49 protein-coding genes and 2 pseudogenes (2 of these 51 running past the window's edge) are annotated in these 57,671 nt (G+C 58.3%); 33 read left to right on the top strand and 18 right to left on the bottom strand.

The window, feature by feature from the left end; translation table 11 throughout:
* The 4 genes in view from SOM61_RS22285 to SOM61_RS22300 are tightly spaced (at most 11 nt apart) and all read left to right on the top strand, a layout consistent with a single transcriptional unit that may run on beyond the window.
* Positions 1-160 carry the 3' end of a TrbI/VirB10 family protein gene (locus tag SOM61_RS22285; RefSeq protein ID WP_320476104.1) on the top strand. The gene continues 1,052 nt to the left of window position 1, outside the view, so 160 of the gene's 1,212 nt are visible here — the last part of the coding sequence; the start codon falls outside the window, past its left edge; the stop codon is at positions 158-160.
* A gap of 2 nt (positions 161-162) precedes the next feature.
* Positions 163-1,236 carry a P-type DNA transfer ATPase VirB11 gene (gene virB11, locus SOM61_RS22290; RefSeq protein ID WP_320476105.1) on the top strand — a complete coding sequence of 358 codons (1,074 nt, stop codon included), beginning with the start codon at positions 163-165 and terminating at the stop codon, positions 1,234-1,236.
* A 10-nt stretch (positions 1,237-1,246) separates the two neighbouring features.
* Positions 1,247-3,148 carry a type IV secretory system conjugative DNA transfer family protein gene (locus SOM61_RS22295; RefSeq protein ID WP_320476106.1) on the top strand — a complete coding sequence of 634 codons (1,902 nt, stop codon included), beginning with the start codon at positions 1,247-1,249 and terminating at the stop codon, positions 3,146-3,148.
* A gap of 11 nt (positions 3,149-3,159) precedes the next feature.
* Entirely contained in the window at positions 3,160-5,709 is a 2,550-nt protein-coding gene (locus SOM61_RS22300) for an LPD7 domain-containing protein (RefSeq protein ID WP_320476107.1), read from the top strand.
* A 442-nt stretch (positions 5,710-6,151) separates the two neighbouring features.
* Here SOM61_RS22300 and SOM61_RS22305 read toward each other — a convergent pair whose 3' ends face one another.
* On the bottom strand, positions 6,152-6,325 hold the full coding sequence (locus tag SOM61_RS22305; RefSeq protein WP_320476108.1) for a helix-turn-helix transcriptional regulator: 174 nt from the start codon (positions 6,323-6,325) through the stop codon (positions 6,152-6,154).
* A gap of 274 nt (positions 6,326-6,599) precedes the next feature.
* On the opposite strand from SOM61_RS22305, the gene SOM61_RS22310 reads away from it, so the two are divergent.
* Entirely contained in the window at positions 6,600-7,598 is a 999-nt protein-coding gene (locus SOM61_RS22310; RefSeq protein WP_320476109.1) for a phosphorothioated DNA-binding restriction endonuclease, read from the top strand.
* Between the two features lie 113 nt (positions 7,599-7,711).
* Here the strand turns inward: SOM61_RS22310 and SOM61_RS22315 are convergent, their stop codons facing one another.
* Both SOM61_RS22315 and dndA read right to left on the bottom strand, forming a co-directional pair.
* Positions 7,712-10,309 carry a DNA phosphorothioation-associated putative methyltransferase gene (locus SOM61_RS22315; protein ID WP_320476110.1) on the bottom strand — a complete coding sequence of 866 codons (2,598 nt, stop codon included), beginning with the start codon at positions 10,307-10,309 and terminating at the stop codon, positions 7,712-7,714.
* Positions 10,310-10,457: 148 nt separating this feature from the next.
* Positions 10,458-11,585 carry a cysteine desulfurase DndA gene (gene dndA / locus SOM61_RS22320; RefSeq protein ID WP_320476111.1) on the bottom strand — a complete coding sequence of 376 codons (1,128 nt, stop codon included), beginning with the start codon at positions 11,583-11,585 and terminating at the stop codon, positions 10,458-10,460.
* Between the two features lie 61 nt (positions 11,586-11,646).
* Between dndA and dndB the strand changes: the two genes are divergently transcribed.
* From dndB to SOM61_RS26505, 5 genes and pseudogenes are all read left to right on the top strand, one after another.
* Positions 11,647-12,744 carry a DNA sulfur modification protein DndB gene (gene dndB / locus SOM61_RS22325; RefSeq protein WP_320476112.1) on the top strand — a complete coding sequence of 366 codons (1,098 nt, stop codon included), beginning with the start codon at positions 11,647-11,649 and terminating at the stop codon, positions 12,742-12,744.
* The gene (gene dndC, locus SOM61_RS22330) at positions 12,734-14,344 is read left to right on the top strand and encodes a DNA phosphorothioation system sulfurtransferase DndC (RefSeq protein ID WP_320476113.1); all 1,611 of its coding nucleotides are present in this window, start codon (positions 12,734-12,736) and stop codon (positions 14,342-14,344) included. The genes dndB and dndC overlap by 11 nt, the downstream gene beginning before the upstream one ends.
* Positions 14,345-14,347: 3 nt before the next feature.
* A complete protein-coding gene (gene dndD, locus SOM61_RS22335) occupies positions 14,348-16,330 on the top strand; it encodes a DNA sulfur modification protein DndD (RefSeq protein ID WP_320476114.1) in 1,983 nt (660 codons plus the stop codon).
* Positions 16,327-16,719 (top strand): DNA sulfur modification protein DndE, encoded by a 393-nt coding sequence (gene dndE, locus SOM61_RS22340; protein WP_320476115.1) that lies wholly within the window; start codon positions 16,327-16,329, stop codon positions 16,717-16,719. Before dndD ends, dndE begins: the two co-directional genes overlap by 4 nt.
* 98 nt (positions 16,720-16,817) lie before the next feature.
* Positions 16,818-17,020, top strand: a pseudogene (locus tag SOM61_RS26505) (ribonucleotide-diphosphate reductase subunit beta); the annotation flags it as partial.
* 273 nt (positions 17,021-17,293) lie between these two features.
* On the opposite strand, the gene SOM61_RS22345 reads toward SOM61_RS26505, so the two are convergent.
* The 4 genes and pseudogenes from SOM61_RS22345 to SOM61_RS22355 form a co-directional block, all read right to left on the bottom strand.
* Positions 17,294-17,608 carry a hypothetical protein gene (locus tag SOM61_RS22345; protein ID WP_320476116.1) on the bottom strand — a complete coding sequence of 105 codons (315 nt, stop codon included), beginning with the start codon at positions 17,606-17,608 and terminating at the stop codon, positions 17,294-17,296.
* A gap of 319 nt (positions 17,609-17,927) precedes the next feature.
* Positions 17,928-18,149 carry a hypothetical protein gene (locus SOM61_RS22350; protein WP_320476117.1) on the bottom strand — a complete coding sequence of 74 codons (222 nt, stop codon included), beginning with the start codon at positions 18,147-18,149 and terminating at the stop codon, positions 17,928-17,930.
* Positions 18,061-18,273: pseudogene (locus SOM61_RS26510) on the bottom strand (WYL domain-containing protein); the annotation flags it as partial. The pseudogene SOM61_RS26510 and the gene SOM61_RS22350, both read right to left, overlap by 89 nt.
* Positions 18,274-18,291: 18 nt before the next feature.
* Complete coding sequence (locus tag SOM61_RS22355; protein ID WP_320476118.1) at positions 18,292-18,552, bottom strand: hypothetical protein; 261 nt, start codon at positions 18,550-18,552, stop codon at positions 18,292-18,294.
* A gap of 28 nt (positions 18,553-18,580) precedes the next feature.
* Between SOM61_RS22355 and SOM61_RS22360 the strand changes: the two genes are divergently transcribed.
* The 15 genes from SOM61_RS22360 to SOM61_RS22430 all read left to right on the top strand — a co-directional run bounded on the left by SOM61_RS22360 (position 18,581) and on the right by SOM61_RS22430 (position 38,592).
* Positions 18,581-18,775, top strand: a complete 195-nt coding sequence (locus SOM61_RS22360) for a hypothetical protein (RefSeq protein WP_320476119.1) — start codon at positions 18,581-18,583, stop codon at positions 18,773-18,775.
* A gap of 500 nt (positions 18,776-19,275) precedes the next feature.
* Positions 19,276-20,883, top strand: coding sequence for a DNA phosphorothioation-dependent restriction protein DptF (dptF, locus tag SOM61_RS22365; protein WP_320476120.1), 1,608 nt, complete (start codon positions 19,276-19,278; stop codon positions 20,881-20,883).
* Positions 20,883-22,199, top strand: coding sequence for a DNA phosphorothioation-dependent restriction protein DptG (gene dptG / locus SOM61_RS22370; protein WP_320476121.1), 1,317 nt, complete (start codon positions 20,883-20,885; stop codon positions 22,197-22,199). Before dptF ends, dptG begins: the two co-directional genes overlap by 1 nt.
* The gene (dptH, locus tag SOM61_RS22375; RefSeq protein ID WP_320476122.1) at positions 22,180-27,216 is read left to right on the top strand and encodes a DNA phosphorothioation-dependent restriction protein DptH; all 5,037 of its coding nucleotides are present in this window, start codon (positions 22,180-22,182) and stop codon (positions 27,214-27,216) included. The genes dptG and dptH overlap by 20 nt, the downstream gene beginning before the upstream one ends.
* Before the next feature lie 162 nt (positions 27,217-27,378).
* Positions 27,379-27,798 carry an HIT family protein gene (locus SOM61_RS22380; protein WP_320476123.1) on the top strand — a complete coding sequence of 140 codons (420 nt, stop codon included), beginning with the start codon at positions 27,379-27,381 and terminating at the stop codon, positions 27,796-27,798.
* Between the two features lie 191 nt (positions 27,799-27,989).
* Positions 27,990-28,598, top strand: a complete 609-nt coding sequence (locus SOM61_RS22385) for a hypothetical protein (protein ID WP_320476124.1) — start codon at positions 27,990-27,992, stop codon at positions 28,596-28,598.
* Positions 28,599-28,605: 7 nt separating this feature from the next.
* Positions 28,606-29,850, top strand: a complete 1,245-nt coding sequence (locus SOM61_RS22390; RefSeq protein ID WP_320476125.1) for a DGQHR domain-containing protein — start codon at positions 28,606-28,608, stop codon at positions 29,848-29,850.
* A gap of 296 nt (positions 29,851-30,146) precedes the next feature.
* Positions 30,147-30,401, top strand: coding sequence for a hypothetical protein (locus SOM61_RS22395; protein WP_320476126.1), 255 nt, complete (start codon positions 30,147-30,149; stop codon positions 30,399-30,401).
* A gap of 257 nt (positions 30,402-30,658) precedes the next feature.
* Positions 30,659-31,048, top strand: coding sequence for a hypothetical protein (locus tag SOM61_RS22400; protein ID WP_320476127.1), 390 nt, complete (start codon positions 30,659-30,661; stop codon positions 31,046-31,048).
* A gap of 86 nt (positions 31,049-31,134) precedes the next feature.
* Entirely contained in the window at positions 31,135-31,347 is a 213-nt protein-coding gene (locus SOM61_RS22405; RefSeq protein ID WP_320476128.1) for a hypothetical protein, read from the top strand.
* A gap of 952 nt (positions 31,348-32,299) precedes the next feature.
* Complete coding sequence (locus tag SOM61_RS22410) at positions 32,300-34,123, top strand: DUF4209 domain-containing protein (RefSeq protein ID WP_320476129.1); 1,824 nt, start codon at positions 32,300-32,302, stop codon at positions 34,121-34,123.
* Positions 34,124-34,134: 11 nt separating this feature from the next.
* Entirely contained in the window at positions 34,135-35,103 is a 969-nt protein-coding gene (locus SOM61_RS22415; RefSeq protein ID WP_320476130.1) for a phage integrase family protein, read from the top strand.
* Between the two features lie 105 nt (positions 35,104-35,208).
* A complete protein-coding gene (locus SOM61_RS22420) occupies positions 35,209-35,862 on the top strand; it encodes a tyrosine-type recombinase/integrase (protein ID WP_320476131.1) in 654 nt (217 codons plus the stop codon).
* 68 nt (positions 35,863-35,930) lie between these two features.
* Complete coding sequence (locus SOM61_RS22425) at positions 35,931-37,331, top strand: RES family NAD+ phosphorylase (RefSeq protein WP_320476132.1); 1,401 nt, start codon at positions 35,931-35,933, stop codon at positions 37,329-37,331.
* 88 nt (positions 37,332-37,419) lie between these two features.
* Positions 37,420-38,592, top strand: a complete 1,173-nt coding sequence (locus SOM61_RS22430) for a hypothetical protein (protein WP_320476133.1) — start codon at positions 37,420-37,422, stop codon at positions 38,590-38,592.
* Between the two features lie 65 nt (positions 38,593-38,657).
* On the opposite strand, the gene SOM61_RS22435 is transcribed toward SOM61_RS22430, so the two are convergent.
* The 3 genes from SOM61_RS22435 to SOM61_RS22445 form a co-directional block, all read right to left on the bottom strand.
* On the bottom strand, positions 38,658-39,434 hold the full coding sequence (locus SOM61_RS22435; RefSeq protein WP_320476134.1) for a hypothetical protein: 777 nt from the start codon (positions 39,432-39,434) through the stop codon (positions 38,658-38,660).
* Between the two features lie 282 nt (positions 39,435-39,716).
* Entirely contained in the window at positions 39,717-40,715 is a 999-nt protein-coding gene (locus SOM61_RS22440; protein WP_320476135.1) for a hypothetical protein, read from the bottom strand.
* Between the two features lie 417 nt (positions 40,716-41,132).
* On the bottom strand, positions 41,133-41,459 hold the full coding sequence (locus SOM61_RS22445; RefSeq protein WP_320476136.1) for a transposase: 327 nt from the start codon (positions 41,457-41,459) through the stop codon (positions 41,133-41,135).
* Positions 41,460-41,839: 380 nt separating this feature from the next.
* On the opposite strand from SOM61_RS22445, the gene SOM61_RS22450 reads away from it, so the two are divergent.
* On the top strand, positions 41,840-43,123 hold the full coding sequence (locus SOM61_RS22450; protein WP_320476137.1) for a PDDEXK-like family protein: 1,284 nt from the start codon (positions 41,840-41,842) through the stop codon (positions 43,121-43,123).
* Positions 43,124-43,323: 200 nt separating this feature from the next.
* Here SOM61_RS22450 and SOM61_RS26560 read toward each other — a convergent pair whose 3' ends face one another.
* Positions 43,324-43,569 carry a DUF7694 domain-containing protein gene (locus SOM61_RS26560; protein WP_475439535.1) on the bottom strand — a complete coding sequence of 82 codons (246 nt, stop codon included), beginning with the start codon at positions 43,567-43,569 and terminating at the stop codon, positions 43,324-43,326.
* Between the two features lie 96 nt (positions 43,570-43,665).
* On the opposite strand from SOM61_RS26560, the gene SOM61_RS22455 reads away from it, so the two are divergent.
* Positions 43,666-44,496 carry a hypothetical protein gene (locus SOM61_RS22455; RefSeq protein WP_320476138.1) on the top strand — a complete coding sequence of 277 codons (831 nt, stop codon included), beginning with the start codon at positions 43,666-43,668 and terminating at the stop codon, positions 44,494-44,496.
* A 65-nt stretch (positions 44,497-44,561) separates the two neighbouring features.
* Here the strand turns inward: SOM61_RS22455 and SOM61_RS22460 are convergent, their stop codons facing one another.
* A complete protein-coding gene (locus SOM61_RS22460) occupies positions 44,562-45,851 on the bottom strand; it encodes an SEC-C metal-binding domain-containing protein (protein ID WP_320476139.1) in 1,290 nt (429 codons plus the stop codon).
* Positions 45,852-45,910: 59 nt separating this feature from the next.
* Here SOM61_RS22460 and SOM61_RS22465 point away from each other — a divergent pair, with 59 nt between their 5' ends.
* The 3 genes from SOM61_RS22465 to SOM61_RS22475 all read left to right on the top strand — a co-directional run bounded on the left by SOM61_RS22465 (position 45,911) and on the right by SOM61_RS22475 (position 49,110).
* A complete protein-coding gene (locus SOM61_RS22465; RefSeq protein ID WP_320476140.1) occupies positions 45,911-46,264 on the top strand; it encodes a hypothetical protein in 354 nt (117 codons plus the stop codon).
* A 366-nt stretch (positions 46,265-46,630) separates the two neighbouring features.
* Positions 46,631-47,635 carry a restriction endonuclease gene (locus SOM61_RS22470; RefSeq protein WP_320476141.1) on the top strand — a complete coding sequence of 335 codons (1,005 nt, stop codon included), beginning with the start codon at positions 46,631-46,633 and terminating at the stop codon, positions 47,633-47,635.
* Positions 47,636-47,943: 308 nt separating this feature from the next.
* Positions 47,944-49,110 carry an AAA family ATPase gene (locus tag SOM61_RS22475; protein WP_320476142.1) on the top strand — a complete coding sequence of 389 codons (1,167 nt, stop codon included), beginning with the start codon at positions 47,944-47,946 and terminating at the stop codon, positions 49,108-49,110.
* Between the two features lie 506 nt (positions 49,111-49,616).
* Here SOM61_RS22475 and SOM61_RS22480 read toward each other — a convergent pair.
* The 4 genes from SOM61_RS22480 to SOM61_RS22495 form a co-directional block, all read right to left on the bottom strand.
* The gene (locus tag SOM61_RS22480; RefSeq protein WP_320476143.1) at positions 49,617-50,945 is read right to left on the bottom strand and encodes an IS4 family transposase; all 1,329 of its coding nucleotides are present in this window, start codon (positions 50,943-50,945) and stop codon (positions 49,617-49,619) included.
* 134 nt (positions 50,946-51,079) lie between these two features.
* Complete coding sequence (locus SOM61_RS22485; protein ID WP_320476144.1) at positions 51,080-51,583, bottom strand: META domain-containing protein; 504 nt, start codon at positions 51,581-51,583, stop codon at positions 51,080-51,082.
* A gap of 23 nt (positions 51,584-51,606) precedes the next feature.
* Entirely contained in the window at positions 51,607-53,199 is a 1,593-nt protein-coding gene (locus SOM61_RS22490) for an aspartate-alanine antiporter-like transporter (protein WP_320476145.1), read from the bottom strand.
* A gap of 150 nt (positions 53,200-53,349) precedes the next feature.
* A complete protein-coding gene (locus SOM61_RS22495; RefSeq protein WP_320476146.1) occupies positions 53,350-53,802 on the bottom strand; it encodes a hypothetical protein in 453 nt (150 codons plus the stop codon).
* 125 nt (positions 53,803-53,927) lie between these two features.
* On the opposite strand from SOM61_RS22495, the gene SOM61_RS22500 reads away from it, so the two are divergent.
* Together SOM61_RS22500 and SOM61_RS22505 are read left to right on the top strand one after the other, a co-directional pair.
* Positions 53,928-54,437, top strand: a complete 510-nt coding sequence (locus SOM61_RS22500; RefSeq protein ID WP_320476147.1) for a hypothetical protein — start codon at positions 53,928-53,930, stop codon at positions 54,435-54,437.
* Positions 54,438-54,466: 29 nt separating this feature from the next.
* Positions 54,467-55,474, top strand: a complete 1,008-nt coding sequence (locus tag SOM61_RS22505; RefSeq protein WP_320476148.1) for a L,D-transpeptidase — start codon at positions 54,467-54,469, stop codon at positions 55,472-55,474.
* A gap of 30 nt (positions 55,475-55,504) precedes the next feature.
* Here the strand turns inward: SOM61_RS22505 and SOM61_RS22510 are convergent, their stop codons facing one another.
* Together SOM61_RS22510 and SOM61_RS22515 are read right to left on the bottom strand one after the other, a co-directional pair.
* Positions 55,505-56,578, bottom strand: a complete 1,074-nt coding sequence (locus SOM61_RS22510) for an AcvB/VirJ family lysyl-phosphatidylglycerol hydrolase (RefSeq protein WP_320476149.1) — start codon at positions 56,576-56,578, stop codon at positions 55,505-55,507.
* A gap of 136 nt (positions 56,579-56,714) precedes the next feature.
* Positions 56,715-57,371 (bottom strand): VTT domain-containing protein, encoded by a 657-nt coding sequence (locus tag SOM61_RS22515; RefSeq protein ID WP_320476150.1) that lies wholly within the window; start codon positions 57,369-57,371, stop codon positions 56,715-56,717.
* A gap of 189 nt (positions 57,372-57,560) precedes the next feature.
* Here SOM61_RS22515 and SOM61_RS22520 point away from each other — a divergent pair, with 189 nt between their 5' ends.
* Positions 57,561-57,671, top strand: the start of a protein-coding gene (locus SOM61_RS22520) for a two-component regulator propeller domain-containing protein (RefSeq protein WP_320476151.1). 2,940 nt of this gene lie beyond the right edge of the window; 111 of the gene's 3,051 nt are visible here — the first part of the coding sequence; its start codon is at positions 57,561-57,563; its stop codon lies off the right edge, out of view.

Below are 57,671 nucleotides of genomic sequence, written 5' to 3' on the forward strand. Positions count from 1 at the left end.
CCCGTCAATGAGCGGACCGAAGGACGTGTTGTCCGAGGTGATAAAGAGTACTGTGGACATCGCCCCCACCATCACTGGCCCACAGGGCGCCGAGGTATTCATCTATCTCGCGCACGACATCGATTTCCGTGACATCTACCAACTGGAACGAGTGAGGTGACCATGAGCATCAGCGAACTTTTCCATGGCGCAGGCAAATCGACGCTCGAGCTGCACCTGCAACCAATCGCGGCGCATCTGGTTGACGACTCGGTGACCGAGATCGTGATCAACCGTCCGGGTGAAGTGATGCTGGAGCGCAGGGCCGGATGGGAGGCCGTGCAAAACGAGGCTGTTTCGTACAAGTGGTGTGAAGGCCTCGCCATGCTGCTCAGGAATCATGCGAACCAGGACCTCACCGAAGGTTGGCCGCTTCTTGGCGCGCAGATGCCGGGCGGCTTGCGCGTCCAGGTCGTGATTCCACCAGCGATCGATGCGGGTCAGGTCTCGTTCACGATCCGTCGTCCGATCGGCGATGTGCTGACACTCGAACAGATCATCGACGGCGCTGCCTTCGAGCATGCACGTTGTGAGCAGTCGCTCTTGTTGGGCGGCGAAGAGCGGGTGCGCCTCGAAGCGGCATTGCCCGCAAGCGAGCGCAGGCTGCTGGATATGTTCCGGCAAAGGGACTGGGGCGGGTTCTTCAAGAGCGCAGTCGAGGGGAGAAAGAACATCGTGTCCTCCGGTGCGACCGGATCTGGCAAGACGACTTTCAGCAACGCCCTGGCGGCCTTGATTCCCCTTGATGAGCGACTTATTACGGTCGAGGACACCCGCGAGATGCGACTGCCGCATGCGAACCAGATTAACCTGGAATACAAGAAAGGGGAGAACGGGGTATCGAAGTTGAAGGCGCGCGATCTTCTCGAAGCGACGCTGCGAATGCGCCCCGACCGCGTGCTGTTGGCCGAGTTGCGTGGCGACGAGACGTTCTTCTTCATACAGAACGTGCTCAACTCGGGCCATCCCGGAACAATCACCACCGTCCACGCCACCCGTGCGAAGCTCGCCTTTCGCCGGCTGGCCTTGCTGGTCAAGGGGAGTGTGGAAGGTGCTGGCCTGGAACTGGCGGATATCACTGACAACCTGTACACCCTGGTCGACATCGTGGTGCAGATGGAACGTTTGCCTGGCGGTGCCCGCGTCGCCACCGAGGTGTACTACGATCCTGCATTCGCGGCCAGGCAGCTTGGGTAGGAGACTCCTCATGCTCATCACTCCGATCGACATGCCCCGCTATAAGGCGCTGGCGTTCAGTGGCCTGCTGCTTACGGGAGTGCTCATCGCACTCTACCTGGCAAGCTACTTCTTTCTGATAAAGCTATCCAACCCCCAGCTGCCCCCGTCCGCCGCTTCACCGATGACGGTGATCCGTTACTGGCAGCATTACGGTACTGATCCGTACACCCGGCATTGGCTGATCGGATGCCTAATCGCTGGATCCGCAGCCGCAACTGCTGGCGTGGGCTGCTTGATCAGGCCGGTCAGCCGGTCGATACATGGCGATGCCCGCTTCGCCACGCTACGGGAGGTGATTCGCGCCGGCCTGTTCGGCGACGCAGGCATTATCCTGGGGCGGTGGGGCCGGCGCTACCTGATCCTTGGCCGGCAACTGGCGGCGATCGTTATCGCACCGCCACGGTCGGGTAAGGGCGCCGGACTTGTCCAGCCGAATGCCTTGTCCTGGAGCGGAAGCTTGATCGTCAACGACGTGCGCCGCGAATGCTATCGCATCACGGCGGGCTATCGCAGCCTCTTTTCCAAGGTGTATCTCTTCGACCCATTGTCGTCCAAGGGCGTCACTGCGCAGTGGAACCCGATATCAACCCTCTACGTGCCGGACGATCCGCCGCTTCGCGTTAGTGCGCTGCAGAAGATTGCCAACCAGCTTTCGCCAGACCCGGCGGCGGGCGACCCATTCTGGCCGGCGTCCTGTCGCGACCTGTTTCTCGGCCTAGGCCTGTATGTGATTGAGACGGCTTCGTTGCCACGTACGTTGGGCGAGATGGTCCGCCAGATCATGCATGGCGAGGATGACTCCGTCAGTGAACACTGGAGGCAAATCATCAATGATCGCGACGAAGCGGGCCAGCCCCTGTCATCGACCTGCAAGCGCATGCTGTATGACTTTGTCGCGCTGAGCCCCCAGACCCAGTCCTCGGTGCGCAAAACCTTCACCGCGAAATTACAGCTATGGACTAATCCGCTCATCGACGCTGCGACCAGCGAAGACTCTTTCGACTTCCACCACCTGCGTCGCAAGCGCCTCTCGATCTACCTCGGTGTCAACCCAGGCGACTTAGGTCGCCTCTCGCTGTTGATGAATTTGTTCTTCACCCAGATGCTGGACGCGAATATGGACACGATGCCGGAGGACGATCCGACCATCAAGTATGAACTGCTGCCAATCATGGATGAGCTTGCCGCCCTGGGGCGCATGCCGATCATCGAGAACAGTATCCAGTTGATGGGTGGATACGGCATCCGTCCGCTGTTGATAGCACACTCCATCCCTCAACTTCGTTCCGTGTATGGTCCGGACCATACAAAGAACATTATCGCGTGCTGTGGCGCACGTGTGGTGTATGCGCCAAATGACAGTGATTACGCGACCGATATCTCTCGCGAATTGGGCACGTTTACGACCGATAGCATTTCGCATTCACGCCCGGCTCGTGGCATGGAGTCCGGGACAATTAGCAAGTCGAAGGTCGCCCGCGCCCTGCTCAATCCGCAGGAGGTAAGGATGATGGGTATAAATAACGAGATCGTGTTCATCGAACACTGCCCGCCGATCTTCTGCCGCAAGATCTGGTATTGGCAGCGCCTCGTCTTCCTGAATCGAGCAAACCGGCCGCGGCCTGAGATCATACCGATCGAGATCACCATGCCACCGTCGCCAATTCTCGCCAAGAAGGCTGGCGAAGGTGCGGGGAAAGGCAAGGCCGCGCGAGACATCACGCCAAAAGATGTCTCAACGATTAACAAGCTGAAGCTTACGGATTTTGCGACAAATTTCTCGCATGTCCAGTTGCCGAAAAGAGGCCGACCTACCGACGAAGACCTCAGAGAGACTTTCAATTCCTTTATCACAGCAATTGAAGCGTGAGGACCGAAGACATGAAGCCGCTGAACGAAGAGAGCGAGATCCAGCAGCCTTTGAAGGCGCCCACAGACCTATCGACCCTTGATTGGGGTGTGATGTCGACGCTGGACGCGCCAATAGTAGACACCCCTGGCCCAGGTATGAAGCCAAAGAGTCCTAGAAAGCGCATCGTTGATGAAGCACCCAAAGAGGAGGGCAAGTCTAAGAAATCGAGGCGTGTCGATCAGAGTGAGGCACGAGTGGAGCGATCGATCGTCGCCCAAGAGTCTACTGCGCCTGCGGTGAAGCCGGCGCGTGCAAAGCGGGCACAAAAGCAAATGAACGTCCAAGTGACTGTCCAGGCAGAGCCGGTCAGGAAGCCTAAACGTGCGTCGAGCAGCAAGGAAGCCAAGGACGCTGACGTCCTCACTGAGGTGGTGGGTGACCCCAATGATGTGCCTCCGATTACCGCGTCGGCAGTTAAGTACCTGGGAAAGAAAAATGTGACACTTGCCGACTATATCAAGCTCGATTCAGAAAGCCTCACATTCGTCCGATACCACCTCAAGCGCATGCATCAGTTTGAGGGAGACAGTCAGCCGACGGGCGAATACGCAGACGCGAAGACGCGGCCGGTCAGCCCGGCCCTGCAACGGTTTGCCGACGCACGGGCAAAGGACCTTGAACAAATTCATGGGACTGTGGCTGTGCAAGTCTCAGCCAATCGGATTGATAAAGTAGATCAGATGCAGATGCGTACAGCGGTCGGTTCCTATGGCCAGAAATTGACTGTCAATTCGACCTACTCATTCGTAGATGTCCAGCTCCGCAAGTTTGAACTTGCTACTCGCAGGGCCAGCACAGGCGTTCAAACTGGCGAAGTCGCACTGGATGATAGCCAGCGCATGCACAGGGTACTTGGTACTGCACAAATCCTGATGGCTAATCCGAACCGCGAGCTCGCGCTTGTTGACGTGACTAACTTGGTCGCAAACGATATCAAGGAGGTTCGCGCCATCCAAGAAGTGTCGGCGCGGTGCCTTGCGCTAAGCGCGATGATCGAAAGCGGCCTTGCTCAGCCGTTGTATCACTCCGAATTTGCGAGGCAGGCGCCAGAGTTGGTTGAGCCGGCCACCCAGGCTCACAAGGCTACTAGAGCTGATTGGGGCTTGACGTACGAGGTCATTAGTAATCTCAGCAACCTTGTCGGGTCCGAGATGTCGTTGACCAAAGACGAGACCGCTGCGCTTGCGCGAAGGACGATCGCGACGATCCGCGCAATCGAGGTTCCCCGATATCGCGATCAGGCATTAGCCGCCAGCCATCAGGCTGCTCTTTGGCACCCTCAGTACCGAACGGAGTTCGCTCACAACGCCCCAGACCTCGTTGCGCTGGCGGAAGTGGCCTACAGGACGGATGATTCCGCACCCCCAGCCGGCTCAAAGAAGCTCCACATGGACGAAAACTCTATAGAACAGAGTCCGTTGCTGCTCGTTACGAAGGCCCAAACAGTTCATCAGAATGACCAAGCAGCATCTGCGGTACACAGGCCTTCGTCCTCTGAAAAAGTAGGGAAGGAGGCGACCGTCTCCGAGGCCTCTGATGAGGCGGCTGCGCCAAGCGCTCCTGGGCATTCAGGCCTAGGCCGACGGCTGCTGCTTGCTATTGAAGGAGCAGTGAGTCAGACAAATACTTGGCTATCGATACGGCGAATGAAGAGTATGGATTCAGTAGGCGTCACGCCGGTGTCGCTGGAAAAGCCGACAGCAACGCCGGTACAGGCCGACAACAAGTCATCAGTGGTGCCGGAATCGGTCGCGCGACGCTTCCTCAGGGTCGAGACTGAGTACTACTTTCAGGATCGAACGCCGGCGTTCTCGGATCGAGGCGGGAAGCTGGCCACTCGTAGTGCAAACCCTGAAATAGTTCGCTCGATGGTCGAAATCGCAAAAGCTCGTGGATGGGACACTATTACCGTTAAGGGTGCCGAAGAGTTTCGGCGAAGCACCTGGATGGAAGCAACACAGCTCGGCCTCACTGTGGGCGGTTATAAGCCCGCTGCCCTTGACATAGCAGCGCTGGCAAATCGACCGGAAAGTAATACGGTAGAGAAGGGTGTCGCTCAGATCAAGGGAGGTGTACCGATACAACCACAGGCCCGGAGGCAGTCTCCGCAGGCCGATTGTGCGCATACAGCAGGTACGCATGCTACGACAGGGCATGAACGTGGATCTGCAAGCGTGCGACCTGATCAAGAATTGATAGCGAAATCTAAGGCGTTCGAGGAAGGCAAGCCAGCGACCGTCGTGAAGAAGTATCCTGATCTTGCCAAGGCGTATGGAGTCGTAGCAGCGGCTAGGGCGTTTGCCTTCGAGAAATTACCTGAGGCATCGCGCAACGAATTCGTCGAGATGGCGAAGCGACATATGGTCGAAAAGATCACGACTGGTCAGCAGATCCATGGGCCGAAGATTTATCTCGAACCTACTAAAACCATTGACGCCCGCGATAAAGTCGCGGTGGCAACCGCGGCGGTTGATCGGACCCAGCCGCCAGGGACAAAAGCGGTGAACAGGGAACGATAGACTTCCACTAGCCTGTAGTCGAACTGGCAGCTATTCGAAATATGTTAGCTATACTGCGGGAAGACGGCAGCTGAACGGACAAACCGTTTTGAGCAATTGAGCAGACAGGCTATCCCGCCCTGGTTCGCATCAGCGGGCCTCTACGAAAATCGGGTTGACTCCAACTGCCTTCACTGCATTTATTCCTGCGAAGGTATTTCCTCATTTGGCCACTGTCAGTGTCAAATTCCTGTTCTCAAGCCTGATCACTTCTCGCGAATTTTCAACTTCCCACCTCTACAGTGATTATCTTGCAGCCAGGGCAAGTCTCCTGGATTATCCGATGGCCCCAGCCTTGAATGCCTGCAACACATTGCTATTCAACGAGTGTCAGCTTGTCCTTGCTGGAAACAAGAACTGAAGACGGGCAAGCGTCGGGACGTTCGGCTGCGCGCGCAGCCACCTATGCAATCACCTCGCTATGGAGCCATGCAGAAGATTTCTTCGACAGTTTAACTTGTGTCGGAAATTCTCCGCGCTGGATCGTCGCGTATAGTGAGCTTCTTGAAAGTCCACATATGTGAAGCACCTCGTCAATCTTGATCAGCCGTTCTGTTGTGCTTGTCAACGTATCCATACAGTGAGAGTCATAAGAATTGAAATTTACCAGATTGTGATTATGGCAATTATCGATTCTGCGTCGTTGACAAATGTAGAAGGAGACCGCGAGCTGACTTGATACGGGCCTAACAATCGCGCGCGCTCAGTTCCTATCGGAGAGCTACTTGAAACGGGAGGCTGCAACGAAAATTGCCGGGCGCAGTAAAGCATCAATGCGTTTCGGAAGGCTAAAAACTGGGAGTAGGCGGCTGATGATCACACTGCATTGCCAGGGAAACGGAGATAGACTTATGATGAGCATTCATCAGCAAATTAGTCCAATCCTAAGGAAAAATCGCATGTTGGTAAAAAGCGCAGCTACTCGCCATATCCCTAAGCCCCGTGAAAAATTCCTTGTTCACATTCGGAACATTAGTGTATTCAGACGCGATGGCCAACGCGCAGTCCACAAACCTCTGTTGACCTTATTGGCATTAGCCCGTTTCCAGAGCGGAGAGACAAAGCTTGTATTTCCTGAGATTGAGCAACAGCTTCAGACACTTATCTGGGAGTTTGGCACGACGGGTACCTCGAAGGCGCCGAACGCACACTACCCGTTCTGGTATTTGAAATCAGACGGCTTCTGGGCGGTCGAAGATCTTGACTCGCTGAGTACCCGTAAAGGGAAGTCCTCTGAGCCGTCCATCGCATCGATGCGGACGAATAGGGTTATTGCCGGGTTTAATGCTCAGACAGTAGAGCTTCTGGCTGACGATCCGGGGCTGTGCCACGAAGCTGCTCAGATCCTCTTGTCGAATGCGTTTCCTGACACACTTCACCTGGATGTACTGATAGCCGTAGGACTCGATGGCGATTTTGTGCTTCCTTCGACAAAGCGAGATCACCGCTTCCGGGAGGACGTCATGCGTGCGTATTCCTATACTTGTGTCGTGTGCGGCTACGACGGCCGCATCGGTAGAAATCCGGTAGGAATCGAAGCTGCGCATATCCGCTGGATAAATGTGGGCGGCCCGAACAAGGTGTGCAATGGCTTTTGCATGTGCTCGCTACATCACAAGCTCTTTGATAGCGGCGCTATTACAATTGATGCGGAAAACCTGACGATCATCGTAAGCAAATCGTTCAACGGTCTCGGGGAACCGGCCCAACTCTTGCAACAGCTCAACGGGAAGAAGATTTCGTTACCGGCATTGGCTGACGAGCATCCACATCGCGCGCATCTAGAGTGGCACTGGCGACAAGTATTTCGTAAAAATCAAGGTGCGATTATTACCGACAACGTTGCGTGAATCGAGATTGGCGGTTCGTTCGTGCAAAAAAACACAACGGTGCGGCCGGCCAGGCCTTCTTCTGAGTTTCCTTTGTGCCCACTTATCTGCGTCTTCCTCACTCCGCCATTCAGTTACCCGTACACGATGACCGAGCGATCGACGCGAGGTACGCGCGTGCCCGAAGCGTTCATCGTCATCCTGACGAATTGCCGCGCCGGCGTACTTGAATAGCTGACGTGGATCGGGCAGTCTTTGCCGTAAAAGTAGAGGCGATCGAAGGGCGTGTTGGCTGCGACCCAGATTGCCACTTCTTCCATGTCCTCGTCGGTAACGATGAAGTCGCAGGCGGCCCCTAGGCGTTCGCAAGTTGGTTTGCTGTGCCTATTCAGTTCATGCCCCGCATGCTGATCCAGGGCGGGAGCAATCCGCCCAGGTATCTCGCGTGCCAACTCGGCCGAACAGAAGCCATAGCTCAGCTCGATCATGCCGAAGTAATCGATGATGGGATCCAGAACATGGGCGGCCAGCTCGTACAAGGCGGTGTAGGTGTCGGCCTGCCGCGGCAGGTTTGATAAGCCGGTGCGCCGCTGCGTCTCGCCGCACTCGATGAAGTGGCGATACGTCAGGTGGCGTCCACACGCCGCATCCAGCGCGGGCGCGCTGCGGCTACGCACCAGGCGATACCCGTCGATCTCCCAGCGACGCGCGTCAAGGCTCGCGAAAAAGGCGGCCGCGCTTGGTTCCTCGGTCGCGACCGAGAGCAAACCCAAGCGTTCACACTCGGCCTCGAACTCGACTTGCTCTGGATAGTGAGCGCATTCCTCGTTGATAAAACGCGACTTGAAGTACAACAGGCGAGACGGATAGGCGATGCTGCCGTAGTCGAACAGGTCGAAGTCGAGTTCCCTGAGCTTGACCTTGACGCGCTGGCGCAGCCGTGGCACGGGACTGGCGTCGAAGTCCTCAAGTTTCAGAAGCGTTATTTTGCCCGAGCGGACGTGGATCTTGACGAGGTCGAAATCCGCGATGTCTCCCACCAGAACAGTCGCGCAGGCGATATAAATGCGCAGCAAGGCAGGCAGTTTGGGAACGAGCTGCGTGTGCAGTTGCAGCGAATGGCTGTCCTCTAGCCAGCCAAGACCGCGCGCACGCGCGTCAACGCAAGCCGCATGCAGGCGTTCGGGTTGATTTAACTCAAGCAACAAGCTTTTGGTGGCACTTTGCAGGGCCTGGTAATCGCCAAAATGGTAGCGGATGTCGCGCTGCAGACCGACGTCCAACTGACGATAGGGCTGGCGCTTGCGAAATAGCTTGAGCGCCGCGAATACAATTAGATCCTGGTACTTCTGGCGCGCCGCGCGCGCGCGTGGTTCGTCATCGAACTCGCTCGTCGCTATGCGGCACAGCTTCGCCCAGGCGCTTCCCGCACCGAGCTGCTCGACCAGGTCCGGCGCAAGTTCATCGGGCATTGGAGGCCGACCAAGCTCGACATGGGCTAGCCATAACGCATGCAGTTGCGATTGGTGGGCCGCAATAAAGGCCGCTTCGCGACTCGGGTTGGGTTCATGCACGCGGCGTTCCGTCGGCGCGCGTGCGACCTGTGCCATCCGCAACCACGTTCCCTGTAAAGCCTGGACCGCCCGCGCACTGTAGCGGCGCTGTAGAAAGCCCTGCTCGAGGCCCTTGTCCTTGAAAACGAAAAAGACACCGGGGCCCGCCGCGATGGCCGACTCATCGAGCACGAGTTCAATATAATCTCGCAGCTGCACCTGCGTGAAATATTTCTGGAAGGTGTTACGGGATGTGAGATAACCATCGCCATGTATCCGGCCATCCGGTGGCTGCTGACTTGCTAGCATGGCGGCGATGGCCAATACACCGTTCGCAAAGCGATAGGCTCCGCGCAGCGCCTCGACACGCTCGTCGCGGTCTTCGATCACGTTGATCACGAAACCCAGGTTGACCGTATCGGCCGTGCACACTACCGCCTCCGGGCGAAAGTGAGGGTCCCAGCCGCTCGCATCGATGCCATTGGCACACAAGGTGCGCACGTCGTCGCCCTTGCCGCACCCATAATCGAAAAATGTGCGCTCCGGGCTAATCAAACCATGGCGCCACAAGGCCTTTACCGGCGCGGACAGATTGGTGCGCGACAGGGCGGTCAAATGGCGTTGTATCGGTCCTCCTAGCACTGCCGTCGGGAAAACGTTCGAGTCGGCTTCGACATTAGCGATGGGGATGAACTCCGCGCCTCGCAAGGTATAGCCTTGCGTGGCAATGTGCGCGAGCCACTGCTCGCGAAAGCCGATGCGACTCAGATCGTCGAACAGACCGAGCGTTTCGGCGGTTAGCGTCAGTGCCATATACCCCGGAATGCGCGGGTCGTCGGGTGGAAGCAGTAATTCCTTGCGATGCAGGATCGGCGGATTGTGCGAGTCCGCATAATCGCGATAGACCACGGTACCGGTCTCGAGATTAATGCGCCAGCTCTTGTTCAATGTGGGAAAAGGGGCGGTGTCGAAATCCTCGTAGGCGAGCAACGACAATTGTTCGCCGAGCGCATGCATTTTGACGACATTGACGTGTTCACCCAGGTTCACGCGAGCAAGCGAGGCCGCGCGCTCGATGCGCTCACGCAGCGCCTGTGGCCAACGGCCAAGCACGGCGATGTGGCCATATACGTGATCTGCGACGCGCTTACCGACTGCCCCTTGCAACAGTTCTGGCATGCATCCCCCGCCGGCATCAATCCGGAATAGACGCGCTCGTCTACAGCCACGCCCTGTTGTGATGGACGCATCGATTGTAGCCGAACTTCGTACCGGGAGGCTGCTTGCGGTCGACTCATGCCGCGGCGGCACTGATCCGTCGATGCTGCTACATCATGCGGCGCAAGACCTCGCAAACATGCGGCCAATCGACGGCAGGCGTCAGGTGACACCACGATAAACGCAGAGCGCGCTCGATGCACTCGCGATCCAGTCCCATCGCCACCAACACGTGACTCGGTTCATAGCTCGTCGACGTGCACGCCGATCCGTTCGACAAGGCGAGCAATCCCTTCAACGTGACCATCGCCGCTTCCGAATTCAGGCCCGGCAGTGACACGTTCAGCACATGCGGCAGGCAGTGCTCCTGGTCGCCATTCAGTTGACCACCCAGTTGCGCCATAGCCGTCAGCACGTCGTCACGGAACTTCAAACAGGCCGCCTGGCGCTGCGCATGGTCGCGTAACGCTATGTGCGCCGCCATCCCGAACCCAACAATCAAATGCACCGCTTGCGTGCCGGGGCGCACGCCGCGCTCCTGGCCTCCGCCGAACATCAAGGGAGACAAGGGCGCACGCTGCCCGTTACGTCGGCGGCTGATCAGTGCGCCGATTCCCTTCGGGCCGAAGATCTTGTGGGCCGACACACTGATCATGTCAATACGCGAATTTTGCAAGGGCGTGACCAGCTTGCCAAAGGTCTGTGCCGCATCGACGTGGAGCCAGACCGCCTCTGACAGGCCGGCGGCGATGGCCTCCACCGGTTGCACGATGCCCGTCTCGTTGTTCGCGTGCATGACGCTGACCAAAAGAGTGTCTGGTCGCACCGCATCCAGCACTGCTTGCGCATCGACCCGACCCGATCGATCAGGGTGGATTAGCGTGACCTCGAAGCCCTGCTTCACCAGATGTTGCAGCGGCTCAAGCACGGCCTTGTGTTCGATAGCGGTAGTGACGATGTGGCGTCGCGTTGCGCCTACCGCACTGCGGGCCAAGCCGAGCAACACAATGTTGTTGCTTTCCGTGGCGCCACTCGTAAAAATGACATCGTCGCGCCGAGCGGCGGCAACCGTGGCGACCTCCTCCCGGGCACGCTCGACAGCTTGTTTTGCGCGCACGCCAAACTCATGGGTACGGCTGCCGGCGTTTCCGTACTCCTCTGCCAAGTACCTCATCATCACATCCAGTACCTCGGATTCAACAGGCGTAGTAGCACTACAATCAAGATATGTAGACATAGTTTGTGTGTTGGTGGGTTGGAGTTTGTGTTATAGTAGCACAAACAACAAGCTATATATCATGAACGGTGCCTTCGAATACGTTTTCCCGTCTATCAAAGGGATACAGTCGGGACACGAATACTTCGTGTCCATGTGTCCCCTTCGGTTAATTCCCAAAATCTTTTTATTCGACGACGACGAGCTTAATCCCGAACTCCGAGCCCAGCGAACACTGAATAAGGGGCGCGTACCGGAAATCGCTGAGTATATTTTAGGAAACTTACAAAGCTATACATTCTCAGCCATTACAGCGTCGATTGATGGTGATGTGCGTTTTGTTCCCGCGACCGGAACGACGCACGGCAGTCTGCTCGGAACGTTGCACGTCAACATGCAGTCGCGATTCATCATCAACGACGGCCAGCACCGGCGTGCGGCGATCGAGTTGGCGTTGAAATCGGAACCGAGATTGGGTGACGAGACAATCGCCGTCGTGTTCTTTGTTGATCGCGGCCTCGAGCGCTGTCAGCAAATGTTCGCGGATCTGAATCGCTATGCGATCCGGCCAAGCCGGTCGCTCGGCCTGTTGTACGACCATCGTGACCAACGTTCCCAACTCACTAAGCTCATCGTGTTGAAGTCCAAATTCTTTTGCGATATGGTCGAGATGGAGAGGAACACCCTGTCCGAGCGCTCTCGTAAATTGTTTACGTTGAGCGCCATCTATTCGGCGAACTCGGCCTTGTTGGACGGTATGGATACGTCGAATACGGACGAGACCGCCCAACTGTGCGCTGACTATTGGGACACGGTCAGTGCGCATATCGAGGAATGGCAACGCGTCAAGGAATCAGTCTTGAGCGCGGGCGACGTTAGGCGAGACTTCATCCATTCGCACTCGGTTGCCTTGCAGGCTATTGGCGCAGTAGGCAACCACGTACTACGCCAGCCGAAGACGCGCTGGAATGACATGCTCAAGCCACTGCGCACGCTGGACTGGTCACGTGCGAACGCGCATACCTGGGAAGGTCGAGCCATGGTTGCAGGCACTATTTCTAAGGCGTCGAACAACGTAGCACTGACAATCAATCAACTTAAGAAACATTTACATATTCCTTTAGGGCCGGATGAGCAGCGCACCGAGGATGCCTTCCTGCGAGGACAACATGGAAAGTAATAAATCGGCATCTACTTCGGCGTTTGCAGAATTGGGCTTCAAAGCCAGCATCAGTGAGCGGATGGAGATCGTGAAACAGTTGTACTTGAGCGATACCATTCCTTGGGTGATCGGGTATAGCGGCGGTAAGGACTCGACTGCGACGTTGCAGCTCGTGTGGAAAACCTTGCGTCAGCTTAGCCCTGAGCAGTTGCACAAGGATGTGTACGTGATCACGACCGACACCCTCGTGGAAAACCCGATTGTCGCGCAATGGGTGGCGCACTCCCTGGATGTCATGAGCGCAGCCGCTCGGGAGCAGGGTTTGCCAATTAAACCGCGCCGCTTGACACCTGAAGTCAAAGACCGTTTCTGGGTCAACCTAATTGGCAAGGGCTACCCTTCACCGCGCCCGAAATTCCGGTGGTGTACGAGCCGTTTGAAGATCAAACCATCCAACGATTTCATTAAGCAGCTTGAACAGCAAAACGGCGAAGCGATCGTCGTGTTGGGCACACGCGCGGCGGAGAGCTCGTCGCGCGCCGCTGCGCTTAAGCGTCATACGGGAACTACCCGCGAATGGCTCAATCGGAACGGTCAGCTCGAGCGCAGCTGGGTATTCGCTCCGATTCAGGATTGGACCAACGATGACGTCTGGTTGTATCTCATGCAGGAGAAGAACCCCTGGGGCTTCGACAACAACGAGCTTCTCGGCATGTACCAAGGTGCAACCGCGGACGGCGAGTGCCCTCTGGTCGTCGACTCGAGCACGCCGAGCTGCGGCGACAGCCGCTTCGGCTGCTATGTCTGCACGATGGTAGCGGAAGACAAATCGATGGAGGCGATGATCCAGAACGATGAGGAAAAGGATTGGATGTCGCCATTGTTGGAGTTCCGTAAAAAGTTCTTAAACTCTGAATTCCGCGAGGATCGAAAATTCCGCGAGTTTCGCCGCATGGATGGCCGTTTAACGCTCATGCAGGTCACCTACAAGATGGAGCAATGGGATGACGTGTGGGAAGGTGAGGATGGTAGACGTTTTCAGCTCGTCCATGGCCCTTACAAGCAATCTTACCGCGAACTCCTGCTGCTTGAGCTCCTGCGCACCCAAAAGCTAGTGTGTGAGAGAGCACCTGAAAATCTGAAATTTGACTTACTCGCCCTTGAAGATCTGGAAGAAATCCGACGTATCTGGGTGTCGGAAAAATACGAAATCGAAGACAGTGTGCCGCGCATCTACGAAGAAGTGATGGGTACACCCTATCCAGCTCCACGGATTGATGAAACACAGCTTTTCGACGCTCGGGATATCGAGCTCTTGCGTGAGATTACCGCGCAGGACGAGGATCCGGATCAGTTGCACTTTCACTTGGTTCGGAAGTTGCTCGCCGTTGAGAGCAAATACCAACATGCGGCACGGCGTGCGGGCCTGTTCGATGAGCTCAACAGCGTTCTGGAGTCGCATGCGTTCAATGGTGAGACCGAGGCGCTGGAATTCGCTGTCCATCGCTTCCTAAGTGCCGAAAAAGCCAACGAGTCTCCAGAAGTTCAGTTCGTCAGACCGATTGTACCGATCAAGCAAATTTTCGACGCTGATGCTGAGCTTACCGAGGAAGAGTAAAGAATGTTATTTCAAGAATTCGTCTTGCATAATTTTGGTATCTACAAAGGACGTCACGCGGTCGACCTGAATCCGGAGCCGGGCCGTCCCATTGTCTTGTTCGGTGCTCTCAACGGCTCCGGCAAGACGACCTTCCTGGACGGATTACAGCTCGTGTTGTACGGCAAGCATGCGCGTTGCGCAGGGCGCGGCAACATGGCTTATCCCGACTTCCTGCGCAGTACCATCAACCGCTTCGTTGCGCCGCAAGAAGGTGCTGGACTCGAGCTCGAGTTTATTCACTATCACGAAAAGTGGCACACCATTCGCGTAATCCGCACCTGGAATGGACGCCAGGAGACCACGCGCGAACGCCTGGAGGTCTACCGCAATGGTGTGCTCGATGCTGTCCTGTCCGAGCGCTGGAACGAATTCGTCGAGGATTTCATCCCCTCACAGATTTCGGAACTGTTTTTCTTCGACGGTGAAAAGATCGAAGCGCTGGCCGAGGAGCAGTCGGCCGCTGCCATCATCCGTACCGGCATCCACGCGCTGCTGGGCTTGGACGTGGTCGATCGACTCGCGGCCGACATCAAGATTGTTCAACGCCGTCGCCGTGTCGAGGAGCTCGACCTGGAGGCGCAGGCCCAGGTACGTACCAAGCTCGACGCGATGCAAGCGCTAAGCGAGCATGCGGATACCTTGACGGCGAAGATTCAGGAACAGGAAGAGAAGGTCAAGGGGCGTCGACGCGTGCTGCAGGTACTCGAGGAAGAGTACCGGCAGCAAGGTGGTGAATTGGCTGAGCAGACCGGCGCCATCGAAGCACAACTGAAAGTGGCGCAAGAGCAAAAGGACCTGCATGACGCCTATCTGCGCGACAAGCTCGCTGCTGGTCATGTTCCTCTACTGCTTGTGCAAGATTTATTGCGTAGCGCCCGCACGCAGCTGACCGCAGAAAGCGACGCGCAGTTGGCAAGTGCGATGCTGTCCGAGATCAGCGAACGCGACACCCGGGTACTTGTCATGCTCACGCACAGTGAGGTGAGCGAGACGGTACGCCAGGCCGTCGCCGAGCAACTGGAACGTGACCGTCAAGCGCGCGCCACGGCCGCGCAGGCACCAGCGTATCTGCATATGCGCGCCGATGCGCTTCAACCGTATACGGCTACCCAATTCGATGCCTTGCACTTCGACTTGAACGAAGCGCTGGAGCGTCAACAAATCGTTACCGAGCGGGTCAACGATCTCGAGCGCACGAAGGCTGCCTTGCCCAATCCCGAGTTGCTGGCACCGCTGCGCGAACGGCTCACGGAGCAGCGCCGACAATACGAGCAAGCGGTGGGCGCCGTCGGGCTGCTGAAGCAGCAGTACGAGGACTGTGTCAAAGCGAAAGAGCAGACCGAGCGCGAGCGTCAAAACCTGATGCTCGAATTGGCAGACCAGGATTTGAAGGACAAGACCAAAAAACGCGTGCTGCGTCACGCCGAGCGGGTCGAGGAAACCTTAAAGCGCTATCGCGACGCAGTACTGCAGCGCAACGTGAAACGCTTGTCCGACCTAATTCTGGAGAGTTTTCAGAAAATTACACGGAAGCAACACATGTTCGAGCGGATCGAGATCTCGCCAGAAACCTACCGATTGTCTTTGTTCGATCACGGTGGTAACCAGATACCGAGCCACCAGCTGTCGGCAGGTGAACGACAGCTGCTCGCGGTGTCGATCCTGTGGGGCTTGAGCCGCGCGTCGGGACGCTTGCTACCGGCCATCATCGATACCCCGTTGGGACGACTGGATGGCCATCACCGTAACAAGCTCGTCAAGAACTATTTTCCAAAGGCGAGCAACCAGGTCATCCTGCTGTCGACCGACCAGGAGATCGATGAGGATTTGTATGGCAAAATCAAGAGAGTCACCACGCGGGAATACCTGATCGAATACAACCAGCAACACCAAAGCTCCGAGATTCAACCGGGCTATTTCACGTTCGACGAGGCATTTTCATGATCATAGACGTCGTCCGCGTCTCCGAAAAGGCGAAGTACCAACTCCTAACGCTCAAGCGCCGCACCGGCATCCAGCAATGGAACGTGCTGTGCCGATGGGCGCTGCTGGTCTCACTGGCCGAGCGCGCCATCCCGCCACATGAAGAGATCGTCACCGGAAGCAATATCGAGATGAGCTGGAAGACCTTCGCCGGCACGCTCGACGACGCCATCACAGCCGTCGTACGCCAGCGCGCGCGCGAGGACCAGGTCACCGACGACCAGCTGCCGCAATTCTTCAAGATTCACCTGCACCGCGGGATTGCGTACTTGTTGAACGGCGCACAGGATCTGCGCGGACTGGTCTCGATGGCGTACGACACCGAGAAGGTGTCGATTGAGCGCGCCTAAAAAGCGTCTCGACCGACCTTTAACAGGCGACGCGCCTCATGGACCTGGCATGATGGGTAGCTGATCTGTCAGGTCTACCAGAGGCTGCCGGGCTCGATATCGTGTTCGGCTGTTGGATGGAAACAAGTTGTTTTACGTAGGTTCTACCAAAATCTGGCGCTCGATCGTCAAAAATTAGACGACCGGCGCCGCCGAGCAGTACCAGTACACCCCGCGCGACGAGTCGAGGCACTGCAATTTCGGCATCGACCTGATTAACGCGATCAAGATCAAAAACCAGCAGTTGTGGCCCGGGCCGTTCGCGATGAGATAATGGGCCTGTTCGTGCAAGCTATCTCGAGTACCGTCACGTTAAAGACACCATTTAAGCCAGACTCAAGCGACGCACCAGGCTGCGCTTGGGCCATTAGCTGCCGAAACGGCGCACCCGTGTCATAGGGGCACAAGTCCTTTGGTAGCTTACCCGTGCGAGATCGATCAACAGTGCATCCTAGAACTCGGCCAATTCCGGCGTTGTTAGCTTCCTTTTCAACAAATTCTCGACGAGTTCTTGCTGACGAGGTTGGCCAAATAATTACCGGTAGAGTGACGGGATCTGGAGAATCCCGTCGAGCTGGGGTATCTCGGAATTGAAAGGCATTGCAGGGACGATCCGCTCGATCTTCGCCGAGCCCATCGGGAAATGCCAGAACGGCACCAGGTCAGTCCTTGGATTCTTGCTTGTAGCGCGATCAAACAGCGTTGACCATACATCGCCGTGCTTTGGCAATCGCAAGGTCTTGCCATAGGTTTCGGCAACCCGCTGGCGCACGACCAGGGACTTGTAACGATTGATGCGTCCTTCGCGCTGCTTTAGGTCGATGGGGTTCGACGGAAGGTTCCAATGCACGATGCGCCGACAGTATCAGTGAAAGTCCAGCCATACGCGGCAAGCGGAGAGCGCCGACGCTGTGCCACCTGTCCAGTCAAGCATGATCTAGGGAACTGCCAGGAAGTAGCGCGCCCGGGCCAATGGCCGCCAGTTCACGCGAGCCGGATGGAACGATCTGCGCCATGGTCAGTACGGAGTCGCGTCCATCGTCATCCCCGGTTCAAGCGGCCGAGGCCAGACCATAGCTGGCCGCCATCCCGGCCACCGTATCGCGCATCCAATCGCGCAGGCGCGCCAGGCCTAGCATGGTCTCCTGGTCGCCGAACCCCAGCAGCCATCAGCGCAATTCCTTAGTATCGAGCACGGTCGCGCTGACGCGCACCGTGCCGGCGCCATCATGCACGATCTCTTGGTCGTCCGCCAACAGGCATTCCGACAAGTGTGCCGCCGCGCTGCTCGTAAACCGTCCCTCAATGCGAATCGTCTCGCTGCTCTCCGGATAGCCGAACGCGCCCGCCGCAATGTACGCTGAATCCCTCGGGGCGGTTGCACGCTTCATTGAGCATGGTCGCGGACTGCATGCGGTGCAGCGCCAACTGGCGCACGTCGGTGAAACTCCACATTGTGCAAACCAGGTAGATGACGGTGTCGCGGGTCACCACGCCCAGCGGATGCACCAAGTATTCCTTGGCCTCGGTCGCTTACCGCTGCAGGTAGCGAATTGCCACCTGGCCTTCCTGGAGCAGAGCGTCATAGAGCGTGGCATGGGCGCCGGGGTCGATCGGCGGCGACTGCAGGCGCAGCCCACGCGGTAACACGCGCACCTTGTCCGGCCAGCGCGTCACACCGTGATCGTTCGCCTCGAGGACTGCGGTCGCGGTGCGAAACCACGGCGCCAGGTAGCCCAGGGTCGACTCCGGCAACAAGGTGCTCAGATGGCGCTGGACCAGGTGAAAGGTCAAGGCCGCTTGCGGGTCGAGGGAGAGGCAGATGGAAAGGATCGGCCTCGGCTTGCCACGACCAGCCTTGCGGCCGCGCGTTCTCCGCGACCAGGGGCAGGGCGCACCACAAATCATTGAGATCGCGCTGGATCGACCGGATCGAGATCTCGTAACCGGCTCGCTCGAGTTGCTGCAGGAGCGCGTTGGTATCGATCTTGAGCGGCTGGCGCGGCATATGGCATAGCACCGCCATTACGCGTAACAAAGTGTTGGACATACTGTTGGATTCGAAAAGCAAACGACAAAAACTGTCGCGTTCTCATATTAAACTGGTAAATAGACATTGCCTTTGATCAACGGCTTCAATTACGATAACGATTCGATGGCATGATGTTAATAACCAACAAGTGACAATGCGTGAGTTTTTTGGAGGAAGTGAGCCATTACACTGTGTAATTGCCTCGGCGCATCCAATGTATCTGCGCATCGCTCGCCCTTCTCCCAGCTGTCGAGAGACCACAGCGTATCGGACAGCTAGCGCCGTCCACGAAGCGCCGCGGTCGATGGTCTCTCTGGACGATCGATGCGCTGTGCGAGCACATCACGCATGCGCATCGGCCGGGCCCTTGATCCAACATGGCGCCGCTAGGGCTTCAAGGCGTAAACACGCCGCGTGCGCGGTGCATACGGCAATCGCCAGCTTCGCGGTGGCCCCCCTCATTTTCGCTCAGCATCTGACAGGCTATGACCTCCATCACGTTTCGGGACGCGCTTTCCGTCCTTTCCAAGTCGTCCCCCTTCTCGGTCAAGACCGTGTCGACCCGCACTCCGGACGGCTTCGACGCGCTCAAGAACTGGCTCTACATCGAGCAGGACATTGAAAGAGATCTACGCGCGCGGCTTGCGCAGGCCCAGCCCGGTGACATGCTGTTTTTATGCGGCAGTAGCGGCGATGGAAAATCCGAGATCTTGACGCGGGCATATGCCGAGTACCACAACAAGGTGAAATTCCACTTGGATGCGACGCACAGCTTCCAGCCGAACCAGTCCGCGATCGAAGCGCTGGATCAGGTGTTCCGTACTGCGCTGGCGGAGCAAGAAATTCTGGTGGTCGGCATCAACATCGGCATGATCGGCAACTATGTACAGGAAGGGCACGCGGACCTGCTGCAAGTGCGCGAGGCCATGCGCGCCTTCCTCGAGAATGCCTCACCGCGCGCGTCCTATCACTTCTTCAACTTCGAGGATTATCCGAAGTTCAAGATGGAAAGTGGGGTGCCGGTGGCGCCTTTCGCTAAGAACATCATGCGCCGACTGACTGAAACGAGTGCGAACCCGTTTTACGCGGCGTTTACCCGGGACGACGTCCGCTATGGCGAGCCGCTGCTGTACGCGAACTTCCGCTTGCTGATGCTCGACGGCGTGCAAGACGCGATCATCGCCAACATCGCCAGGGCCCGTCTGGCCAAGGACCAGTTCGTAACGGCGCGTGGCCTGCTCGACTTGTTGCACCACCTGCTGACAGGACCCGGCTACCTGTTCGACAATCTGTTCTCCGGTGGGGACAACGAGCTGACCGCCCGAATCGCCGCCTTCGATCCCGCCTTGCTGCGCACACGTGAGCTCGACCAGCTGGTGTTGCGTTACGAGCTTGGCCTCCGCGAGCCGGAGCGCGACGCTTTTCTAGCCGAATTAGCGGCGTGGAACATCCGCTTCGGCGCCGATCATCCGCCTAGCGCCGCCTCCCTGATTCGTCTGCTGTACATCCTGCAGCGCGAGCAGGTCGGTAACAATTATCACCAGGCCTTCGGCAACAACTTTAATGACCGGGTGACTGTCGAGTATGCCGAGGTCTGGAAGATCCACGCGCAGTTCGATGGCAGCAACGAAGCCAGGACCACCTTGCAGCGGTTGTACCGACGTGTTCTGACCGCAGGCATCTTCCGCTATGCGAACCGGAACGCGCCCGAGCTGCGCACCGACGAAATCCTGCTCAGCGAATTCCACGGCGTCAAAATCGCTGGGTTGGCCGATCTCAGGCCGGATTACGCGGCGCTCCAGCAGCTGGCACCCAGGACACCGATCGCCCATTTCCATGTCGCGCTCAAGGTCGGAGACACATCGCTCAAGCCGATGCCGTTCAACATCAACTTGTTCGGCCTGCTGGTCCGCCTGAACGAGGGTTACCGCCCGAACAAATACGACAAGAACGCCATCGTTCTACTGGACGAGCTGGTCGAGCAGATCAAGGCCTTGGTCAAGCGGGACAACCGCCTGAAACTGTACAGGCAACAAGAACACATCTCCCTCAGATACGAAGACGGTACGATCGAAACCGTTGGAGAAATGTAATGTATCCAATCGCAAACGACCTTCAGATATCGGACAAGAATAAATCCCCGAACTACCTGCCCGTCCGTCAAAAAGGCAACGAGTTTTCATGGGCGTCGGTTACCGGGCTGGTGCTTGGTAACGTCCTCCAGCAGGGCTTGCAGGACTACAGCGTTGACGCGTTCCGCGACGAATGCCGTCAGACGTTCAAACAGCTGCTGAACGATCCCAAGATATGGGAATGGCTCGACCACATGTACTTTTCTAGCCATGCAGTGCTCCAGGCCTCGCCATTGTTCCTCCTGTTTAAGGCGCAAAAAGCCGCCCGCGAAGGCGACGAGGACGGCGCCGCCAACCAACGCATGAGCGACATGTTCGCTGGCCTATTGGGAGACTTCAAGCTGGGCGACAAGCCGAACGACAATCTGCATTTCCTGGAGCAAGTAATGCTCGATGTCCTCGTGCGCCATCTGGGTCCGCTCGCTGCTAAAAGCCGTCATCAGGATTGTCCGTATCTGCCTTTCTTGACCGAAGCCTTCCAGCGCGACATGCGATTTCTGGCGGCGCACCCGCAGTACCTAGTGGCCGAGCTGACCAACACCCTAAAGCTGTATGCGTTCAGCTACTGCTCACAGTTGTCGTTGTCGGTGCGCGCCTGGCGCCATGGGGCACCGCAACCCAAGGAGCTTTACTTCATTCTCGACGTCGAGAAGGCTTCCACCGAGCGCGACAAGATCCGCGAACACGGTTACCGCTTGCTGGCCTCCACATCGAAAGAGTTGTTTCCGTTGCTGTCAGCCAGTGAAGTGCTGCAATCCGAAGGCGCGCAACGACCGCTGTGGCAGATCTATTCGGACGCGCAGAATTACGCCGACCAGCAGGCATTGATCGACGACCTCAACCGCTATATCGGCCAGTTCGCGCTCAGCCGCCAACTCGAGGCGCCCGCGCCGGCCGCTACCCTGGAAGATGTGTTCAAGCAGTTTGTGATCCTTGCCATCCGCCAGTTCGATCCTGGCAAAAGCGAGCGTCACAGTGTCAACCAGCGCTACGTGCGCGAATTGGAAAAGAAAGTGTTCGCCGGTTTCATCCAGTTCCGCGGACGTGCCGGCAACATCCTGGCATTGAACCAGGACCAACTGTTGTTATTGACCAATCTCGCGATTGGCCATTACGACAAGCTGCGCTTCTTTGAATTGCTGCGCGAATTCCAGCAGCGTGGTTTCTTTTTTGATAATCAAAGTCAACAAGTGCTCATCGAGTTCTTCGAGCGCATGGGCAATGTTGAGCGAATGAGCGATAGTGGAGAGGCTGTATATGTCCGCAAAACCGTTTGAGAGCTACCTGGTCGATGTGTTCATCGAGTGGGCCATCGGTAAGGCCAAGCCCGGCGTCAGGTACCAGTTTCAGTCTCCCGACCACAACAACGCGAGCAAGTTGCAGGACGCCTATCTGGCGCGCATGACCGGTACCATCGAATACAAAGGGGTGGAGCTCCCATTTGTTACCTGCGGCGCCACCAAGCTGCTCCCGGTCTTGCATGGCGAGAACGGCAAAGGCTTTTCCGAAAACTATATCTCGCATTTGCGCGACTGCGTAGCGGGTCGGACCGCTGTCTTTGCTGACTGCGCTTTGCTGATCATCCACAACAGCAAGCTCGACACCATCATCAACAGCGCGGAAGACCTCGCCGCTGAAAGGCGGGCCTGGCACCCGCAAGTGCTGGTGCGACGTCTAAGAGTGCTTGCGCTGGACCACCCAGGCAACCGCAACCTGCTCGCTTGTCTGCTCGAGGACCAGCTGAAATTCGTGGTCAACGAGGGCGCCACGGTGTTCGGTTTCGCGCCGCTGTACCAGGCGATCGCCGAGGGCGAGATCCAGCTGAGCAAGCTCGGCTTGTTTGACGATCCACTGATGGTGTCGCTCAACAATCCGGCGCAGATTCGCAAGCGTCTGGAAGACAACCGCGAACTGCGTCGGCAGATTGAGTCCGTCACCGAAAACTTCGCGGACCAGGTCGAGGACAAACTCCGCGAACAATTCGGTCCGAAGTTCATTCGCGACCACTTCGTCGAAAGCCAGGATTGGAAGACCCTGCACTATGGCGACTTCAAACAGGAACTCGATACTAATCGCATCCAGTCGCTGACGCTGGAAGAAGTTGGCAACCCCAACGGCAAGCTGATCGATCGCGCCAAGAGCGGGACCAAGGCTGGCCGCAAAGATTTGAGTGTGCTGCTCGAAGTGCCGCCGGAAGCCGACGAGGGACGCTTCGAGATCACTTTCCTGGCGCCCGACGTTACCTTGTCGGAGTTGAACGTGTTGCAGAGTTCGATCGACAAGGATTCCATCAGTCTGAAGGTCGGGCACGCGGGCGGCAAGCGCAGCCGCGTGCATGTGCGTGCGCCGTTCACGGGCGAGCCCCTGTTTTTCACGCTGACGCTGAGCCGCCGCGCGCGCGCCGAAAACCACCAGTTCCGCTGCCTGTTCCTGCGTCAAGGCATGTTCTTCGTCGACGGTTTTAAGAACCACTTCCGGATCGAACCAAGCGCCAAGCGCGTCACGCTGCAGATGGAAGCGAACCATCTCGCCATTGCCGAGGTCGAGGGGGCGAGCTTCACATCGGAAGAGCCGCAGGACGTGATCGACAACACGGCGTATGTGAGCGTGGATTTCTCGCGGCAGGCGAACGCATCCGAGAAAATCGGGTTCCATGTCGCGCACGGCGATCAACGGCTCAGCTTCAACATCGAAGGTGCGGCGGCCGAGGAATCGGTCACGGTACCCCTGATCCACGACCGTGACCGTTATGACCGCTTGTTCCACGACGACGACTATCGCGCCGAATTCGGCGCCAACGGCAACCGTTTGGTCATCGATAACCGCGAGTCGGTCGTGGCCGGCGTGCGCCAGCTGTTGCTGACACGCGAAGCCACGATGGTCGCGCAACGGGTGTTGTTCCAATCGAGCGCAGATACTGTTCTCGTCGAAGACCTACGCGCGATCGACGTCGACCTGCACGCCGCCTACGACGCCTGGTACGCCTACCTGAGCACATACGGCACCACACCGAGTCTGGTGTCGTGGGGCCCGCAGTATCGCCAGCTCACGGCTGCGGTCACGCAAGCCTATGAACGCGTTTTGTCGAATATTCCGCGCGACAGCGTGCTGAGCGACGCCTATAAATGCTTGCTGTGCGTCGGCCTGGTCGAACACGACGGCAAGGAATTCATTACGCCGTTCCACCCGTTGAACCTATCGTATCACCTGCAATTGGTCGGGACCATCGTCGCCGACCGCAACGCCGGCCACGACAGCTTTGCGAGGCTGCCGGACGTGACCCGGGAGCGTTTGACGGCGGCTGGACTGATCCCCTTCATCTACGATGGCGCCAACACGGTCGCGCACGTCAGCGCGATGCGCGAGAACGCGTTCTGGTTGGAGCTCATCCCGCAAAAGGAATCGAATTTTACGTACGTGCGCAATCTGGTGCGCGACAAGCTGTCTGAATTCACCCAGGCGTACGCCCGACTGTTCAGCACCGGTCCGCGTAGCACCTTGATCCTCAACGTCATCAACATGGGACCCGCGCGCGAGCTGTTCCTGGGGCTGACCGACTATTTCAAGAAGCATCGTGACGACACCTGCGCGATCCACGTGAACTGCTACGACGATCGGATCCTATTCAACGAGTTCGACGGGTTCGCCGAGTGCGTGTCCTCGCAAGCATTGCGTGACACCTATCAGCTCGGTCGTGGCGGTGTGCACGACGACGCCGATCTGTTGATCGACTTGATCCGGAGTCGGCTGACGTATAGCAAATTCAAGACGCCGAAAGAAGAAGAGCAACTAGAATACGCGCACCTGGCCTTCTTCCGCAACAACGCCCCGGTCGACGTGCGTCCGGTGACTGTCGAAAATGCGCTGAGTGGCGTACTGTGCGATGGCTTGATCGCTGGTGAATCGGCCGAGAACATCGAGAACGCCTACTTCTCTCGTTTTGGCTTGCGCAACGTCGATTACGAACCCTACCAGCCGCTGCGCCTGGCGCGTCTGATCGGAACCTTGATGCGGCCGGCGCGCGAAACCAACAGTCCCTATGTGGGCATGGGTGTCGGGCTGGCCGCCAGCACCGAGTTTAGGGACTTGCTGACCCGCTCGTACGACAGCGCGTTGTGGACCACGATTGTCGACCCGAAGGTCACGCTCAATTTCTTCACCTCCCAGCGCGACGTGGTGTTGATCCACTACTCGGACCAGTACACTAGCTCGGCGGGTTACGACGCGATCACCGTGACCAAGCAGGTCGACCTGTTCCGTCGCTTGCTCGGGAAGGAAAGCCTGCTGTCTGAATTCAACGCTTTCAATGGCGAGTGGCTGCTCAAGATGCTGACCGCCAATGAGAACACGCGCAAGGAGCGGCGCGGCATTATCGGCGCCTACAAGTTTGTCCGATCGCTGCTGATGGATTCGGACATCACCTGGGTGCCGTTGTCGGTTGCCGAGATGATTCGGGTCTCGGGCAACGTCGGCCTCAAGATGAGCGAAAGCGATTTCTCGCGCAACCTGCAGGGGTATACGCGTGGGGCGATTTCCGACGACGTGCTGTTCGTTGGCTTCCGGGGCGAGCACATGTATCTGCTGCCGCTCGAGGTCAAGACCGGCGCCCGTCCGAACTATGACAAGGCAGTGGAACAAGCGCGCGAGCTCAAGCGCTATTTGCGCGACGAGATCCTCGGCCCTGACACCATGGTCGGCAAGCTGTACCGAGGCCTGTTCGTGCGCCAGGTCTTGATGCAAGTCGAGAAATACCGACTGTATGGCATCGTTGCCGACTCCGACCTGGAGCACCTGACGTCGCGTCGTGAGTGGTGGCTCAAGGGTGACTTTTGCCTGGCAGAGTTGAACGATTACCCAGCCGGCGTCGTGCTGTCGCACCTCGACAATGAAACCTGCTTCGATTCGTCTTACCGCATGGAACAGAACATGTTGCTGATCGATCTGCCGATCGGCTTGCTGGATTCGCTCATCGATGCGGCCAGCGCCGATCAGGTCCGCGCCTTGCGCGTGCAGTGTCACGTACCGGCAGAATACCTGTTGACTGATGCGTTTTCTGCAGGTGACTGCACAGCGGTCACCGTCGAATCGGCACAGACTATGGTGCCGGCGGTCGAGGCCCCCGACGTCGTTGATGAAGCACCTGCGGTCCCCGTCAACAACGCAGGTGGCAAATTGCGCATTCGCGTGGGGGAGAGCGTCACCACGCAACAAGCGCTGTACTGGGAACCGACCAACACGGCCCGCTTCATGAACAGCAATTCGGGCATCATCGGTACCATGGGCACTGGTAAGACGCAGTTCACCAAATCGGTGGTCACGCAGCTGGTGTGTAACCAAGCCCAGAACGTCAACGCGGCCCCGATTGGGATGCTGATCTTCGACTACAAGTCGGACTACGTCGACGACGCTTTTATTCAGGCGACCAGTGCGAAGAAGTATCAGCTCAGCAAGTTGCCCTATAACCCGTTGAGCTTGTTTGGCGACACGCCGATGCTACCGCTACATACTGCGGCCGGCTTTGCCGAGACGATGGCGCGCGCCTATGGTCTAGGGGCGAAGCAGCAACTGAAACTCGAGAATCTGATCATCGAATGCTATGCCAGCGCCGGCATCCACCCTGAAGACAGGTCGAGCTGGTCGAAGGCGGCGCCGACGATCGAGGATGTCTGGCGGCTGTTCCTCAGCCAGGAAAAGGTCGACGAGGACTCCCTGTACGCCGCGCTATCGAAACTCGCGCGCTTCAAGATTTTCGAGCCCGACGCGGCCAAGACCGGCAGCCTGTACGACCTTGTCTCCGGTGTGACCGTCGTCGAGCTGGCAGGCTACCCGTCCGAGATCCAGAACCTCGTGGTCGCGTTGACGTTGGACTTGTTCTATGCGCAGATGCAAAAGCGTGGCAAGCCCCAGGTAGTTGGCGACTTCCGCCAGATCACGAAGATGATCCTGGTCGACGAAGCCGACAACTTCATGTCGCAGAACTTCCCGGCGCTGCGCCGCATCCTGAAGGAGGGTCGCGAATATGGCGTCGGCGTCGTCCTGTCGACCCAGGATATCACGCATTTCAAGACAGCCGAGAACGACTACTCGTCCTACATCCTGAGTTGGGTGGTGCACCGTGTTTCGCAGATCAAGAATGCGGACGTGAAGGCGATCTTCAACAAGGATGACAAGGCCGATCAGGAGCAGCTGATGGAAGCCATCCGCAGACTCGAGAAACACTACAGCTTGTTTATAGATGGCGAGAAGCGTATTCAGAAGATGCGTGACAGCACGTTCTGGGAGCTTGTGCAGTAAGGCCGACGTCGAGCCGCAGCAACTTCATCTCGGGGGGCGGACGTGTTCCAGGCCTAGAGATGCCGAACCTCATGGCGGATCAGCGGCATGCTCGGGACCTCAGCCCAGCTCCGCTAACGCCTTGCATTTGCGTTGTGTCTTGTCACGTATAGCATCGGCGCAATGAGAGAGAAAAAAGAAATGAGCGATGCACCTGAGGTAGCGAAAGCACGTGCTTGTCCGTTCTGTGACATTCCGGCGCAGCGCGTCATCATGCAGAACGCCCATGCTTACGCAATCCGTGACGGATATCCTGTCACGGATGGGCATAGCCTGGTGATCCCGAAACGTCATGTAGAAGACTACTTTGGGCTCACGCCGAATGAATTAACTGCATGTGATGCGCTGCTACAAAGTCTGCGCCAGAGCATCCTACACCATGATCTCAGCGTTGCCGGCTTCAATATCGGCGCGAACGTTGGCGCCGTTGCCGGCCAGACGGTTTTTCATTGCCATATCCACTTGATTCCGCGCCGAGAGGGCGATGTCGCGAATCCAAGGGGCGGCGTACGTCACACCATCCCCGGCAAGGGCGAATATTGAGCAGGGGCGAGCGGCGGACGATCCAGGCGCGTGGCGCGCGCACTAACATCCAAATACATTATTACTCGCGCAACAGTCCAAGTCGGGCTTAATGCAAGCAGTCTGTCTCAGTTGTCTTACCACGTGGTATGATTCCATGGAGATAACATTGCGAACATGCTCACGCCAGAGGCGGAGAGGCGTCGAGACCTATGCCCAACTACACACCCATTTTTAGTAAGGAAGAGCTTGGTACGTTTATCTACGACCTCCATTCCAAACTTCGTGCCGGACTCCGGAGTGTCACAGGTGTATTGTATCTTGTCTTAACTCTGGTCGGCGTAGCGTGGGCAAGCTATGCTATCCCCGCTATAAATGGTTCTGATACCTCCGCTGAGACCTTGGGGATTTACGTGATTGGAGTTTTGATTGCGGTCACGCTTGATTCTTTCGTCTATCTCGTAAATCAGGGGGGTAGCTCAGAATCAAATTCTAATGGTCGAGTTATTGCGGGAATATGTTTTGGCATTGGATTCTTGTTAATAGTGTGGGCATCGTTTTTGTCGATAGCTGTCCAGCCTGAGGCTGTACCTAATACTGCATCTTTAAAAGATACCGCGATGGCAAGCGCTGCTGGTGTCACTGGTACGGTAACTGCGGTCACTGATCAGAAACGATGGCGGTGGGGGGCGCACGCCTTTTTAATATTGATTTTGCTAATAGCGATCCTTATGTCGCTTATTCTTACAGGTATCGATACAGGGTTACCCAAGATTAGCTCAATTCAGCGTGATGTGGACGCGCTCAAAGATAAGGTTTGATAACCAGATGTCGAAAGCTTTTCTTACTCTTCCAGCAATCTCAGTAGAACAGCCTATTGGACAGTTCTTCCTTTGCTCAATTCCTGCTGGAGATTTGCAGAAAATCGCCTATTCAATTCCTGCTACGATGACTCGAGAGGAGGGTATGTTCTCAAATATATTTGGGAATCAGCGTGAAAAACGCACCACTCGAGCTAAACAAATCGGCGCATACATTGATGAGGAGGAATCGACTTTTCCGAACACAATCATTTTAAGTGCAAATTATGCGGAGGATGGTTCCTATGAAGAGGACGAGTCAATCCGATGGCATGCGATTAAGGAAGGGAACGGTTCTTACTCCCTTATTATTCCATCCGATGCTAAGTTGGCATCTATCATCGATGGGCAACATCGTCTCGAAGGTTTTAGTTATATCGAAAAAAGCGATAGATTAAATATGCAACTTCCATGCGCTGTCTATATAAATCTTCCGCGTGAATATCAAGCGAAGATTTTCGCGACAATTAACATTAATCAGAAGCGTGTGGATAAAAGTTTGGCTTATCAGCTCTTTGGCTATGATCTGCATGCGGCCGACTCCGAGAAATGGCCTCCTGATATGCTCGGTGTGTACTTCGCACGAGTTTTAGAGGGTCGCGATGATTCACCATTCAAAAAGCATATCAAACTTGCGCTTTTGGAAGAGGGCGCTGCGTTCTTAGACGACGATGAGTCGTCCGAAGAGACAGCGAACTGGCAAGTATCAGTAGCATGCGTGGTCGAGGGGGTTACAAAGCTCATCTCAGACAAGCCAGTTGTTGATCGAAGTCTATTGGCTCAGGGTAAGATAAAAAATAGGTCGGAATTGCCTCCAGATTCTTCGCCATTACGAGAATTATACAGGGCGACAAAAGACAAAACGTTATTGGAACTGATTCGGGACTATTTTTTGGCGGTTGAAAAGCAATTGTGGGATGGGCAGGCAGACAAATCTTTCATTGCTCGAACGGTTGGGGTATTGGCTTCATTCGATATCCTTCGCGAGGCCCTAAAATCTGGCGCAATCGATCAAGATAATGTGTTTAAAACTTCAATGAATTTGCTGGAGCCCGCAAAGGGAACAGATTTTTCTGACATATACTTCCATGCTTCAGGAGCTGGTAGAGTTCGCATTCGTAACGTCCTCAGAATACTGCTGGGGTTTGGTAATGTATCCGATGCCTTAGCAATAGAAACTGCGGAGCGTCTTCGAGGGCGTAGACGAAATTAATGGTGTAATAGTGGCATCCTGCCGTGGTCTGGAACGAGCACGCCATGGCACCGAAACATCCAGCCAGTTCTCAGCCGCAGGCTAATCGCGGCGGCAGACCGCCAGCATTGATGCCTGAGCATATCGCAGCTTTGCACGTTATTGTGGCAGAGCGCGCACAGGCAAGTTTGCAGGAGGCCGCACATCTCGTCGTGAAAGGGTGGCTGTTACGAAATGGTGTCGACCTGAGAATCCCCAATGACGTTAAGTGGGCGCTGATCGGTATCGGTAAGCCCTTGAGGTCGAGGTAGGAAAGCATGAGTAAGAACGTTCTGATAATTTACAGCGAACTCGATGGGCTGCATTGTGAATGCGGCAACGGAGAAGTACGCACAGGCGATGGCTTGACCTACAAGACGTTCCGATATTTTTGGACGGATAGGGGGGCGAAGGGCAAGGCACTCGGCTGCTGCCTCAAGTGTAATAGCGATCTGCAGGAACCCGAGCATCGTGTGGCTCCTGCCGACAAAAAGGCAGACCTGCTGGCGACCTTTGGCCAGCCGGCTCAGTAGGCAAGGGATACCGTATAATCCATATTGCGAGTGGAGTGATGATGAGCCGGATATAGAACTGGCACTGGTGATCGAAAGCGCTGGGCTAGCGATCTCGGGTAGCCGTGATGCCGTGGTCTACCCCAGTGATGGCTTGCCTGCCTAGCGCCTGAACTAAATTGAGTACGCGAAGATGTGCCTAGGCTGATGCCACGCTGACCAGCTATGCTTAGGACTTAGACCTAGGTGCGAGTTACGATGCCCTTAGAAGGACGCCAATGAAATTACTCGAACTTTATGACCGGTCGGCCCGTCCCGCCTATCTCGACGAGGTGCTCCTGGCCGATTCGCCAAACAGTCCACATCTTGTTCAGACGCTCAATGAAGAACGGAAGTGGGTTGACGGAAGGTTCCCCAAGAACCTAGGCATCGACCAGCCCTCACACCTGCATGGCAACGGCCAGACCCACGCGCATGTCTTGGGTCGGCGCGGCAACGAGCTGGGGGTGATCAACCTCGACGGCACCGCCAGCCATGGCACCAAGATGAAACTGCATAAAAAGGACGCCGAGGCGTTGCGGGCCCGCGGCTTTCAAGTGCGGGCCGATAATATCGTCGAGTGGATTCTACAGCCGTCGCTCTCGATGTCCACCATCATCCTTGGCTGAGTAATCTCTAACGCCTCATCAACGGAAAGCACAGCGCAGCCTCGCGCACCGCACCGGCCGAAAGCCGGAACTTGAAAGGATATGGAATGGCAACTGCAACACCGATGGACCTGAGCAAAGACAACGAAAATCACCCTGAGATTTCTCAACTGGTGCGCGGAATCATGTACGGCGATCCGTTCGTTTTCGCTGAAGGGTCGACTAATGGCGTTCCCTACGTGATCCTCGGCACTGGCCCTGACGATCAATTCACCTTCACTAAAACCGCTGACGGTTATACGTTCAAGAAAACCAAGTAAGCAGATTGCCGATCATCCCGTCAACCGCGTTGACGAGCTAATGCCCTGGAATTGTCCCCAGCGGATCAAGCCTGCTTGAACAACACGTCGCTTTCCAGCGATGTGATGCCATTATCAATCAAATTGGCATACTGCTCTAGACGGTGGTGGACGGACGCTTACATAGCATCCCCAGCAGGACATGGAAAAAGACCGATCAGCGCAGTAAGGTCGGAATCCGTCGTGCAAAATTCACGGAACTTGAGGAATCTTGAGTTGATGCAGCTTCTCGTGGCGAGCTGGTATAGTTGCGCTTGCACATTCGGTGACCACATAGTGAAGGGGTACGAGTGAGGGTATACGAATTAATTTTGCTTGAATATTGTTGCGACACGACTGGATCGGCGAGCGGATACTAATCCCACCGTCTCCGCCAGGAAACTTGTTAAAGGAAACCTTTAACAATCAAAGAACCCGCCGCACTATGAGTGCCGCGGTTTTTTGTTTTTAGATCGTAGGAAACACGATATCAGTACAAATCCGAATGCGGGATTGGTATTGGTCGCGCTACCTTAGGCAGATTGTTGCCGATGGAAGCCCAGAATCCACTTTGGCGCGATCTTTGACTGACAGGACTGGACCTCTGCACTGTCGCCGTGCAACGGTCAATACAAATATCTATTAAGCTAGCCAATAGGGCGCGAAGCGCCGCGGGCGAGGGCCACGCCGAGGGGGCAGGGCTGCGTAAGGCAGCAGAGAAACGGGTACAGACAACAGGTGCGCTTAAGGGAATCACGGGATCGCTATGGGGCTGGCATTCCAACCTGACCGAGACTAATGACGGCAGCCGAGCCGACTTATTCGCCTCGTTCACTCCGTGATAATTGGTATTATCAGCGTTCCGTTTATGCTTGTTTCGGCCGTGAAGCAGGTTTAGGATTGACAATCTCAGCCATTCTGAGCCGGATTTCTCATGCCCGATACCCCAGCCGCGCCGGCAGCGCCCACGCTCGACGACCTGCAGCGCTGCGGCGCCGACGAACTTCTCGCCAATCCTGCCCCGGCCACGGCATACCACGAGATGTGGTCGCGCCTGTTCGCCGGCGCGCAGGCAACAGCCGAGGATCCGCCCAAGGCGGCCGCGCTCGACTTCCTAGCGAAAATCTGTTCCATGATGCTCGAGCCCGACGACCGGACCGCGACATTCAAACCCATGATGGCGACGTCAACCAGCCGCACCACGCTTCCAGAGGACTTCACGTGGGCCGAAATCGGCCTGATGGCCGACCTCGTTCCAACCGTGCAGCATTCATTGCTGCGTGCCGGCCTGGCGGACCTGGTCTGGCTCAGGGAACGGCGCCGCGGCGTTGGATTCGCGCATGCGGCCATCGAGGGATACCGGCAGCCGTCCATCGAGCGAGACGAATGGCGCTACGAAGCCTTGAAATGTCGTCAACGTGCAATCCAGCTGGCGCTGTCTACTGGCAAAGGCGGCGGCGTGCTTGCCAGCGAACTCGCCGCGGAGCTGCTCGGTGCGTTCTGGAACGCGCTGGAAGCCGGGGTCCAGCCTGCGGTGCTGCGCTATCTCCGCCCCCTTCAGAATGAGGGGCTCGCCCGGGACGAGGCCGGCCAGATCGCCGAAGCGCTCGAGCGACTGGCGCGCCGGCAGCTGGAGACCGGCGATCCGTTCGGATCGCTGCTCGTGGCCGAAAGCGCCGCAATCTGGTACGGGCGGGCACGGATGGACGAGCGCCGGGCTGCGATGCAGATCCTTGCCGCCGAAAGCTGGGTCGCCCAGGGGGACGAGGACGGCTCGGGCATCACCGTGCACCACTGCTACTCCAAGGCGATCGACCTGTACCGACTCGTCGCCGCCCGGTACCGCGAACGGTCTGGTGCTGGCGATGCGATCGCCCAGCTGCGAGCGAAACTACCCGCGGCCGGGCTGGACATGCTGGCGCGCATGAAGACTGTTAGCCACAGCTTCGACATCACCGACCTGGTGGCTCAGGCCGTCAGTGAGGTACAGGGGCTGCCGCCCGACAAGGCACTTATCGCATTCTGTCGGATTGCGCCTTGGCCAAGCCTGGACGCGCTGCGCCGTGAGGCCGGGACAGGCCTGGACGGCATCGCAGCGCTGTTCACGACGACTAGCGTGGACGAGGACGGCCGGGTCATCGCGGAAGAGGACGGTGTCGGCGACGCCGAGAGCCGCGTGCGGCGCCTGAAAGCGGAGATGATCAAGGCAAGTGCACGTCGCGCCGACATGTCAGCCCGGGCCTTGATCGACCCCGCCCTGGATGTCATCCGACAAGAGTGCCACCTGTCTCCCCACGACTTTTACGCGATCACGAAACTGTCCTCATTGGTTCCGGCCGACCGCGCCGACCTCGTGGCCAAGGGGCTGTACGCCGGCTACTGCCGCGATTTCGTCCAGGCGATCCACATCCTGGTCCCACAGTTCGAGCACATGGTACGTATGGTACTTAAGACGGCCGGTGCACAGACATCGACCCGCCAGGATGGCATCGAGATGGAGCTCGGCCTGTCGGCGCTGGTCGACCTCGCCCAGATGGAGGAATGTTTTGGTGAGCATTTGACTTTTACGATCCGCGCCTTGTTGTGCAAGCCACTGGGCCCGAACCTGCGCAACCAGGTGGCACATGGGCTGGCTGGCACAAACCTGTGCGCAAGCGGCTATGGCGTGTACGCCTGGTGGCTGATTCTTGCACTCGTCGTCGACGATTTTCGAAGGATGCGCGAGGCCGAGAGCGCGGCCGGAGCGAACGAGCAGTAGGAGGTTTGACGATGGCCCAAAACACGAACGTCGAACTGCCCGAGCTGGCGTACAACCGCGCCGACTACACGGCGCTGCGCGCCTACTGCCTCAAGATCCCACTGCAGCCCATTGCCGACCTCTACTACAGCGAGGACAGCCCACAGGTCGAGCAAGGTCTGGAGCGCTGGCTGATCGACATGCGTACCCGGTTGATTGAGCGAGCGATTGAGCACAACCCCCTTATGGCCGAAACGCTGCAGGGAGCGCGGCAAGGTGGCGCGATCACGACGCGGGCGCTCAACATCCTGATTCAGGCCGCGGAAATGCCTAAGCCGGCTCCTAGCCGGCCCCAGAAGATCTCGCAATGGTTCCGCCCGAAGACCGCCAGCGCGTTCAAAGCGGAGGGCGTGCTGACTCTCGGCGATGTGGTCGACCTGATCAACCGGCGCGGTCCTGGCTGGTGGCGCTCGGTGCCGCGGATCGGCGCCGGCCGCGCAGACGCCACTCTGCGCTTCCTGCTACCTGTACTGGATCCGACGCGTAAGCCTGATCTGGCGCCGCTTGGCACGTTTCCGCTGCCTGGTTGGCTCTCAGGCACCGATGGCGTCAACAGGTCGCCGGCGATCTGCTTCATCTCAGCGCATAACGACCTCGAGGCGATCAACACTTACCTGAACCGGTTCATGGGCCAGGACCACACGGAGCGTGCCTATCGAAAGGAGCTTGAACGCTTCATCCTCTGGTGTGCGCTGGTAGCGTGCAAACCGATGTCGTCGCTGCTGGTGAACGACTGCGAGGCCTATAAGAACTTCCTACGCGCTCCCCTGCCGGAATTCTGCGGGCCGCACACCGTCAAGACGAGCAATCGATGGAAGCCGTCTGCCGACGGGCCGATGAGCGCCACTTCGCAAAAGCAAGCGATGCTGGTGCGTTGCGAGGAGCGTTCGACTGGCTGGTCAAGGTGCGCTACCTGGCCGGAAATCCGTGAGTTGCGGTGAAAGATCCCAAGGTGGTGAAACAGGCTGATGAGATGCAAATCGACCGGGCGTTGACAAGGAGCGCATGGGACGCCGTCATCGACGGTTCTCACACAACGTGCATTTATGGCAGAGAACTACCAGGACCGCGTCGCGCTGGCGGCAATCCTTCTGATGAGCGACTCAGGCCTACGCAGAGCAGAGGTCGCGGGCGCATGCCGGCACAACATGAAGCCTAGTCGCCACGCGGCAGCCGTGTGGATGCTTTCAGTCCTGGGTAAGCGCAGCGAGATCCGTAAGGTGCCGGTTAGCCAGCGCACGGTCGAGGCGCTTCGCATGCATTGGCGAGACCGGGGATTGGACTTCGATCAGCTAATGGAGGATCTTCCACTAATCACCCAGATCTTCATCCCTAATACGCCGATGGCCAAAGCAAAACACAGCGACGGCAAAGCGAATGGGTACAGCGCAAACTCGCTCTATGAGCTAATAGCGGATGCCCTCCGGCGCGTGCGAGAGTACGCGGTTCCCTCCTGGAGCGAAGAAAGCAGATTGTTAACGCCAGAGAATCTGGCTCAGCTCGCACAAACATCACCGCACGCCTTTAGACATACGTTCGGAACGCTTGCAGTCGAGGATGATTTGCCGATAGTAGTGGCACAAGATATTCTCGGGCACGCGAGCGCCTCAACGACCTCTATTTATGTGAAAGCTAAGGAAAAACGTATTACTGAGGCGTCCGAGGACTATTATGAAAGACGGAGCCGTAAGCTTGCCTAGCACTAGACAATGCTAACGGAATCACGTCACCTTAATTTTAATTTAAATAAAGATAACAAGCATCAGTTATGTCTTCATTAAAAGAATTGTTCGAGAAAAAAATTTGCACTAGCTGCATCGATGAGCCTGTATTAAAAAGTCAGGTTCGAACGACAGGGATGAAAGCATGCTGCTCTTATTGCGGGAAAACGCGGCAACATATTTCCGCTGTGGATCTAGCGGAGGTAATCGACGCCGCGTTCAAAGAGCATTATGTGCGTGTTGATGACGACGATGATGGTTTTGGACTGCTCTCACAATTTGGTTTTAGCAGTGACGAAGGGATACCAGTGGTCGATGCGATTAGCGACGCGGCCGGGATAAGTGTGCCTATTGCACTAGAAATACAGAGCATTTTGCAGGCTCGACATCAGTCGCGGTCTGCTTACGAAATGCGTGAGCGTACGGACTATGACGCGGAGTCTCAATATCAAAGAATGCGTCCAAGTGACGCAGGGATGAGAGAAGATTGGGACGCATTTGAACTGGAGCTGAAGCACCGCGCACGCTTCTTTAATCGAAGAGGCGCGGACCTGCTTGCCTCAGTGTTTGGCCACATAGACCGTCTTCCTGTGCGAAAGAAACAGAAGCTTGTCGTTACCGCTGGTCCAGGATGTAGAGTTGAACGGCTCTTCCGTGCACGGGTATTCCAGTCTGAATCTTCATTGCTTGAAGCCCTCAAAAATCCAGAACAGCAGTTAGGTTCACCTCCGCCGAAAATTGCTGCAACGGGACGCATGAATGCTCGCGGAATTTCAGTTTTCTATGGTGCGGATAGCTGCGAAGGCGCGATTGCAGAAGTCCGGCCTCCAGTCGGTAGTAAGGTTGCTGTAGGAGCGTTTGATATTATCCATCACGTTACACTTCTAGATCTGACCGCACTTCCATTCGTCCAGCACGGACGCGACAGCATTTTTGATCCGGGTACAAAGAAGCGTATGGAGCGCATCGTCTTCCTGCAATCGCTTGGAGAACGGATGACAAAGCCAGTGATGCCAGACGATCAGGACATCGAATACTTGGTAACCCAAGCAATAGCTGATTTCTTATCAAACGAAAACACCCCACGTTTAGATGGGATCATTTTTGAATCCGTACAAACGCCGAATAGCCGTAATGTCGTACTCTTCAATCACTCATCAGCGGCGGAAAATCCAGTTCGTCCGGAAGGAACAGAAGTCGTCTCGTTCCGTTTCTCTCACCATGGTGACGGGCCGGAGTCCAGTATATTGGTTTTTGAGAATGTCCCTACGCATCCGCCAGAACCTCGAGCCGGATGGCACAACTGGACTACGAAAACGCCCGTTGACCCGACACTGCGACTGGATCGCGAAACGATCACGGTTCACAATATAAAAGGGGTAACCTATTTTGCAGATACGACGGCTGTGTTGATTCAAAGACGAATCAAGGACGAAGACGAGTTCTGACTCGCGGCCATCGCCTGTGGATTTTAGCGTAGCAGGACGCTATGATGGCGACAGTTCGATACGACCAGGCATTCATCCTTCGCGCCCTATGCAGCTTTCCAGCCGACTCCTCACCCAGATTACTGACGCCTTGCAACGCCCACCACGCCCTGGGCGGCTCCCAGATCGGCTGTGGGACGAAATCCAGGGGCAGGGCTGGGCCTACCTGCATCAAATTGAAGATCTGGCGTTGGTGATGGACTTTCGGACGCATGGCCTGCCTCTTGGCGAGTTGGCCCAACTCGCCGGCTATCCCGTACAAGATGTGTATCAACGACCGCGATTCAAGAACGCCAGCGGGTTCAGCTCACAGATGGTCGCGCTCCCGGATGTCGTAGGTTTATGCATTTTCTTCAAACAACTGGGCTTTATGATTGACCCGGGCCCATTGGTCGACCGCCTGTATGCCCATACCGCAGTCAAGTCCTATCTGACCCGGGCCGAGAGCGACATCTACTGCTACAGCGTGATGCGGCACAAAGAAAAGCTAGCGCTGCGCGCCGCGGGGCCGATCGACGCGCCGCCGATCCAGCGGGAGTGGCGCGGAGCCGGCGGGCACCGCTACCAGTGCCTGTTGCGCGGCGACCAGGTGACGTCGCTGACGATCGCCGGCCCGCGCTGGCGTGCGTCGCGGCGGATCGAGTTGCAGTGTTCGGTGTGTGGCGCCAGATACACCAAGGGCGATCCCGAGTCAGCGCTGAACCACCGCACCACGCACGCGCAGGCTTTGCGCCTCTTGAAACCGCAAACGTCGAAACCGATGCGTGAACGGCTGCAGCGCGGTGTGGCCGGCGAGCGCGTGGACGTTAATTCCCCCATCTGGATGCACCGGGAGGTCGCCAGCCGGGCGCTTCGCTTCAAACGCGATTTCGGTTACGACTGGCTTCAATGGCCGAGCGTCACCACGCGCGCCCGGCATGATCCTCGCTGGGTTGGCTACCTGTTTGCTGACGAGAACGGCGCGATCGATGGTGCTTGCGGCTTCTTTTGCGACCAAGGCCACTGGCGCCTGGACTGGGCTTGGGTGCGGCCGGACCGGCGCCGGCATGGTGTGCTGGCCGCGCGCTGGCCCCGCTTCCTAGACGAGTTTGGCGACTTTTGGATCGAGCACCCAATTTCAGACGAGATGCGGGCGTTCATTGATCGCCACGCCACCAGCGAGCAGCGGCGATTGATTCGCGAGCGCTACCCTGATGGCTCGCCGATCAGTAACCCGATATAGAAATCGACGCGATGTGGCCGACGCATTGCCTGCTGCCCTTCATCTGCGCTCGTCCTGGACATGCACTAGAACGGCCATAGCCTTGAAAATAGTTGACCGCTCGCCCACCAGATAGGATGGCGCAGAGCTCGCAAATAGCTCTCCTTGAGGTCTTTCAATGCACGTGTACGGCTCGCGAGATCTCCATCCAATCGCCTTTTGTCTGTGAGCAGTTCTCCCAACAATTCGTTGATCGGGATGACTCTCAGGTTGTCACGCCACGCTCCCGTCGATACCAGAGCACTCGCAAGCATCGGCCGAGACTGACCGGCACGTCGATCCGCGTCGCTGTAGTCGAAGATGAGGCCGAATTGCTCGTAAAACCGATTTCGCCGGTCGCGATTGTCATCATGCCCCTGCGCAGCGAGAAGTGTGACCGGGCGGATCGCGGCTTCCGGCCACTGTTTTGCCCAAACTACAATCTCGTTCATCAGGTAGGTGCCAATGCGCAGCCCTTCCAGCCCTGGGAGATCGAGGAAGACCGCACCGTTCGATACGGATCCGGCAGTCAGTACGGTCAATGGCCCATCGGGAGTGAAGGGCACATGGCATCCCGAGAACACGGGACGCCGGTCGAAGTGACCTTTCTCGTCAGCTGGACGCAACCTGCGAAAATGGAGGGATAGTGCAGCCCGCACGAGGTGGCCATCGCGATCGCGTTCGACTGTCTCGACTCGTTCGACCAGGATCGTCGCGGCTACTGGTCTGTCGGAACGCCGGTGGTCGGTTATCTCGAGCGCATAAATGCGTGGTGTGACGCCGTCGCTGGGCGGCCACGGCGGATCAAAAGATGGCAGAGTCATAGAACTGGAAAATCGAGACGTAAAGTAACTTCCGCCAATACACCGCGATAGCAGTGCCACCCTACACTTGCGTTGGCCAAAGCCGGCCTACAGCACTGGCCAACCCTCGCAGCGCCACGGAGCACTTGTCACTCGAAATAAAATTTCTAATTTCGAGTTGGCCAGGACTGCTGATTCGTAGCTTAGCTACCACGCGTGCAGATCGACAATAATATTTTCGAGTATGCAAGAAATTTTTGAATTAGAGATAGAAGTCAAAAAGTTTAACAACATCAAGGTTTGTTAGTTTTTAAAAATCCAAGGATTTTGCAATTCATTATATTTTCTCTCAATTAAATCGTATGCGTTCTCCAACCTATCCTGAAATTCAAAATCGAACTTTCCGGCGCATGCGAACCTCAGCACCTCAACTACAAATCTACGAAACTGAATATCTCTAATCACCGACAAAAGTCTCAAAAATTTTGGATAAACCACTTGCTCCAAATATTGGTCTTTGGTTGCCACCAAGTCCAAACCTTTAAAAAAATCTATTGCTACTGGAAATTCACTATGGGAGCCAGTGACTATATCAACAGAATATCCCGAGAATTTCACCTGGCTATTATATGGAAGGAATGTCCATGCGCTGATTATGCCAAATATCTCGATGTAAACATACGTAGATTTTTGGTGCTCATCATGCCCGATGACGACGGTATGCCTTATCGAATCCTCGTTCCTTATGAAATTTTTACTTAGAGTGCAAAGTTGAATCGGCGCAAATTTCGCTACGAGCGCAGGGTTATCAACAAAGTCTTTGAAGGTTTGCGGGATCTGAACCCCTTTAAAAGCAGCAAAGATGTTCGAAAATACATATAAAGCGGGTAATATTATACACCAATCGAATTCTTGCACTCTCTTAATCACCGGGCGATCGCCAAAAATTATAGAGTGCTTCAAATATCTATGATTGGGTGGGTGCACTTCATCACGTACATGCTCTAAAAATACGGCGCCGCGAGATTGTACATATTTTTCATTTAGAGAAGAAGTGTGTTGGTGTCTAAGCATGTGCCCTCTGTCCCTGACAGGATCTATCATCGACAAGAGCCCTTTAAAAATCTCAAGAAAATCATTTTCTATTCGCTTAGATATTTCAAAATTTGATTTCCGCGTCAGAATATTTTTCGGTTTTAATCTGCCGCCGATCGCATTTGGAAAGACGTGAGCAGCAGAGTTATTTTCCGGAGTTATCACATCCCCGCTGTATATACATCTATGCGAAATTGGTTGTTCCATAATATTCCTTTCATTGCCATAAAATTACCGATATCTTAGTAATTTCTTTCGGCATCACTAAATCGCTACAAATTCAGTAGACAATCCAGAGCCTTTAATTGCAGAGCGTTTAGCTTTCATTCTGAGCAAGGCGTCGTGCAGTGGTTGCAGCATCATTGCTGTTGGAAAGCGCTTTGAGTTTCGGTACTACTGGTGGCAGAGGTTTTGGGCTCATGAGAGAGTGCCTCCCACCTTTACGGGAGCGGCCGCTTTGGAAACGAAGCATCGGATCACCAAACTGACGGCTGGCAATATCATATTCCTTCTTTTCATCAGCTGGGTCAAACAAGTCAGGTAGCCCTGTGACAGCAGCTGTTGCTGGACTTGATCGAACACCTGATCGCCTATACCAGCCTGCGCCAGACGATCACGGAACAGCTAGATTGTCTTGGCGTCGGGGATGCTGCCACTCTCGGTCAGATCCAGGAAACGCAGGAACCTGCGGCGGTCCAGCAACTGATACTCCAGCGCGTCGCCAGCTAGGTTGTAGAGCTGTTGCAGCACCAGGATCTTGATCATCAACCCCGTCGGGTATGGCGGACGGCCGCCCTTGGCGCGCGAAGGACGCGGTGCGACGGTATCGGTACGCGCAGCCAACGCCTTGGAATCCACGTGCTCGGACAAGCTCACCAATGGATCGCCTAACTTTGCGTGCCCGTCTTTAAGCTCCTGCTCGGCAAACAGACTGATCCGGGGCTTCATCATGACGGCATTCGCTGGCTTGGTTCGATGTTAGAAATTTTACTCGGCCGCACACATCTCAGCAGAGGTTTTTCGAGGCGGCCTTCATGGAACAGGTTATGCGCACCGAGACCGATGCCAGCTCGAGGCTCAGTGCTGTCGTGGCCTACGCGCACGATACGGCATTGCGCACCCCACGGGGAATGACTACGAACGAATGGAAGCTGTTACGCGATGGACTCCAGAATGGGTCCATCGATGACAGGTCACGCACGCTCGACCGCATCAAGTCGCTACCAATGCAGCGCGGTGCTTGATGTGCCGGCATCCGTTCCACAGCACGGTAATTAATGCGAGAATGGAAGACTTGCCAAGAAGGTGTTACGTCATTCGGAAATAGATTCATGCCAGTCCAGCAGTTGTTTCATAAATTCGTGGCCGACCGTCGACTCGACGAAGTGATCGAGCCTTTGAAGAAGTCGAGCGATATTTTCGACATCATCCGTCCCACTGAAAATCAGCACTCCAAGTTGCTGGCCTGGCTGTTCAATCCGCGGGAAGGCCATGGGCAGGGCGATGCAATCCTGAAGGATTTCTTGAATGCGGCGTTTATCGCATCAGAAGAGCACGTGTTGGCGAACAAGCAGTTTTTCGATGCGTGGCCGCCAAGCAGAATCGCGCGCGCCGGCTTTCATTCGATTTGCCTGCTCCCCGAGTTTTGCCTCGATAGCGGCAAGCGCCTGGACCTGCTGATGGTCGATTTCGACAACAAGATCCTGGTCGTTGTCGAAAACAAGCATGGCGCCCGCTACAGCGCCGAGCAGCTCGAAGGCTATTATTCCGAGGTCGCCACGACCCTGCGTCAGCGGCCTGTGTTCAACAAGTTTCGCACCGTGCATATCGCGGTCGACCGCAACTATCGCCGCCGCCAGGATGAGAATGCGCCAGCAAGCCCTTTGAATCGCTGGGCCTACGTCGACTATCGCTGGCTCGAGCGCGGCGCCAGGCGCGCCGAGCTGCAGCTCAAGCGCGGCAACCAGTTGGCGTCCCTGGTGACTGCGTATTGCCACGCCCAGACCGACTACGAGCCACCCGAACTGCGCATGGCAAATGACGTGCTTGCAGAGCTTGCACGCGATTACAGTGCCCTGGTGGATGCCTTCGCATCGGCGCGTAAATCGATGCTCGGCGACCTCACCCCGACCGATCTGACGAACGATGTGTGGGTGTATGCGCACCACCACCGCGCGATGGTCGACCGGCTGATCGATATGGAGGGTCTGGCGTTTCTCGAACCCGGACTACGCCGCAGCCTGCCGAACGTGCCGGTTCGGACCGATTACGGTAAGCAGTACGTCGACCTGCATCCGCTCGGCTGGCAAATGCTCGAGCAACAGGAGGGCGCGCGGCCGCTGGTGGCCAAGGTCTGGAATGCGGAGTGCGCAGCCGACGGCAGCGATCAGTTCGGCTTGGCCCTGTACTATAGGCCCGATGAGTGCGCGCCCGCCCATTCGGCCAAGCTGCGCACCGAGCTCGAGCGGGTTTTCCCAGAACTGAAGAAGGGGCGCCAGGACGCCTATTATCGGACCCTCGGACACGTCAAATCCGTCAGCGAAGAACATATCGCCGCCAAGCTTCGACATCTGCTCGAGGCTGGCAACAGAGCCGTACTGGCGGCCATCGGATGAGGGGGGTACTTGGCGAACCCCAGGCGCCCTGTATGACCCCGTGTCGTTGCGAACTGCTGGTGCCTGAACGCCGATGCGCCCGCGGCGTGATCGCCTTCCGGCTCAGCCAGGGGGGGGGGGGCGCGGGTCAGGCTGCCTTGATCTCCCGGCCTCGCCGCCGAGCACGGCCCGCCGGGTAAATCCCAACAGGACCCGCTGACCTAGCGGCAGCGCGCAGAGTTGGAACTGGTGGCCGTGTCCACCTTCCGGCTTTCGGCTGGATATATTTCCAGTGCTTCATGCTTGAGCCACACGAGCTCTTTCTTGATCCGCTGGAAATCGCGCCAGCCACGGGCAGGAGCACGGTCGAGCAGTTTGACCGACAAGTGCAACGAGGCACCGGTGGCGCCAAGCGCAGCCCTGCGCTCTTGTTGTATTTCAGCCGCCGGGTTGCTACTCAGCCACATTGTTGCCAGAATGCTTACCTCTGGGAGCTGCGGGTACGTTGTACAGAAATCCTATGCAGCGATTTTCGACATTCGTGAACCATTCCACGTCATCCAATGCGCTTTCTCGTCGTTCTCGCTGCTGCAGTTTCGCTGTTCTCGTCCACTCCATCGCATGGCGCGCCTGCTGGCGGAGCGCTGCATGTCGACGGCCAAGTATTCGTTGTCACAAAAGGACAATCGGTAGTCAAGCTGCCCCTGGTGACGATTCGCGTTATCCAGGAAAGCGCGGTGGCCAGAATCAGGCAACAGCGACGGCTTGCCCTCGAAGCCAAGAATGCCGAGCTGTCGTCTGGCCTGGAAAAAGCCGAGGGCGAGCTCGATGCCGCGAGCGCCGCCGTTGTCGAGCTCCAGCACCTGAACAATAAGGTTCTGGAATGCAGCTTCCTGATGAATCCGGAGACTGAATTCGACGCCTGCTACGGCCGCGCCGACATGGTCGCCGCGCGCGAGCGCTTGAAGCTCGTCCGGGTGCAGTTGGATGAACAAGATGGCACCACGCGACTTGCCCAAGCCCGCAGGACTATCTCGCCCCTACTCGCAGAACATGCCCGGCTGGAAGAAGAAAGTGATTTATTCGCCGAGCTGCGCAATCAGGCCGAAACGCTCGCAAAAACCGATGCTGACGGCAAGTTCAGTGTGAAGCTGCCGGCCACTGGGCGGCCGGTACTGATCGCCGAGGCATCCCGCGACGTCGCTGGCGAAACCGAGCGATATCGCTGGGTGGTGCGGGTGCCTTACAAGCGCGGCGGCGACCGGCTTGCCATCATGCTGGCAAACGACAATCTGGTCAGCACCGGTTGCGCAGACTGCATGGATATGCTGCTCGACCCTCCTGTTTCAGCGACAGCCACCAGGGTGCGCGCGAAGCTCGACAAATTACCGTGATTTCGCTTGCGCTCGACTGGTGCTTACCGCGCTTTCCTGCTTCGCAAGTAGCCGAGCGATGTCGATCAGATCGCTCCAGGGCCACAGCACACCTTGAACTTTCTGCCGCTATGACACGAGCAGGGATCGTTGCGCCCGATCTTCTGACCAAGCGTGCGCTGCGCCACTGGTTCCAGGCGCGCCGGCGCGCGGCGTGGCGCCGCCGCGGCGCCGCCAGGTGACAGATTTCCGGCGAGCTGGCGTGTCAGGCGCTCACGATCTCCCGTCTGACCGTCGGCCAAGGCCTGGCGGTGCTTTTCGAGTCTGGCGATGAACATGGCGTTCCGCTCGGCGCGACAGGGATAAGGTCGGCCGTAGTCGTCGAACATGAACCGCGCGTATACATAGTCCGTTATCACCTTATCGGACACTGCGCGACCGGCATTCGATCGGATCCGCCCCTCGATCGTGGACAACCACGCCGGCGCGCTGGCGCGGCAGCGCGCCGCACGAGCATCATCACCATCGGTCACGGCAGTTTCATAGATAGCCTGGACCAGTACGGCTGCCTGGACCCAAGAGCTAGGATCGTGATGCTGCATGTTCAGGTCGGCCAGTTCGAAGCGTGCTTCGTTCAAATGTTCGGCCGCCATCAACAGAAGCCGGAGGACTTCGTCATCGCCCCCGGGCACTGTTTCGCGTCGCACCAGGCGCGCCAGGGCGAGACAGGCATGCGGTTGGCCCGCTTCACTCGCCTGGCGTAGCCAGGTCAGGGCAGCTGCGTCATCGCGCGGCACGCCTGCGCCGTCGGACAATGCCATGGCGACCTCGTACTGGGCGAAGGCGTACCCGGCTTCCGCTGCGCGAAGTGTCAGCTCCAAGGCACGAGCCGGATCGGCCGGCCGGCCGAGCCCCTCGCGGTGCATCCTGGCGAGCAGCGACAGCGCGAACGGATGGTCTTCCGCGGCGGCACGGGTGAGCAGTTCGAACGCGCGATCGTAGGCAACGGGCTCGTCGTGCAGCCCACTCAAGGCAGCGTTGCCGCACCATTTGAGCGCGTCAGCATCGCCTTCGCGGCCGGCCATCGCGATCAGGTGCGCACCCCGCGCGCGCATCCCATCGCCGCTCTGGCCGTTGATCAGGGCAAGACCGTACTCGAACTGCGCGGGCGGATGGCCTTCGTCGCTGGCATAGCGTAGGAGGTCGAGCGCTCGTCCCCGGACTGTTGCCACTTCCAGTTGTTTGGCGACTAATTCCTTCGTCAAGCCGGTGTCGAAACTTGCATCTTCGCTATCCGCGGCCAGCTTCTGGTACAGCAACGTCGCTGCCTGATGCTGGTCGACCGCACTGTTCTCGAACAGCGCCCGATAAAGCACATTCTTGACATCGTCGTCAGGTTCGGCGGCAAGCTCGTACGGGGGACAGTCGCGCCAGAATGCTTGTGCTGGAATACCGTCTCGAGCAGCTCGCGCACTCGCGCCAGCGCGCGCGGCGCCAGGGCAGCCAGCTGCTCGTCATCGAACAGGCTGTCCTCGCGATGGGCCGCCGCATTTCCCCATTGCCGCAAGTCGTAGAGAATGGCACGTGTCTCGTGGTTCACCGCACGGGCCTGCACCAACGCGCCGATTTTTTCGCCAAGGCCGCCTTTCCATTGCCGCGCTTCTCCCCGCCACAAGGCATCGCAGCACAGGCTGGCGAGGGCGCGGACGTGCGCGAGGGCGTCGACGGGGAACTGGCGCTGGCTGCGCTTGGCTTTGACATAGAGTTCTCCGATTCGGGGAGACACTAGATGCGCGAACTGGAGATCGTTCATGCTGGGGCGGGTGGATTGACGAGTTCGAGAGGCTGGTAGTGTAGCGCGGCAGAGCGGGCGACACTGGCGCCTCGCGCTGGTTTCCAAGCGATTTCCGATCAACGTCGATGCCACGCGGCGCCAGGAATCAGTTGTGCGCTGCGGCCTTCATAATTGGATAACCCATCCTGACTATCCCAGAGCAGCAACCAGTGTCACCAATGGTGGCCTATACCGTTAAAATAATTACTTCGACAACACTTTAGGCGCGTCTGTCTTGGCGCCTTATACGATACTGCGCAGAGCGCGAAAGATGCAATGACCCTAATTACGATCGAGATGGGCCAGGAAAATCAGCGACCCATGCGTGACGAGCTGAAAGGTTTGATGTCGGATGGTGCGATGCTACTGGACCGCATAAATTATTTCAGTGAGAGCGGTCGGCACTGGCCATCAATGCAAGAAAACGACCAACTCAAGCTGTGGTTCGACGCTTTCTCCGTCACTGGCGCCTCGCCAGAATTAATCCGCGCGATCGACTTGGGGCTCACTGTGCCGCGCAAACTGAGCAGCGCGGATGCCGCGTTGCTCGACAAACTTGCCCATGCAAGGCTGCAGCAGGGCGATCGCTTCATCGTGATGAACAATGACGGATATGACACCGAACTTCCTTACAGACTGTTTTCACGTGCAGTGCAACTCGAGCCGCTGGTTGCAAACAAGCTCGAGGGCGTGATCTACGCTTTTACCGTGCTTGGCAACTTTGACCGCCGGGATTTCCAGCGACATTCTTCGATTGTCGAAGCCTGCATTCCACATATGGCTCAGGTGAAGGCACTACTTAGCGAGTCGCGGTGGTGGCGCGCCGACGGCTCGATCAACAGCAAGAAGGTGATCGGGTTATTGCGCGACCAGGTGAGCCCTGCACTCAGCGAGCTGACAGACGCCGAGGTGCAAGTGCTCGCACGGGCCTGGCGCAACTCCGGTGGCGCTGCTGCGCGAACGAGTCCAGCGGATCAGGGCGAGGCCTTCGAGCGGCAAGTCGCGCTGGTATTCGAAGCCTGCGGCATGCAGGTGCAGACCACGCCACGCACCGGTGACTACGGCGTTGACCTCGTGGTAGCCAGCGGTCAACAGCGCCTGGCCATCCAGGTCAAGGACCTGGCTGGCCCTGCCGGCATCGCGGCGGTCCAGGAAGTGAGCGCAGGCGCTTTGCATTACGGCTGCACCGGCACCGTCGTAGTGTCCAACAATGGCTTTACGGATGCCGCGCGCACGCTCGCCAACGCCACCAACACCAGGTTGATCACGCTGCACGCATTGCGTCACGAACTGAACCGGCATATTCTCAACCTGCTCACCATGTAAGAGTACCGACCTGCCTGGCGTGACGTCGCAGGCGGGTCGCAGGCCCGGCAGTAGGACCTGATCAGGGCGCAGCCGGAATACTTCAATGTTCAGGTACCCGCTGCATCACGAGCGCAGCGGTTTTTTTTGTTTCCGAAAGGGTAAGATTGCGTCTTCAGTTTTAATCTTGTTCTGGCTCTTGTGGAATGAGAATTGCTGAGCCCGCCTTGGAAGTTCTTGTTGCGATCGCAGCCACTGGGATGGCAGGACTTTAGTGTCAATTATAAGTAGGGCATAATTATATCTAACTAATAATTTAGCTTATAGCCATGTCAACGATCGTCCAGCGTCCCGTGCTCGCGGCTCAAATGGCAGCCCAACTTATAAGGCCTGGACCGCTGGACGAAGGATTGCGCTCGGGCCTGTTTTTGTCTGGTACTCGTCGTACTGGCAAGACCACCTTCGTGCTGCACGATCTGATCCCGGCGCTCGAGCAGGAGGGAGCGATCGTTATCTATGTCGATCTTTGGTCAAACGTCGAAGCTAGTCCGGCGACGCTGGTAAACGATGCCGTAGGTGCCACGTTGAAGGAAGCGGAAACGGCTGGATCTCGCCTGGCAAACCGGCTCGCACACATCGCCAGCGCCAACATCGGTGTCTTTGGGCTCAAACTCGGGCTCAAGCTCGATGGACTCGGCACTTTGGACGGCCTGACCCTGGCGGCTGCGTTCACGCGCCTGGTCGATACCGCCAAGACGAATGTGGTGCTGATCGTCGACGAGGTTCAGCACGCGATCACGACCGAGGAGGGCAATGCGTTACTCCTGGCGCTGAAGGCGGCGCGTGACGCCATCAACCCACGTCCAGGCACGCCCGGCTACTTCCAGTTCATCGGCGCTGGATCGCACCGCGCACTCGTAAGCGAACTGACTGCACGCCGTAGCCAGGCGTTCGCAGGCGCGACTTCGCTCGCTTTCCCAATGCTCGGTGCCGACTACGTCGATTACCTGCTCGCACGGCTGCACGCCGCTGGCGGCGCAATTCTGCCGTCGCGCGCCGTTGCGGTCGAGGGCTTTGTCACCTTGGGTCATCGCCCCGAGGAAATGCTGCGTGCGCTGGGTCAGCTGCAGACGGTGGCCGAACGCGGCGATCCTGATGCGCTGTTCCCGGTGATTGCTGCGACGCTGCGCTCGGCAGCCGCGGATGTTGAACTGGCCAAGCTGGCCCAACTGGGTGGCCTGGCGACGGCCGTATTCGAGCGCATCGCCGCCAGCGACGGCGATGCGCGTGGCCTGTTCTCCGCCGATGCTGCCGCCGACTATGCGCGCGTGCTCGGGCGCGAGGTACGGGTTGACGAAATTCAGCCCGCTGTAAATGATCTCATGGACGCCAATCTCATCCTGCGCCGCGGCCACGGACTCTATGGTCTGTCCGATCCGTACGTGCAGGAGATCTGGCGCGAGCGGCGTGCGCTCACCGCCCGCGTCGATAGGTAAGGCGACGAATCGTCGGAATTCACGCAGCGGCGCAGGTTGGCGTCGCCACTGCGTGTGGACTCCGATGGGCGCGGAAGCATTGGCCTGGACCATGGTCGGCGATCATTCCTGGCCAGTCAGCTTGCTGGCCCTTAGCGCCGTCGCGCCGCAGCGGCGGCGGATGGTCTGGCCCAGGCAGAACGGCTCGCGAACGCAGCCCGAGAGCGGGTCAATGCGGGCCAAGCTTCGCTGCTCGATATCTGAGAAACTATCGACGCGCGGCTTTTTTCGTGTAGAGGTTGCTCAACTTTGGCGGAAGTTCTACTTACAGCGGATCTAAGAAGACCTCGGTAAGCTCATGTCGTGCGCGTGCGGTGATAGCTCAATACTGTAGGGGTATCTAAAAGGGTAGAAGGACTATGAAGCGTGGCGCATCGCAGTGTCTATGAGGCTTCTGGGCTGGGATACGAATCCCACCGTCTCCGCCAAGTTTGAATGAAAAAAGCCACCGCAAGGTGTAATGCCGTTCAGTTAAGGTCCCGCTTCAGGACGCGAACGGTGTAACGCTGAGGCAAGGCCTTTACGGCCCGGTCGATTTTTCGGCCGGGCCGTTCTTCATTCAAGAGCATCACCAGGCGCTGACGCAGGCGCTGCATCAAGGCGGGCAATTTGCCGTAAGCCCGGGTTACGGCGGCCCAGTGCAATTCGTACTGGATGACGTGGAAGGCACGGATGAAACTGATCTCGGTCGGCTCACACTTCACCTCCAATGCGGCCTTGGCGATCTCCAGCCGTATCAGATTGTAGGCAGTCAGTGTTCCCCAGATTTCCTGGTAGACGCCTTCGACGGTACGGCTACGCAGAGTGAGCGCCATGCCCATCATCGTCTGCTTCAATTCACGATAGCTCGTCTCGATCTGCCAGCGCTGCGTGTAGCAGGCGGCGATATCCTTGGCCGTGTAGCGTTTGACGTCAAATAGTGAGGTCAGCAGAACGTGTTTGCGCGCGCTTTGGTCGATGATCGTAATCGCGCGCACGCGCCACGTTTCAGGCAGGTCAGGGCATTTCTTGCGTGCCTGGGGCGATACGCGCATCTCGATGACGGCATCGTCGGGTGTGCCGCCGATCACTTCCCATTTGGTGTTGGCCTTGGCTGGAATGATGAAGTGGCGGTTGCTTCCACCATTGGTCAAGCCACACAGAATCTCGGCCGACAGAAAACCTTTGTCGAGTGCGGTCAGCGAATCGTCCGGAATCGAGGCGAGCAGCTCTTTTGCGTAAAGCATCTCATTGATCCCATAAGGGCCGAACTTCGCATCGCGAATCAAGTGGGTCGGCACTGCGGTCAAGGTCACGCCACGCACTTGCGGATAGCTGGAAATCCGGCCGCTCGGATAAACCTGCTCACCGAAATGCTCGCGATGCTCTGGCGTATCGCCGGTCTTCAAGGTCGTGCCGTCCAGTGCAAACAGGCTCAAGCCCTTGAACAGGTATTGCTTGCGATCCTGCTCCGACCACGCCTTTGCCGATATCTCGAACAACGCCCGCAGGGGCTCGGCGCCGAGGCGCTGACGAGCTTGCGCGACCGCGCTCTTGCTGACGAAGGGCGCTTGCGCATCCGGTAATGCCAGATCCAGGTCGTCAACCACCTCGCTGATGGACTGGTGACGATACAGCGCCAGGGCCACGACCAGCCACACGACTTGCTCGGCCGGCAGGCGCCGCTGCCGGATGCTCGCTTTGCCTGTGTAAGCAACCGCCTGCTCGACCCACTCGTAGGGCAAGTGCTGCCCCAGGCGGGCCCAGTCCGGGTCTTCTTGGGCTTGCACGAGGAAATGGAGCGCGTCATCAAACATGGTGACGCAGGTTAACAGCCTCAGCTACCGTTTACAACACCCCAAAAAGAAAAATGCCGTTCAGTCTTAACTGAACGGCATTACACCGCAAGGTGGCTTTTTTCTTTGTTGGCCGGCGTATTGAATTTCGCGCTTCAGGGGCGCCGCGCCCACTCGTAAATGCCGCCGTCCGCCATCAGCGACAGGTATAGCTTGTCACCGACAATCCGGTAGCCGCGTACGAACTCGATGTCGCCGGGAAGGCGGGCGCTCATGGCTTGCTGAGGGCACATCGCGCGCGTCGTGGCGACCGCGCCGAAGCGCAGGCTGCCGTTGCCGCCAGCAGTGTCGACGGCTTCAAAGCTACCGGTTCCGCGGTTGCAGTCGAACTGGAAGGCCGCCTTGCCGTCTGTGCCGAAGGCCACCTGGAACTGTTCCACCGCTTGCGGCTTGATCACGCCCACCTCGTCGCTCGACGAGGTGAACGAGACCAGGTTCCAGGCACTCCCCGCGAGCACGGCTTTCTGCCCGCCCGCGGTATCGGCCGGGCTGCTCATGCAGGCCGAGAGCAGGGCGCCGGCGAGTCCCATGCTGGCGACGCGCGACACCGGCGCCAGTGCGCCAAGCAGGCGGTCATTGATGCGATGCGAGCTTGTCATCCGTAATTCCTTTCAAGTGTGAATCAGGTGGCCCATACCCCGACCAGTTGCACCAGCAGGATCTTGAGCACTGTCATGGATGGAAAAATCATCGCATAGCCGATGTCGGGCCGGTCGGTCGGCGCGATTCGGTTGGCGAAGGCGAGGATCGCCGGGTTGCCGGTGGCGCCGGCGACGATGCCTGCCACGCTGTCGAACGGCAGGCGGAACACCAGCAGGGCGATCGCCATCGTCACCGCCACCAGTACGGCGACGATGGCGCTGCCGAGCAGCAGATACAGCAGGCCATTGGCGGCAATCGTGGCCGCGAAGGTCGCACCGGATGACAGCCCGACCACGGCCAGGAACAGGGTCAGTCCAAAATTGCGCAGCACCAGGTTGGCCGAGATCGGCATCGCCCATTGGAACGGGCCGCTGCTGCGGCGCCAGCCGAGCAGCAGCGCCACCAGCAACAGGCCGGCAAAGCCCAGCGACACCTGCCCCAGCAGCGGCAGCGGCCAGTGGATCGCGCCGAATCCGAGCCCGAGCGTCACGCCGACGCCGATGCCGATATAGCTGACGTCGCCGGTGCTGCGGACCGAGTCGCCGAACAGCTGGCGCAGGGCGGGGAAGCTCGCACGCGGCGCCAGCACGCCGATGCGGTCGCCGGCTTCCAGGATGCGCTCGGACGTGAGCGGCAGGTCGGCATCGCTGCGCCGCAGATGCAGGATGCGTGCGTTGAGCGCTGCCGGAATCGCCAGCGTGGACAGGCTCTGGCCGATCAGGGCGGGGTTGGAGATGAAGAAGCGTTCGTAGTCGAGGTCGTTGCGGTCGCGCAGCATCCGGCCCGGATGCGTTTTCCCGAAGCGGGTCGCCACATCGTGCAGCAGGGCCTGGTCGATGCCGGTTACCAGCAGCACGTCGCCGGTTTCGATCCGGGTGGCTTCGTCCGCCACCAGGTTGCGATGGCCGCGGCGGATGGCGGCGATCGCGATCCCGTCGGGCAGCCGGCGCGCGGCTTCGCCCAGCGTCATGCCCAGGACGCTGAATTCATCGACATCGATCTCCTCGACGTGCATGGTCGAGGCGGCGCGCGTCGCGATGGCGGGCTTGCGCAGCGCATTGTAGATGCCCAGCATCAGGATGGGCACGGCGACCCCGAGCGGATAGGCGACCGAATAGCCGGTGGCGGGCCCGGTGCCGAAGGCGGCCAGGGCCGCCTGCAGCGCGGCGGTACTGGTGCCGGCGCCGGCAAACGCGCCAAGCGCTTCGCCGAGGCTGAGCGCGGGCATCCAGTGCACGAACGCCAGCATCAGGGCCAGCGCGCACATGACCGCCGTGGCCGCGGCGATATTCGCCCGGGCGCCGTCGGCGCTGCTCAGTCCGCGCCAGAACTGGGCGCCATAGGCGATCCCGACACCGTACAGGAACAGCAGCAGCCCCAGGTTGCCCAGCAAGGGCGGCAGCGACAGCGTGGGCACGGCGGCGCCAAGGCCCAGGCCGACGAACAGCACGGCGCCGGATCCCAACGCGAAACCCTTGATATTCACCGCGCCTAGCAGGTAGCCGACGGCGATCGTGAGAAACAGGGCAAGCAAGGGCTGGGCGGTGAGAAAGTGGCCGACGTACGCTGGCATTGGCGAGGCTTTCAGTTTGGCTGCATTGCAATTATTGTAATGGGTCTAACTTATTATAGGCAAACCGACTTTGCCGATCGACCAGGGCAGTGATGAAGACTGCGGTATTGTCCGCTGACCCTCGCGGCAATCGAAGCTCCGGCCGCTCGCCTACGGGCCGCTGGGTGGCTGCGTCTGGACACCTGCTTGCCGTATTTGCAGAGTGAAGGCTGCGCGCTTGCCGCGCCGGGCGTCGTTGCGCATCAGGTAGACACGGACGCGGTACCTGCCGCCTTCGCGCAAGTTTGCCTGGAACCGCCTACCTTCGAGGCTGCCATTGAAGACCAGGGCTCCGGACGGCGCGATCACATTATGGTAGAGCGAAGCCTGGCCAGGGTAGTCGAGCAGCACCGTCACTTCTCCACCAACGGAACCGTCGAACTCGTATTCCTGTGACTGGTAGCCTGTCACGCTGCCGCTGACGTTCAGCGCCGCCTGGCCGGGCGCGAATCGCAACAGTGTCGGAGGCGAGGGCGTCGCTTGCGGCTGGGCGTGCACGTGCGAGGTGAGAAGACAGGCGCCCAACAACAGTACCGGCAATGAGCGGATGAGTGGTGTTCGCATTGTTTTATCCCCTTGAATATTGCTACACTTGGTTGCAGGATATATCCTAACTACAAGGCAGTCCATGCCCTGGTCAGGACAGTCGGTGATTGCAGGATACGGTGTTCACATCGGAGAGATATGCAATGAAATACATGCCCATTATCTTGATTCTTGTAGCGATGACGGCCGGCGCCCAGCAGTACGAGCACGAGGACCGCGACCGTGGCGATAGCCGGCACGATGACGGCGACGACTTGCAGCTCGTCTGTTTCGGCGAGGGTGAAAAGACCACGCTCGAGAATCATTCCGGTTATGTGTGGAATGCTACCACCCATAAATATGAAACCAGGTCGGAGGTCGTTACGGGCCGCCAGGACTTCGACACATCCGTGAATGTATCGATCCATGGCGATCAGGGACGTATACGCATGCCGAAGGGCTTGATTCCGCCGATGAATTCGGGCGGCCACGATGGATGGTGGACGCTCGACGATCTGATCGTCGGCCATGACGAGGTCCGCGCCAGATTCCGGCTCAACGCGCTCAATCGGCCGAATGTGGTCATCAATCGACGCAGCGGGACGATCTCGGTCGACGGGATGATCAAGTTCAACGGGCGTTGTGAGCTCGACAGTGGGCACCGTCGCTTCTGAAGGCGAATGTAGAAGGAATGTTGCCACGTATGTCTCGCCATCTTCAATCGATCTCGATGTGGTTTCCTGCTGCTTGCCTGGCCCTGGCGGCATGTTGGCCGGCGGGTGTCGCCACTGCGCAGGGGGCAAGCGCGTCTTCCTCGGTCGAACTGGCCAGGCAGGCCGACCTGCTCAAGCCGGGCCAATGGGTATGGGCGCCCCAGATCGCGCCGCGCGGCCCATTGCTGGTGTTTGTCGACCTGTCCAGGCAGACGGCGACTGTCTACCGCAACGGCGTGCGGATCGGCGTCAGTACCGTGTCGAGCGGGAAAGCGGGCCACGCCACCCCGACCGGCGTGTTTACGATCCTGCAGAAGGACGCCAAACATCATTCCAGCACTTACCATAACGCGCCCATGCCTTATCAGCAGCGCCTGACCTGGGACGGCGTCGCGCTGCATGCCGGCGGCCTGCCAGGTTACCCGGAGAGCCACGGCTGTGTGCACCTGCCATACGCCTTCGCGCGCGAGCTGTTCGCTGTCACCCAGTACGGCACCACGGTGATCGTCGCTGGCGATGCCCAGCATCCGGTGACGTCGGCGTCGGGCGAGGTATTGTCGCCCACGTTGTCGGCAAGTCCGCACCCGGATGACTTCTGGGCCCCCGAGCGCTCGCCGGACGGACCCGTGACGATCGTGATGTCGCGCAGCGACCAGAGCTTGGTCGTACTGCGCAATGGCGTGGAAATTGGCCGTTCGCGCGCGGTGCTGCCCAACGACAATGACAGCACGCATGTGCTGACCCTGGCGGTCGATGCCGCCGGCGCACCAGTGTGGCTGTATGCGGCGGTAAGTGGCCATGTCGACGAGGCTGGGCAGGGTGTCGATGAAACTGCGCGCAACCGCGTCGACATCCCCCCTGAATTTTACAAGAAGGCAGTCAGCATCTTGTCCCCCGGAGCCACCTTGCTCGTCACTCAGGCGCCCCTGTCAAGCGGCGCAACCGGCACCCCGCTCACGGTGATGCGTGACGACGCGACATCGTCCAGCAATGACTGATTCTGGACTGGTCACCATACGGCCCGCCGCTCACGGCGCCGTTCCCGACGCCGCCTGCAGGTGCTCGATGATGCGGCGCACCAGCAGTTGGTAGTTGCCGTCGAAGTGGTGGCCGCCGGGTAGCGCGACCGCCGTGAGGCGCCGGCCCGCCAGGCGAGGGCAGGGGGAATCGGGTTCCTCGACCCCGTGAATGCACAGGATGCTGGCGTCGCCCATGCGCGCGAGTTCCGGCATGACCGGCATGGCGCGCGCGTCGCCGGCGTCGCCGCCACGTGCTGGTCGAGTCCGGCCCAGCCGCCATCGCCGCTGAGCAGGACGGCGGACAGGTCGCGCGTCGCGGGCGTGACGCCGGCGGTGGCAGGCACCGTCGTCAGCGGCAAGTCGACCAGCGCCGGACCCACGCCGGCCGGCGGCTTGGTCGGTGCGGTCAGTCTGGCATGGGTGGTCCGAAATTGCGGTAGCCAGTTGCGCTCGACCGAGAAGCCGTGGCCGACGTTCGGTAGTCAGACGAGGCCGGCATTGCCGGTGCCGGCGACGAATTGCCAGCGCTTGCCGGCATCGCAGACCTGGTCGATATCGCCCTGGAAGGCGATCCAGGGCGTCGCATTGCTCCGCGCCCGATGAATAGCCGACCAGGATCGGCGTGAGGTAGTCGTCGAGCGCGAGATGGCGCTGGACCGCGTGCGCCAGGCCCTCGGAATCGGAGGCCAAGTTGCGGCACTGTCCTTGCGCGCTGTCGGCGCCGTACAGATAGCGACGGATGTCGATGCCCACCACGATGGCGTGCATATCGGTCAGATGGCGCGCCATGCCGACCACCCCGGGATTCCAGCCCCCGTCGCCTGAAATGAATAGCGCGATGCTGGTGGCCTTGCCGGCCGGCGGATAGACCGCGACCTCGCCGAACGGGCCGTAGCACAGCAGGGCCAGCAGCAGGTGCTCGGCGCCGAGCCGGGCGAGCGCGGCCTGGAGATCGCGATAGCGGATCGCTTGCAGTTCACCATGCAAGACCCAGAATGCCGCGCACAGCAGCACGGCCGCGATTGCCGGCGCCAGCCAGCTTCGCAGCCTGGCCCGCTTGCTGGACATCGGGGCGGAACTCACGTGTGCGGTCCTGTCGACGCTGCAAATAGCCGCTGCATGCCGGGCTGGCATGCAGGCAGCCTACTTTCGAGCCGCGATGGGGCGCCGTGGTTCCCTGAATCAGGCTACGGCGCGGCGGGCGCGCCGCAGTGTAGCCTCAGGCCTGGCGGTCGGCGCCGGCCTTCGCGCGATGGCGCTCCTGGAGCCAGGCCACGATGCCCGGCACCAGGGACAGCACGATGATGCCCATGATGACCGCCGTCAGGTTGTCGTTGACCCAGGTGATATTGCCGAACGCGAAGCCGGCCACCGTCAGCGACACGACCCACAAGGTGCCGCCGGCCACGTTATACGACAGGAAGGTCCGGTAGCGCATGCTGCCCAGCGCGGCGACGAAAGGCGCCAGGGTGCGCACGATCGGCACGTAGCGCGCCAGGACGATGGTCTTGGGGCCATGGCGCTCGAAGAAGCGCTCGGTGTGGGCGATGTGTTCGGGCTTGATGAAGCGCAGCCGGTAGCCGCGTTTCACCCGGTCGCGAAACAGCGTGCCGATCGCGAAGTTGACGATGTCGCCGACCACCGCCGCGACGATCAGCAGCGGGATCAGGACGGGCAGCGACAGCATGCCTTTCGCCGCCAGCGCGCCGGTCACGAACAGCAGCGAGTCGCCCGGCAGGAAGGGCATCACGACGACGCCGGTCTCGACGAAGATCACGGCGAACAGCAGGACGTAGACGAGGATCTGGTACTCGGCCGCGAGGACGGCAAGGTGGCGGTCGAGGTGGAGGAACCAATCGAGGAGGGTAGTGAGCATGTGGGTTTTCTGGTCTGGTGGTTACGCACGCCCGTCGTTGCCTGGAAGGACGGGGACGACAGTGTAACGCACGCGGGCCAAGCGGGCGCTTGCGGCACATGATCGACGCTTCGCCGATGCTATCATCAGGCAATGAGAATTCTGCAACATCGGCACGTTCGCCGGGGGCTGGTCCGCCAGGCAAGGTCGTTGCTGCCGTCAATCGCGCTGTCGATCGCGTTGGCGCTGGCACTGGCGCCCGCATCGTCGGCGTCCGAGGCGGCGGAAACCGGACACGAAGAGGCTTCCGACCGCCTGGAG

The organism is Massilia sp. CFBP9012 (assembly GCF_034045115.1).
Taxonomy (GTDB): Bacteria; Pseudomonadota; Gammaproteobacteria; order Burkholderiales; family Burkholderiaceae_D; genus Telluria.

Excerpts from the sequence above, each read along its gene's own strand:
- virB11 (WP_320476105.1), top strand. The coding sequence starts at position 163 with ATGAGCATCAGCGAACTTTTCCATGGCGCAGGCAAATCGACGCTCGAG.
- SOM61_RS22295 (WP_320476106.1), top strand. The coding sequence starts at position 1,247 with ATGCTCATCACTCCGATCGACATGCCCCGCTATAAGGCGCTGGCGTTC.
- SOM61_RS22300 (WP_320476107.1), top strand. The coding sequence starts at position 3,160 with ATGAAGCCGCTGAACGAAGAGAGCGAGATCCAGCAGCCTTTGAAGGCG.
- SOM61_RS22305 (WP_320476108.1), bottom strand. The coding sequence starts at position 6,325 with ATGGATACGTTGACAAGCACAACAGAACGGCTGATCAAGATTGACGAG.
- SOM61_RS22310 (WP_320476109.1), top strand. The coding sequence starts at position 6,600 with ATGATGAGCATTCATCAGCAAATTAGTCCAATCCTAAGGAAAAATCGC.
- SOM61_RS22315 (WP_320476110.1), bottom strand. The coding sequence starts at position 10,309 with ATGCCAGAACTGTTGCAAGGGGCAGTCGGTAAGCGCGTCGCAGATCAC.
- dndA (WP_320476111.1), bottom strand. The coding sequence starts at position 11,585 with ATGTCTACATATCTTGATTGTAGTGCTACTACGCCTGTTGAATCCGAG.
- dndB (WP_320476112.1), top strand. The coding sequence starts at position 11,647 with ATGAACGGTGCCTTCGAATACGTTTTCCCGTCTATCAAAGGGATACAG.
- dndC (WP_320476113.1), top strand. The coding sequence starts at position 12,734 with ATGGAAAGTAATAAATCGGCATCTACTTCGGCGTTTGCAGAATTGGGC.
- dndD (WP_320476114.1), top strand. The coding sequence starts at position 14,348 with ATGTTATTTCAAGAATTCGTCTTGCATAATTTTGGTATCTACAAAGGA.
- dndE (WP_320476115.1), top strand. The coding sequence starts at position 16,327 with ATGATCATAGACGTCGTCCGCGTCTCCGAAAAGGCGAAGTACCAACTC.
- SOM61_RS22350 (WP_320476117.1), bottom strand. The coding sequence starts at position 18,149 with ATGAAGCGTGCAACCGCCCCGAGGGATTCAGCGTACATTGCGGCGGGC.
- SOM61_RS22360 (WP_320476119.1), top strand. The coding sequence starts at position 18,581 with ATGGAAAGGATCGGCCTCGGCTTGCCACGACCAGCCTTGCGGCCGCGC.
- dptF (WP_320476120.1), top strand. The coding sequence starts at position 19,276 with ATGACCTCCATCACGTTTCGGGACGCGCTTTCCGTCCTTTCCAAGTCG.
- dptG (WP_320476121.1), top strand. The coding sequence starts at position 20,883 with ATGTATCCAATCGCAAACGACCTTCAGATATCGGACAAGAATAAATCC.
- dptH (WP_320476122.1), top strand. The coding sequence starts at position 22,180 with ATGTCCGCAAAACCGTTTGAGAGCTACCTGGTCGATGTGTTCATCGAG.
- SOM61_RS22380 (WP_320476123.1), top strand. The coding sequence starts at position 27,379 with ATGAGAGAGAAAAAAGAAATGAGCGATGCACCTGAGGTAGCGAAAGCA.
- SOM61_RS22385 (WP_320476124.1), top strand. The coding sequence starts at position 27,990 with ATGCCCAACTACACACCCATTTTTAGTAAGGAAGAGCTTGGTACGTTT.
- SOM61_RS22390 (WP_320476125.1), top strand. The coding sequence starts at position 28,606 with ATGTCGAAAGCTTTTCTTACTCTTCCAGCAATCTCAGTAGAACAGCCT.
- SOM61_RS22395 (WP_320476126.1), top strand. The coding sequence starts at position 30,147 with ATGAGTAAGAACGTTCTGATAATTTACAGCGAACTCGATGGGCTGCAT.
- SOM61_RS22400 (WP_320476127.1), top strand. The coding sequence starts at position 30,659 with ATGAAATTACTCGAACTTTATGACCGGTCGGCCCGTCCCGCCTATCTC.
- SOM61_RS22405 (WP_320476128.1), top strand. The coding sequence starts at position 31,135 with ATGGCAACTGCAACACCGATGGACCTGAGCAAAGACAACGAAAATCAC.
- SOM61_RS22410 (WP_320476129.1), top strand. The coding sequence starts at position 32,300 with ATGCCCGATACCCCAGCCGCGCCGGCAGCGCCCACGCTCGACGACCTG.
- SOM61_RS22415 (WP_320476130.1), top strand. The coding sequence starts at position 34,135 with ATGGCCCAAAACACGAACGTCGAACTGCCCGAGCTGGCGTACAACCGC.
- SOM61_RS22420 (WP_320476131.1), top strand. The coding sequence starts at position 35,209 with ATGGCAGAGAACTACCAGGACCGCGTCGCGCTGGCGGCAATCCTTCTG.
- SOM61_RS22425 (WP_320476132.1), top strand. The coding sequence starts at position 35,931 with ATGTCTTCATTAAAAGAATTGTTCGAGAAAAAAATTTGCACTAGCTGC.
- SOM61_RS22430 (WP_320476133.1), top strand. The coding sequence starts at position 37,420 with ATGCAGCTTTCCAGCCGACTCCTCACCCAGATTACTGACGCCTTGCAA.
- SOM61_RS22435 (WP_320476134.1), bottom strand. The coding sequence starts at position 39,434 with ATGACTCTGCCATCTTTTGATCCGCCGTGGCCGCCCAGCGACGGCGTC.
- SOM61_RS22440 (WP_320476135.1), bottom strand. The coding sequence starts at position 40,715 with ATGGAACAACCAATTTCGCATAGATGTATATACAGCGGGGATGTGATA.
- SOM61_RS22445 (WP_320476136.1), bottom strand. The coding sequence starts at position 41,459 with ATGATGAAGCCCCGGATCAGTCTGTTTGCCGAGCAGGAGCTTAAAGAC.
- SOM61_RS22450 (WP_320476137.1), top strand. The coding sequence starts at position 41,840 with ATGCCAGTCCAGCAGTTGTTTCATAAATTCGTGGCCGACCGTCGACTC.
- SOM61_RS26560 (WP_475439535.1), bottom strand. The coding sequence starts at position 43,569 with ATGTGGCTGAGTAGCAACCCGGCGGCTGAAATACAACAAGAGCGCAGG.
- SOM61_RS22455 (WP_320476138.1), top strand. The coding sequence starts at position 43,666 with ATGCGCTTTCTCGTCGTTCTCGCTGCTGCAGTTTCGCTGTTCTCGTCC.
- SOM61_RS22465 (WP_320476140.1), top strand. The coding sequence starts at position 45,911 with ATGCTTGTGCTGGAATACCGTCTCGAGCAGCTCGCGCACTCGCGCCAG.
- SOM61_RS22470 (WP_320476141.1), top strand. The coding sequence starts at position 46,631 with ATGCGTGACGAGCTGAAAGGTTTGATGTCGGATGGTGCGATGCTACTG.
- SOM61_RS22475 (WP_320476142.1), top strand. The coding sequence starts at position 47,944 with ATGTCAACGATCGTCCAGCGTCCCGTGCTCGCGGCTCAAATGGCAGCC.
- SOM61_RS22480 (WP_320476143.1), bottom strand. The coding sequence starts at position 50,945 with ATGTTTGATGACGCGCTCCATTTCCTCGTGCAAGCCCAAGAAGACCCG.
- SOM61_RS22485 (WP_320476144.1), bottom strand. The coding sequence starts at position 51,583 with ATGACAAGCTCGCATCGCATCAATGACCGCCTGCTTGGCGCACTGGCG.
- SOM61_RS22490 (WP_320476145.1), bottom strand. The coding sequence starts at position 53,199 with ATGCCAGCGTACGTCGGCCACTTTCTCACCGCCCAGCCCTTGCTTGCC.
- SOM61_RS22495 (WP_320476146.1), bottom strand. The coding sequence starts at position 53,802 with ATGCGAACACCACTCATCCGCTCATTGCCGGTACTGTTGTTGGGCGCC.
- SOM61_RS22500 (WP_320476147.1), top strand. The coding sequence starts at position 53,928 with ATGAAATACATGCCCATTATCTTGATTCTTGTAGCGATGACGGCCGGC.
- SOM61_RS22505 (WP_320476148.1), top strand. The coding sequence starts at position 54,467 with ATGTCTCGCCATCTTCAATCGATCTCGATGTGGTTTCCTGCTGCTTGC.
- SOM61_RS22515 (WP_320476150.1), bottom strand. The coding sequence starts at position 57,371 with ATGCTCACTACCCTCCTCGATTGGTTCCTCCACCTCGACCGCCACCTT.